The 56,636-nt window shown below is 70.2% G+C and carries 54 protein-coding genes (1 of these 54 cut by a window edge); 24 read left to right on the plus strand and 30 right to left on the minus strand.

Annotation, left to right across the window (positions count from 1 at the left end):
• Window positions 1-279 carry the 3' end of a GHMP family kinase ATP-binding protein gene (locus ACZ6ZN_RS19070; protein ID WP_469647656.1) on the plus strand. Its footprint begins 726 nt before the window's first position, so only the last 279 of its 1,005 coding nucleotides appear in the window; its start codon lies off the left edge, out of view; its stop codon occupies window positions 277-279.
• Window positions 237-1,277, plus strand: a complete 1,041-nt coding sequence (locus ACZ6ZN_RS19075) for a pyridoxal-phosphate dependent enzyme (RefSeq protein ID WP_469647658.1) — start codon at window positions 237-239, stop codon at window positions 1,275-1,277. The genes ACZ6ZN_RS19070 and ACZ6ZN_RS19075 overlap by 43 nt, the downstream gene beginning before the upstream one ends.
• A gap of 66 nt (window positions 1,278-1,343) precedes the next feature.
• Here ACZ6ZN_RS19075 and ACZ6ZN_RS19080 read toward each other — a convergent pair whose 3' ends face one another.
• The 6 genes from ACZ6ZN_RS19080 to ACZ6ZN_RS19105 form a co-directional block, all read right to left on the minus strand.
• Window positions 1,344-4,121, minus strand: coding sequence for a glycosyl hydrolase (locus ACZ6ZN_RS19080; RefSeq protein WP_469647660.1), 2,778 nt, complete (start codon window positions 4,119-4,121; stop codon window positions 1,344-1,346).
• 476 nt (window positions 4,122-4,597) lie between these two features.
• Window positions 4,598-5,461 (minus strand): hypothetical protein, encoded by an 864-nt coding sequence (locus ACZ6ZN_RS19085; RefSeq protein WP_469647663.1) that lies wholly within the window; start codon window positions 5,459-5,461, stop codon window positions 4,598-4,600.
• A gap of 29 nt (window positions 5,462-5,490) precedes the next feature.
• On the minus strand, window positions 5,491-5,856 hold the full coding sequence (locus ACZ6ZN_RS19090; RefSeq protein WP_398111596.1) for a peptidase inhibitor family I36 protein: 366 nt from the start codon (window positions 5,854-5,856) through the stop codon (window positions 5,491-5,493).
• A gap of 286 nt (window positions 5,857-6,142) precedes the next feature.
• Window positions 6,143-6,763 (minus strand): hypothetical protein, encoded by a 621-nt coding sequence (locus tag ACZ6ZN_RS19095; protein WP_469647666.1) that lies wholly within the window; start codon window positions 6,761-6,763, stop codon window positions 6,143-6,145.
• Between the two features lie 168 nt (window positions 6,764-6,931).
• On the minus strand, window positions 6,932-7,747 hold the full coding sequence (locus ACZ6ZN_RS19100) for an SAM-dependent methyltransferase (protein WP_469647668.1): 816 nt from the start codon (window positions 7,745-7,747) through the stop codon (window positions 6,932-6,934).
• Window positions 7,748-7,953: 206 nt separating this feature from the next.
• Complete coding sequence (locus ACZ6ZN_RS19105; RefSeq protein ID WP_469647669.1) at window positions 7,954-8,715, minus strand: hypothetical protein; 762 nt, start codon at window positions 8,713-8,715, stop codon at window positions 7,954-7,956.
• A 423-nt stretch (window positions 8,716-9,138) separates the two neighbouring features.
• Here ACZ6ZN_RS19105 and ACZ6ZN_RS19110 point away from each other — a divergent pair, with 423 nt between their 5' ends.
• Both ACZ6ZN_RS19110 and ACZ6ZN_RS19115 read left to right on the plus strand, forming a co-directional pair.
• Window positions 9,139-10,125, plus strand: coding sequence for a hypothetical protein (locus ACZ6ZN_RS19110; RefSeq protein WP_469647672.1), 987 nt, complete (start codon window positions 9,139-9,141; stop codon window positions 10,123-10,125).
• A 287-nt stretch (window positions 10,126-10,412) separates the two neighbouring features.
• The gene (locus ACZ6ZN_RS19115; RefSeq protein WP_469647674.1) at window positions 10,413-10,880 is read left to right on the plus strand and encodes a hypothetical protein; all 468 of its coding nucleotides are present in this window, start codon (window positions 10,413-10,415) and stop codon (window positions 10,878-10,880) included.
• A 65-nt stretch (window positions 10,881-10,945) separates the two neighbouring features.
• On the opposite strand, the gene ACZ6ZN_RS19120 is transcribed toward ACZ6ZN_RS19115, so the two are convergent.
• From ACZ6ZN_RS19120 to ACZ6ZN_RS19135, 4 genes are all read right to left on the minus strand, one after another.
• Entirely contained in the window at window positions 10,946-11,836 is an 891-nt protein-coding gene (locus tag ACZ6ZN_RS19120) for a C40 family peptidase (protein ID WP_469647677.1), read from the minus strand.
• A gap of 153 nt (window positions 11,837-11,989) precedes the next feature.
• Window positions 11,990-15,913: an nSTAND1 domain-containing NTPase gene (locus ACZ6ZN_RS19125; RefSeq protein ID WP_469647679.1), complete on the minus strand. Its 3,924-nt coding sequence runs from the start codon at window positions 15,911-15,913 to the stop codon at window positions 11,990-11,992.
• Window positions 15,914-16,117: 204 nt separating this feature from the next.
• Window positions 16,118-16,567, minus strand: a complete 450-nt coding sequence (locus tag ACZ6ZN_RS19130; RefSeq protein ID WP_398111589.1) for a peptidase inhibitor family I36 protein — start codon at window positions 16,565-16,567, stop codon at window positions 16,118-16,120.
• Window positions 16,568-16,693: 126 nt separating this feature from the next.
• A complete protein-coding gene (locus ACZ6ZN_RS19135; protein ID WP_469647682.1) occupies window positions 16,694-17,623 on the minus strand; it encodes a hypothetical protein in 930 nt (309 codons plus the stop codon).
• 265 nt (window positions 17,624-17,888) lie between these two features.
• Between ACZ6ZN_RS19135 and ACZ6ZN_RS19140 the strand changes: the two genes are divergently transcribed.
• Complete coding sequence (locus tag ACZ6ZN_RS19140; protein WP_469647684.1) at window positions 17,889-18,014, plus strand: hypothetical protein; 126 nt, start codon at window positions 17,889-17,891, stop codon at window positions 18,012-18,014.
• An 83-nt stretch (window positions 18,015-18,097) separates the two neighbouring features.
• Complete coding sequence (locus ACZ6ZN_RS19145) at window positions 18,098-18,622, plus strand: hypothetical protein (protein WP_451879964.1); 525 nt, start codon at window positions 18,098-18,100, stop codon at window positions 18,620-18,622.
• A gap of 98 nt (window positions 18,623-18,720) precedes the next feature.
• Here ACZ6ZN_RS19145 and ACZ6ZN_RS19150 read toward each other — a convergent pair whose 3' ends face one another.
• From ACZ6ZN_RS19150 to ACZ6ZN_RS19170, 5 genes are all read right to left on the minus strand, one after another.
• On the minus strand, window positions 18,721-19,377 hold the full coding sequence (locus ACZ6ZN_RS19150; RefSeq protein ID WP_451879963.1) for a fasciclin domain-containing protein: 657 nt from the start codon (window positions 19,375-19,377) through the stop codon (window positions 18,721-18,723).
• Window positions 19,378-19,448: 71 nt separating this feature from the next.
• The gene (locus ACZ6ZN_RS19155; RefSeq protein ID WP_469647686.1) at window positions 19,449-21,062 is read right to left on the minus strand and encodes a molybdopterin-dependent oxidoreductase; all 1,614 of its coding nucleotides are present in this window, start codon (window positions 21,060-21,062) and stop codon (window positions 19,449-19,451) included.
• Between the two features lie 120 nt (window positions 21,063-21,182).
• The gene (locus ACZ6ZN_RS19160; RefSeq protein ID WP_469647689.1) at window positions 21,183-21,452 is read right to left on the minus strand and encodes a chaplin; all 270 of its coding nucleotides are present in this window, start codon (window positions 21,450-21,452) and stop codon (window positions 21,183-21,185) included.
• Window positions 21,453-21,753: 301 nt separating this feature from the next.
• Window positions 21,754-22,500, minus strand: coding sequence for an anti-sigma factor (locus ACZ6ZN_RS19165; RefSeq protein WP_469647691.1), 747 nt, complete (start codon window positions 22,498-22,500; stop codon window positions 21,754-21,756).
• Window positions 22,497-23,081 carry a sigma-70 family RNA polymerase sigma factor gene (locus ACZ6ZN_RS19170; RefSeq protein ID WP_451878896.1) on the minus strand — a complete coding sequence of 195 codons (585 nt, stop codon included), beginning with the start codon at window positions 23,079-23,081 and terminating at the stop codon, window positions 22,497-22,499. Before ACZ6ZN_RS19170 ends, ACZ6ZN_RS19165 begins: the two co-directional genes overlap by 4 nt.
• Window positions 23,082-23,553: 472 nt before the next feature.
• Between ACZ6ZN_RS19170 and ACZ6ZN_RS19175 the strand changes: the two genes are divergently transcribed.
• The 6 genes from ACZ6ZN_RS19175 (at window position 23,554) to ACZ6ZN_RS19200 (ending at window position 29,820) form a co-directional block, all read left to right on the plus strand.
• The gene (locus ACZ6ZN_RS19175) at window positions 23,554-24,489 is read left to right on the plus strand and encodes an ABC transporter substrate-binding protein (RefSeq protein WP_469647692.1); all 936 of its coding nucleotides are present in this window, start codon (window positions 23,554-23,556) and stop codon (window positions 24,487-24,489) included.
• 1 nt (window position 24,490) lies between these two features.
• A complete protein-coding gene (locus ACZ6ZN_RS19180) occupies window positions 24,491-25,453 on the plus strand; it encodes an amino acid ABC transporter permease (protein WP_469647694.1) in 963 nt (320 codons plus the stop codon).
• Window positions 25,454-25,464: 11 nt separating this feature from the next.
• Window positions 25,465-26,217, plus strand: a complete 753-nt coding sequence (locus ACZ6ZN_RS19185; RefSeq protein WP_469648046.1) for an amino acid ABC transporter ATP-binding protein — start codon at window positions 25,465-25,467, stop codon at window positions 26,215-26,217.
• The gene (locus tag ACZ6ZN_RS19190) at window positions 26,214-27,422 is read left to right on the plus strand and encodes a M20 family metallopeptidase (RefSeq protein ID WP_469647699.1); all 1,209 of its coding nucleotides are present in this window, start codon (window positions 26,214-26,216) and stop codon (window positions 27,420-27,422) included. Before ACZ6ZN_RS19185 ends, ACZ6ZN_RS19190 begins: the two co-directional genes overlap by 4 nt.
• 196 nt (window positions 27,423-27,618) lie before the next feature.
• The gene (locus tag ACZ6ZN_RS19195; protein WP_469647701.1) at window positions 27,619-28,884 is read left to right on the plus strand and encodes a cyanophycinase; all 1,266 of its coding nucleotides are present in this window, start codon (window positions 27,619-27,621) and stop codon (window positions 28,882-28,884) included.
• A gap of 72 nt (window positions 28,885-28,956) precedes the next feature.
• Complete coding sequence (locus ACZ6ZN_RS19200; RefSeq protein ID WP_469647702.1) at window positions 28,957-29,820, plus strand: MurR/RpiR family transcriptional regulator; 864 nt, start codon at window positions 28,957-28,959, stop codon at window positions 29,818-29,820.
• Window positions 29,821-29,932: 112 nt separating this feature from the next.
• On the opposite strand, the gene ACZ6ZN_RS19205 is transcribed toward ACZ6ZN_RS19200, so the two are convergent.
• Entirely contained in the window at window positions 29,933-30,187 is a 255-nt protein-coding gene (locus tag ACZ6ZN_RS19205; RefSeq protein ID WP_469647704.1) for a hypothetical protein, read from the minus strand.
• A 132-nt stretch (window positions 30,188-30,319) separates the two neighbouring features.
• Between ACZ6ZN_RS19205 and ACZ6ZN_RS19210 the strand changes: the two genes are divergently transcribed.
• The 5 genes from ACZ6ZN_RS19210 to ACZ6ZN_RS19230 all read left to right on the plus strand — a co-directional run bounded on the left by ACZ6ZN_RS19210 (window position 30,320) and on the right by ACZ6ZN_RS19230 (window position 34,463).
• The gene (locus tag ACZ6ZN_RS19210; protein WP_469647706.1) at window positions 30,320-31,306 is read left to right on the plus strand and encodes a helix-turn-helix transcriptional regulator; all 987 of its coding nucleotides are present in this window, start codon (window positions 30,320-30,322) and stop codon (window positions 31,304-31,306) included.
• A 201-nt stretch (window positions 31,307-31,507) separates the two neighbouring features.
• Window positions 31,508-31,666, plus strand: a complete 159-nt coding sequence (locus ACZ6ZN_RS19215) for a hypothetical protein (RefSeq protein WP_469647707.1) — start codon at window positions 31,508-31,510, stop codon at window positions 31,664-31,666.
• Between the two features lie 227 nt (window positions 31,667-31,893).
• Entirely contained in the window at window positions 31,894-32,796 is a 903-nt protein-coding gene (locus ACZ6ZN_RS19220) for a DMT family transporter (protein ID WP_469648049.1), read from the plus strand.
• A gap of 48 nt (window positions 32,797-32,844) precedes the next feature.
• Window positions 32,845-34,026 (plus strand): M20/M25/M40 family metallo-hydrolase, encoded by a 1,182-nt coding sequence (locus ACZ6ZN_RS19225; RefSeq protein ID WP_469647709.1) that lies wholly within the window; start codon window positions 32,845-32,847, stop codon window positions 34,024-34,026.
• A 95-nt stretch (window positions 34,027-34,121) separates the two neighbouring features.
• Window positions 34,122-34,463, plus strand: a complete 342-nt coding sequence (locus ACZ6ZN_RS19230; protein ID WP_469647712.1) for a hypothetical protein — start codon at window positions 34,122-34,124, stop codon at window positions 34,461-34,463.
• Between the two features lie 289 nt (window positions 34,464-34,752).
• Here the strand turns inward: ACZ6ZN_RS19230 and ACZ6ZN_RS19235 are convergent, their stop codons facing one another.
• Window positions 34,753-35,163, minus strand: coding sequence for a RidA family protein (locus tag ACZ6ZN_RS19235; protein ID WP_469647715.1), 411 nt, complete (start codon window positions 35,161-35,163; stop codon window positions 34,753-34,755).
• A 79-nt stretch (window positions 35,164-35,242) separates the two neighbouring features.
• Between ACZ6ZN_RS19235 and ACZ6ZN_RS19240 the strand changes: the two genes are divergently transcribed.
• Window positions 35,243-35,614, plus strand: coding sequence for a winged helix-turn-helix transcriptional regulator (locus tag ACZ6ZN_RS19240; RefSeq protein WP_469647718.1), 372 nt, complete (start codon window positions 35,243-35,245; stop codon window positions 35,612-35,614).
• Window positions 35,615-35,750: 136 nt separating this feature from the next.
• Here ACZ6ZN_RS19240 and ACZ6ZN_RS19245 read toward each other — a convergent pair whose 3' ends face one another.
• Window positions 35,751-37,493 (minus strand): endo-1,4-beta-xylanase, encoded by a 1,743-nt coding sequence (locus ACZ6ZN_RS19245; RefSeq protein WP_469648052.1) that lies wholly within the window; start codon window positions 37,491-37,493, stop codon window positions 35,751-35,753.
• Window positions 37,494-37,694: 201 nt separating this feature from the next.
• Window positions 37,695-38,543: an SDR family oxidoreductase gene (locus ACZ6ZN_RS19250; protein ID WP_469647720.1), complete on the minus strand. Its 849-nt coding sequence runs from the start codon at window positions 38,541-38,543 to the stop codon at window positions 37,695-37,697.
• A 659-nt stretch (window positions 38,544-39,202) separates the two neighbouring features.
• Between ACZ6ZN_RS19250 and ACZ6ZN_RS19255 the strand changes: the two genes are divergently transcribed.
• Complete coding sequence (locus tag ACZ6ZN_RS19255; protein ID WP_451878877.1) at window positions 39,203-39,361, plus strand: hypothetical protein; 159 nt, start codon at window positions 39,203-39,205, stop codon at window positions 39,359-39,361.
• 249 nt (window positions 39,362-39,610) lie between these two features.
• Here ACZ6ZN_RS19255 and ACZ6ZN_RS19260 read toward each other — a convergent pair whose 3' ends face one another.
• The 6 genes from ACZ6ZN_RS19260 to ACZ6ZN_RS19285 form a co-directional block, all read right to left on the minus strand.
• Entirely contained in the window at window positions 39,611-40,438 is an 828-nt protein-coding gene (locus tag ACZ6ZN_RS19260; RefSeq protein ID WP_451878876.1) for a lasso peptide biosynthesis B2 protein, read from the minus strand.
• A 56-nt stretch (window positions 40,439-40,494) separates the two neighbouring features.
• Entirely contained in the window at window positions 40,495-42,408 is a 1,914-nt protein-coding gene (locus tag ACZ6ZN_RS19265; RefSeq protein ID WP_469647722.1) for an albusnodin/ikarugamycin family macrolactam cyclase, read from the minus strand.
• Between the two features lie 17 nt (window positions 42,409-42,425).
• Entirely contained in the window at window positions 42,426-42,653 is a 228-nt protein-coding gene (locus ACZ6ZN_RS19270; protein ID WP_469647724.1) for a lasso RiPP family leader peptide-containing protein, read from the minus strand.
• Between the two features lie 374 nt (window positions 42,654-43,027).
• The gene (locus ACZ6ZN_RS19275; RefSeq protein ID WP_451878873.1) at window positions 43,028-44,140 is read right to left on the minus strand and encodes an ROK family transcriptional regulator; all 1,113 of its coding nucleotides are present in this window, start codon (window positions 44,138-44,140) and stop codon (window positions 43,028-43,030) included.
• A gap of 339 nt (window positions 44,141-44,479) precedes the next feature.
• Window positions 44,480-45,031, minus strand: a complete 552-nt coding sequence (locus tag ACZ6ZN_RS19280; RefSeq protein WP_469647726.1) for a hypothetical protein — start codon at window positions 45,029-45,031, stop codon at window positions 44,480-44,482.
• A gap of 599 nt (window positions 45,032-45,630) precedes the next feature.
• Window positions 45,631-46,476, minus strand: a complete 846-nt coding sequence (locus tag ACZ6ZN_RS19285; protein WP_469647728.1) for an NAD(P)H-binding protein — start codon at window positions 46,474-46,476, stop codon at window positions 45,631-45,633.
• 112 nt (window positions 46,477-46,588) lie between these two features.
• Here ACZ6ZN_RS19285 and ACZ6ZN_RS19290 point away from each other — a divergent pair, with 112 nt between their 5' ends.
• Window positions 46,589-46,981, plus strand: a complete 393-nt coding sequence (locus ACZ6ZN_RS19290; RefSeq protein WP_398111567.1) for a winged helix-turn-helix transcriptional regulator — start codon at window positions 46,589-46,591, stop codon at window positions 46,979-46,981.
• Between the two features lie 81 nt (window positions 46,982-47,062).
• Here ACZ6ZN_RS19290 and ACZ6ZN_RS19295 read toward each other — a convergent pair whose 3' ends face one another.
• Together ACZ6ZN_RS19295 and ACZ6ZN_RS19300 are read right to left on the minus strand one after the other, a co-directional pair.
• Window positions 47,063-48,094 carry a GNAT family N-acetyltransferase gene (locus ACZ6ZN_RS19295; protein WP_469647731.1) on the minus strand — a complete coding sequence of 344 codons (1,032 nt, stop codon included), beginning with the start codon at window positions 48,092-48,094 and terminating at the stop codon, window positions 47,063-47,065.
• Window positions 48,095-48,197: 103 nt separating this feature from the next.
• Window positions 48,198-48,911 carry a nucleotidyltransferase domain-containing protein gene (locus ACZ6ZN_RS19300; RefSeq protein ID WP_469647734.1) on the minus strand — a complete coding sequence of 238 codons (714 nt, stop codon included), beginning with the start codon at window positions 48,909-48,911 and terminating at the stop codon, window positions 48,198-48,200.
• A 179-nt stretch (window positions 48,912-49,090) separates the two neighbouring features.
• On the opposite strand from ACZ6ZN_RS19300, the gene ACZ6ZN_RS19305 reads away from it, so the two are divergent.
• Window positions 49,091-49,801: a helix-turn-helix domain-containing protein gene (locus ACZ6ZN_RS19305; protein WP_469647736.1), complete on the plus strand. Its 711-nt coding sequence runs from the start codon at window positions 49,091-49,093 to the stop codon at window positions 49,799-49,801.
• On the opposite strand, the gene ACZ6ZN_RS19310 is transcribed toward ACZ6ZN_RS19305, so the two are convergent.
• Entirely contained in the window at window positions 49,783-50,358 is a 576-nt protein-coding gene (locus ACZ6ZN_RS19310) for a dihydrofolate reductase family protein (RefSeq protein WP_398111563.1), read from the minus strand. The two genes, ACZ6ZN_RS19305 and ACZ6ZN_RS19310, sit on opposite strands and share 19 nt — an antisense overlap.
• 304 nt (window positions 50,359-50,662) lie before the next feature.
• Here ACZ6ZN_RS19310 and ACZ6ZN_RS19315 point away from each other — a divergent pair, with 304 nt between their 5' ends.
• Entirely contained in the window at window positions 50,663-51,397 is a 735-nt protein-coding gene (locus ACZ6ZN_RS19315) for a D-Ala-D-Ala carboxypeptidase family metallohydrolase (protein ID WP_469647739.1), read from the plus strand.
• 134 nt (window positions 51,398-51,531) lie between these two features.
• Here ACZ6ZN_RS19315 and ACZ6ZN_RS19320 read toward each other — a convergent pair whose 3' ends face one another.
• Window positions 51,532-52,656 (minus strand): fatty acid desaturase family protein, encoded by a 1,125-nt coding sequence (locus ACZ6ZN_RS19320; protein ID WP_398111561.1) that lies wholly within the window; start codon window positions 52,654-52,656, stop codon window positions 51,532-51,534.
• A 7-nt stretch (window positions 52,657-52,663) separates the two neighbouring features.
• A complete protein-coding gene (locus ACZ6ZN_RS19325; RefSeq protein WP_469647742.1) occupies window positions 52,664-53,722 on the minus strand; it encodes a ferredoxin reductase in 1,059 nt (352 codons plus the stop codon).
• 86 nt (window positions 53,723-53,808) lie between these two features.
• Between ACZ6ZN_RS19325 and ACZ6ZN_RS19330 the strand changes: the two genes are divergently transcribed.
• Window positions 53,809-54,948, plus strand: a complete 1,140-nt coding sequence (locus ACZ6ZN_RS19330; protein WP_469647747.1) for a PucR family transcriptional regulator — start codon at window positions 53,809-53,811, stop codon at window positions 54,946-54,948.
• 325 nt (window positions 54,949-55,273) lie between these two features.
• A complete protein-coding gene (locus tag ACZ6ZN_RS19335) occupies window positions 55,274-56,341 on the plus strand; it encodes an RNA ligase (ATP) (protein WP_469647750.1) in 1,068 nt (355 codons plus the stop codon).
• Window positions 56,342-56,636: the final 295 nt, after the last annotated feature.

A 56,636-nucleotide genomic window follows, 5' to 3' on the forward strand; every position in this document is an offset into this window, starting at 1 on the left:
CTGCGCCAACGCGTCCTGCGCCACGACGAGTTCACCGCGCTCACCGGCATCGCCGACGCGACGGGCGCCGTCGGCGTGCAGATCGCCCACAGCGGCAACGTCGCCGGCCTCCTCTTCGACCCCCGCGCACCCGGCCTGCACCACGGTCTGCGCCGGTGCACCCGCGCCCTGGAACGCGAGGGCATCGCGCCGACCCGCACCTTCACCACCTTCACGTCCCCCAGTGAGGAGTCCCCGTGGACGAACACATCTCGGAAGCCATCGGACGCCCGGACCTGATACGCCTCGACGACGGCCTGCTCTGCCTCCGCTTCGAGACCATGAAGGTCGTCTCCGCCCTGGCCGCCGTACGCCACCTGCTCGACACCGGAGCCGTACGACGCGGCGACACCCTCGTCGACAGCTCCAGCGGCATCTACGCCTACGCGCTCGCCCTGGCCTGCCACCGCTACGGCATGCGCTGCCACATCGTCGGCTCCACCACCGTCGACCGGACCCTGCGCGCCCAACTCGACGTGCTCGGCGCCCACCTGGAGCAGATGCCGCCCAGCAGCAGCCTCAAGCTCGACCAGAACCGCCGTGTCGCCCGCGTACGCGAGATCCTGCGGCAGCACCCGGACTACCACTGGATGCGCCAGTACCACGACGACGTCCACTACCTCGGCTACGAAGCCGTCGCCGAGCAGATCCACGACCGGATCGGTGGCGACTCGCTCACCTTCGTCGGCGGGGTGGGCTCCGGCGCCTCCACCGGCGCCCTCACCCACTACTTGAGGAAACGCGCCGTCGACGTACGGCTCGTGGGCGTTCAACCCTTCGGGAGTGTCACCTTCGGCAGCGACCACGTCGCCGACCCGGAGATCATCATCGCCGGGATCGGCAGCTCCATCCCCTTCGGCAACGTCCGCCACGACCTCTACGACACCGTGCACTGGCTGTCCTTCGACGCCGCGCTCGCCGGCAACGTCGACCTGCTGCGCCGGCACGCCGTCTTCGCGGGTCTGTCCACCGGAGCCGCCTACCTGGCCGCGCGGTGGGAACGCCGCGAAGAGCCCGCCCGTACCGCCCTGTTCCTCGCCGCCGACACCGGCCACCGCTATGTGGACACCGTGTTCGCCCGGCACCGGGAGGCCGCCCGGATCGAGGACCTGGCACCCCGGACGGTGACCGGCACGGACGAACTGTCCCTCCCATGGTCCCGCATGCACTGGGCCGGCTCCCCGGCACCCGAGGCAGCGCTCTTCGCCCAGGCCGCCGCACCTGTGCCCGGCTCGTAGTCCACGGGCGGTGCGGCGGGGGGCGCCTGGGTGGCGTCGCCCGCCGCACGCTTCTCGTGCGTCTGATCAGCTGTAGGGGATCACCACCACGGACTTGTCCGTGCCGGTCTGGAGTTTCGCAGTGCCGTTGCCGATGGCGCTCCAGACTTCCAGGCGGACGGTTCCGCCCTTGAGGTTGCCGAGGGTGCCCGTGGAGGCCTTGAGGCCGCGCGTCTGGGCGTACTCCTCCCATCCGGCGACCGGGTCGGTGGCGAAGTAGTTGTACGTCTCGGTCCGGTCGAAGCTCCCGTCACCGGTGAAGTCGTAGCTGACGCGTGCCTGCTGGCCCAGGCCGACGGTGGTGCCGGCGTCCACCTGCAACCGGAACGTCGTCCCCGCGCCCGGAGTCAGCGTCCCGTTGACTCCGCGCACCTCGTAGACGAGAGGCTGGTACGGAGTGCCGTCGTGGTTGGCGCCGCCGCCGGAGACGATCGTGTCGCTGCCGGAGGTGCCACCGGTCGCCGTGGTGAGCACTCCACCGCTGCGCAGCTGGAAGGTGTTCCCCGTCGGCGGGTCGGGATCCGGGTCGGGGTCCGAGGAGCCCGACCCCGTGGCGCTCGCGGTGGAGCGAGCCGGGACGGAGAGGGTTTTCCCGTCCGAGAAGGTGACGGTCCGCGCCGACGCCCCGTGGTTGTGGGCGACGTAGGTACGGGTCGTCCCCTTGGAGAAGACCGCCGAGGTGGGCAGGTCGCCGGTCACCGTGGCGTCCGGCGCGCCGATGGCGTCGAGCGTGTTGATCCAGTGATAGGTGTGCGCCTTGGACTCACCCTGCTCCGGCGTGTAGCCGGCGTTTCCGGCGTCCCACTTCGACTTGGCCGAGGCGGGGTCGGCCAGGGACTGGAACTCCCAGAGGATGTCGCGCCACTCGACGGCGGGGCCGCCGTTCTCCCGTTCCATCTCGGCGATGTTGCGCCGGATCGCGGCCTTCTCACCGCCGAGGTGCAGTGAACCACCGGTGACGGGCAGGACGTTGATGCCGTGGATCTCCTCGGGGTTGGCGGTCCACCAGGTGGAGTAGGCCGCGCCGCTGCCCCAGACCATGCCGGCCGTGTCGTGGTTGAAGGAGGAGGGGAAGACCTGCTCGTCCGCGTCGAACCAGTACTGCGCGATCGCTTCCGACTCGGTGGTCAGCAGGTAGGTGCCCAGGTCGCGCAGCGAGGTGTCCCCGGTCGCGGATCCCCACAGGACGAGGGCCGCGCTGAGGTTGGTGGACTCGGAGGAGGACTCCTGGTTGTTGCCGGCGGCGAAGCCCTGGTGGCCGGAGGCCCAGCTGTGGCCGGCGTAGACGTCGAAACCGCGCAGGAAGGGGAAGGCGGTGTCGGTGCGGCCGGGGTTGGCGGCGTCGCGCACGAGGGTCTTGACCATGCCGCCCCACGCGGAGTCGGCGGCCCATCCCTGGTCGTACTGCGCGACGATCGCGGCCGCGTAGACGTAGTAGCTGTAGTGGAAGTGGTGGTCGTTGAGCTCGGTGTCGCTGCCGTACGAAGCCGGGTAGCCCGTGAGGGTCTTCCAGTCCTTGTCGTAGCTGAACTCGTTGGCGCCACCCGCTGTGAACCAGTCCTGGAGCTTGCCCTTGAGCAGCCCGAGCAGACGGTCGCGCGTGCCGGTCTCACCGATCTGCTCGGCCACCGGCACGAGTTGGGCGAGGCGGCCGAGCGCCTTGCCGGTCCAGTAGGTGTCGGTGGCTCCCGAGAAGGGGTCGGAGGCGTTCACGACCTCGTTCAGGTAGCCGCGCAGCCGGGCCGCGTCCACGCCACTGGACTTCGGCAGCCCGGGCAGTACCGCCGCCGCCTTCTGGCTCGTGGTGAAGGAGGCCGACTCGCGGACCTTCATGGTGCCGCGCGGGGAGACGTAGGTGTAGGAGGTCAGCGCGTCGGAGGTGTTGAGCCACTGGTGGCGGTAGAGCGCCTGCAGCGTGCCCCGCTCGGTCCCTTCCTTCGCCTCCGTGGTCAGCGTGTACGTGGCTCTGACCGTGCCGCCGGAATAGCTCCAGGCGACCTTGGAGTCGGTGACGAAGCTGAAGGCGTACTTCTTGAAGGTCGCCAGCGCACCGGTGGACGGCAGCACGGCGACGGAGAAGTAGTCCTTGGAGCCCAGGCCCGCGGAGACGGTGGACCCGGAGACGTTCCAGTCGCTGCCGGTCGGCGCGAAAAGGGCGTAGTGGTGTCCGGCGACGGTGATGCCGAGGACGTTGCCCTGGTCGCTGAAGACCGTGGGTGCGCCGGCGGTGGTGATCTGCGCGTTGCCACCCGTGCCCTTGGCGTAGACGAACGGGGAGCCGTGGCCGATGGTGGTGCGCAGGGTACGGGTGCCGTCGGACCACAGCGGAGTGACCGTCCAGTCGGACCAGTCGTCGGCCTTGGTGTCGGGCGAGTTGAGGCCGCTCAGGCCGATGGTGAGGTCCCGCTTGTGGGCGAACTCGTACTGACGGCCGTCACCGACGATCGAGGGGGAGGTCGGGTAACCGATGTCGAGCCCGCCGGCCGTGGCCTGGTAGGTGAGGGGATGACCGTACATGGGGGTCGACCACGGGTTGTCGCCGTAGCGCTGGAAGGCGAGGGAGGACCACCAGTCGTTGGTGGGCACGGCCCGGTTCCGCGCGGCGGCGGTCACCTTGGGCGTGACCGGCGTTCCTGTGTTGGTGGTGGGGCCCGACGTGCCGGACGGCCGGGTGTCGGAGTAGCTGCCCGAGCCCACGGGCACGGTGGCCGCGGCCGCCGGGGTGGCGGCCGGGCCGAGACCGAACGCGGCGAGGGCCGGGGCGAGCAGCAGGATCGCTGCGCGTCTGGAGTGTGGGGATGGCATGGGGCACCTCGAGTCTGCACCGGAGGGGAGTCTGAGAGCGCTCTCAGATGGCCGGAACGTAAATGCTGGGTAATAGAGGTGTCAATGGCCTGAACACAACCGGTAGTTGATGGCGCAAGACATCCGTTATGTCTTCGCAGGTTGACGCTGAGACTCGGTGAGTCGGACCCACGGCGCGGAGTGGACGGATGAACTCCGGGCCGCGGGCCGACAGCGCCACACGTCACGCCTCTCCGAACGGGGAGTTCCTCGTGCCACCGGCGAGGCAGGCTGCCGTCCGCGTCATGTCCGCATCGTCCGAGAGCGTGGGGCACACGGGGCGCAAGCGAGGTGGGCGTGCGTGTCCGCTACAGCGTCGCGGAGGGTGAAGCCTGCGAGACGATCGGTCTCTGTGACGGGCGTGCCGTCGTGCCCGGCACCGGCTTTACCCGGCCCGGTAACCGCCTTCCCGTATACAGTCCCCGGGCGTCGGCCACTCACTCGTCCGCGGTGCGCAGTGCCCGTTCCTTGGCCCGCCGGTAGTCGGCGACGGTCGAGCGGTCCTCCGCCGTGAGCAGCGTGCCCTCGACCCTTCGCTGGACGCCCGCAACGGTCTTCGCCAGTGCGGTCTCGGCCTGGCAGCGGGCGTCGGCCTTCGCGGCCGCCATCTCGTCGCGGCCGAGCGCTCGCAGCCGCTTCTCGTCCCGCGCGGCGGCGGGGAGACGGGAGTTGAGGGATGCGCGGGCGGCCTGGAGGTCCGTGGCGGGGTGCCCGGATTCCTTCATGCAGGCGGACCAGCGCCGGAGCGCCTCACGATAGGCCGGATCGTCCTCGACGGTGGCGAGCACCCGGTTCGCCAGCTTCATGGTGCGCGGCTCCAGCGTGTTCCACTTCGGCCCGTACACCTCCGCGTTCGCGCGGGCGACACAACCGTCCGCCGAGTACTGCACCGTGGTCCCGCCCGTGAGCCGGAGCGTCACCCGGTGCTCCGGGGTTCCGGTCAGGGCCTCCTGCCAGGACTTCGAGCGCGGCGTCTCGGCAGGTGGCGGAGTGGACCGCAGGTGAAGGTACTCGCCGACGATGCCGTAACCGTCCGCCGCGGCTCGCTGCGGGGTGAGCAGCCCGTAGGGGTTCGTCTCCGCGCCGCGCGCCGAGGAGTTCGCGGGCTGCGCCGTGTAGTCCTGGCCACGGGCCGCCATACAGGCGGTGACGGCACGCTCCGTGCGGTCGTGCAGGCGCACCGAGTCGGCGTGACTCACCGCCGTGGCTCCCGACAGCGGGCGGACATCGGGAGGTGCGGGCGCACGGCCGGGCTCCTCCGAGGAGGAGCAACCGGCCGCGGCCAGTGCGGTGATCAGCACCAGGTGAGCGAACCGCCCGCGGTGTCGGCTCAGCACCAGCGGTTGGAGGCGACGTTGTCCTTCCACGGGCTGTACAGAGGGGAGTACGTCCAGCCCCGCTGCGCCGTGGCGACCGAACCTGTGTAGTTCAGGCCCGAGTAGACGCGCACGTCGCAGTTGTTCCCGTTGTTGTACAGCGACTCCGCGTTGTTGAACTTGTTGTACTGCAACAGGTTGGTGTTGTTGCCGTAGACCGTTCCGGGGTCGCCCGCGCCGTCGGTGCCCAGATACGCGCACAGCGCACCGGACGGGCAGTCGGACCACGCCGCGTTGGCGGGGCCGGCGGTCATCAGCGCGGTGGCAGCCAGCGCCGCAGCACCTAATACGACACCGGCCTTGGAGACCATCCGTTTCATGTTCCGTCCTTCGATCGGTGCCCGCTCTGCTCAGCGGTCACGAGGGGAGAGATGGCGCCGAGACGGTCGTGACGTGTCGCGCGGCGGGATGTCGGTCGCGTTCCCCTGCGCGATGCGTCACCGACCGGGTGCGAGTCGTCCAGCGCACCGGGAGGACCGTCGGGCCAAGACTTTCAGCGGGCAGCGACCTTATGTACGGGGGAACCGGCCATAGTTGGACCGCAGTGACACCGCACGCGTGGCGATGCCGGGGGAGCAGGGGCGGTCGGTGCGGGTGTGGTGCCGGTCAGGAGGTCTCGACCGCCTTCGATCCCTCGGGGCAGCGCTGCCGGGCGGCCTGGCGACCGCTCGAGAGCTCCGCCGGTTCGGCGGAGCAGGGGAGGAAGCCGGTACCCGTCCCCTCCCAGGTCCGGACGTGGCCCCTCACCGGCGCGGCGGAGCCGCAGGCATAGGCGAAGTCGGCTTCGACGGCCTTGCGATAGCCCCACGAGTAGTACGCACCCTTGAGATCCCCGGTCGCCGCCTCGAAGACGTGTCCGAGACGCTCCTCGGGCACGTCGCGCTCGCTCGGGCCGGCGAGCGGCTCCTCCACCCGGAGGTGCTTGCCCAAGGCTGTGATCACGTCGGCGGCGCCGACCCCTCGCGGTGCTCCGTTCACCACGGGCCGCACGCGGGTCTCGCCGACCGGCTCGAGCCGGGCCGAGTAGGACGCTGTCCTCTTCTCCAACCGGATGGGGTCCGCGAGTTCGGTCAGCTCCTCCGAACGCCGCACATCCGACCAGGCGTACGTCCCGTCCGTGCACGGGCCGGCGCCCTCCTGCTCGCCGTCCGTACAGGCCGCCGGCCCCGCTGCGAGGACCACCGTGGCCAGAGCGGTTCCGCCGAGTCTCCGTACTGTGCCGCGCATGCGCCGGCTCCCGTCCCCCGTGTGCGGACGCCCGGCGTCCACACCATGATCACTGTAGGAGACATGGTCGGGCGCCGGGCGGAGAACAGCAAGGAGATCGAACGTCACCGGGGCTGGGAGCCGATGACGCCGGCGGCCTACAACGTCACGCCGCAGCAGGCCGGTTGGTCACGGCTTGCGGGCGAGGCCGCCGTGTTCGGCGATCACCTGCGGGGCTGGGTCCGTGGGGTCGGGCCGCCAGAGCGGGACGGACACGACGCCGGGTTCCAAGAGCTCCAAGCCGTCGAAGAACGAGGTGATCTCGTCGACGGTGCGCAGCGTGTACGGCACCGCGCCGCTCTTGTTGTACCCGTCCTGCGCCTGCTCGAAGACCGGGTCGATGCCTCGCGAACCATCGTTGATGGAGAGGTAGCTGCCGGACGGCAGTGCTCCCATCAGACGCGTGACGATCGAGCGCGCCTGGTCGTAGTCCTCGATGTGTCCCAGGATGTTGCTGAGGATCAAGGCCGTCGGCCGGCTGAAGTCCAGCGTGTCGGCTGCGGCCGCCAGGATGCGGTCCGGGTCCAGCACGTCCGAGTCGACGTAGGCGGTCGCCCCTTCCGGCGTGGAGTTGAGCAGAGCGCGGGCGTGCGCCAGCACCATCGGGTCGTTGTCGGCGTACACGATCCGCGACTCCGGGGCGATCCGCTGGGCGACCTCGTGGGTGTTGTCGGCGGTCGGAAGCCCTGTCCCGACGTCGAGGAACTGGCGAATCCCCGCCTCGGCGACCAGGTGCGTGATGTTGCGGCGCAGGAAGGCGCGACTGCTGCGGGCGATGGTCACGATGCCGGGGAACACGGCGGTGTAGGCGTCACCGGCCTGCTCGTCGACCGGGTAGTTGTCCTTCCCGCCCAGCCAGTAGTTCCAGATCCGGGCCGAATGCGGCACGGAGGTGTCGATGTTCTGATGCCCTGCCGGTCCGGAGGTGGTCGCGTGGTCGGTCATGTCTGCCGTCTGTCTTTCAGCCGAAGCGTTCGGTTCAGGTCACAACGTATGGCCTGACCCCCCTGCTCCGTAAGGCAGTTCACCTGTCCGGTGCATCCGAACAGCAGCTTGCGGCGTCGATCCCCCTTCACTGGGCCCCGCCGGCCGGTCGTCGAGTGCGCCGGAGCCGCGCAGTGCGTCTCCGGCGCAGTGAAGGGATGGTTGCTCTACGCGTGGTGCAGCTCCGCCGAGCGGCCGACACGCACACGGCCCTCCGGTGGACGCAGAGCACTGACCTCGGTCCAGTCCTTGGCGAAGCTTCCCGGGGGTATGACGGTCACGTCCGCGATGTTGTTGCCGTCGTCGATGGAGCAGACGACGCCGCGTCCTTGGGACTTGCCGTAGAAGAGGATGCGGTCACCACTCACGGCGGTGATCTGGGTCCAGTCGGTGGCGAAGCTTCCCGGGGGTATGACGGTGACGTCTGCGATGTTGTTGCCCTCGTCGATGGAGCAGACGACGCCGCGGCCTCCGGTAGCGCTGTAGAACAGGATGCGGTCGCCGCTCAGAGCGGCGATCTCCGTCCAGTCCTTGGCGAAGCTTCCTGGGGGTATGACGGTGACGTCTGTCAGGTTGTTGCCGTCGTCGATGGAGCAGACGACGCCGCGTCCCTGGGACTTGCCGTAGAAGAGGACGCGGTCGCCGCTCAGCGCGGTGACCTCTGTCCAGTCGGTGGCCAGACTGCCGTTGGGGATGACGGTGACGTCCGCGATGTTGTTGGCGTCGTCGACGGAGCAGACGACGCCGCCGCCCCTGGCTGCGCTGTAGAACAGGAGCCGATCGCCGCTCAGACCGGTGAAGGCGGTCCAGTCCTTGGCGAAGCTGCCCGCGGATATGACGGTGACATCCCTGAGATGGTTGGTGTCGTCGAGGGCGGCGACGACACCACGTCCCGTGGCCGCGCCGTAGAAGAGTATGAGATCTGACATTTTCAGCTCTCCCTTCACATTGTTTGCGTGGTGATTCCGCTCGGGTGTCGAATTTCCTCAAATCGTTGCCCGAGAATCCCGTCCAATTCCGTTCACGACATTACTCGCGCCCTGTCTGACCTGCATCTTGTGTGGGGGAGAGAGGATTTCGGCTCGTATTCGAATCAAATGTTGAGGGTGAAATGAATATCCTGGCAATTGAAATGTGCATCATTCGACGGTGTTCGTTCCGGTCGGCGCCCATCCGGCCACGGTGAATCCCGCGGGTTCTGCTCGCGTTATCCATTTGGACTTGCGATGACGCCCGTGCAGCGGAAAACTTGAAGGGTGAGAGCCCTGTTGAGGTGAACTCCGGGTCGCTCGGCGGAGGGCGGAACCATGACGGATTCCCCTGTGCGGATCATCCCTGACGAAGACGGAGACGTGGCGGGCAGGCGAAAGTCCTCCTGGCACCAGCGCGCCTCGGCGTATGTCGCCGAACTCCAGGGCGACCTGGGCACGATCGAGGCCCGCGGCGAGCTGTCGAGCGAACGGCAACGGCTCGTGAACAAGGCCAAGGTTCAGCTCGAGGCTGCTCGAGAGGCTCTCAACAGCAGGGACACACCTCTGTCCCTGCTGTCCGGCTCTGCCGTGGACCGCACGTGGGCGAACATCCACCGGGCCGAGGTCACCATCCTGAAGCTCGCCGGGGAGGCGGAACTGGCGTGGTGGGGCCGCGAGGTCCTCGCGCGGGCGCAGCAGCACCTCGGTGACGAGGACCCGTTGCGCAGCGAACTGGAGCTGCAGCTCCGTTCGAACGGGCGCGACGTGGACTCCCGGTTCAAAGACCTCGCGGTGCGGGCGCTGCGCGCGGCGAACGACGCCCAGGACCTGGAAAGGGCGAGGGCACGCAGCTTCCGCAACATCCTGCTGACCTCGGTCCTGCTCACCGGCCTCATCGCCGGGCTCCTCGTCTTCTGGGGATACGCCGAGCCGAGCGCGATAGCGCAGAACCTGTGCTTCCGGCCGAAAGTCAACTTGGTCTGCCCGATCGACGGGACGCCGGAGGGCGCCGACGTACTCATCGTGGAGTTCTTCGGGCTGTGTGGGGCGGCTCTGGCAGGCGCCGTGTCGCTGCGCCACATGCAGGGCACCGCGACACCGTACATGGTGCCCATCTGCCTCTTGCTGCTGCGGCTGCCGGTCGGCGCCCTGGCCGCGGTCTTCGGTCTGCTCGTGATCCAGGGCGGCTTCGTGCCGGGACTGACGGACCTGGACTCCGGTGCCCAGATCCTCGCCTGGGCCCTCATGTTCGGCATCGCCCAGGAAACCGTGACACGCCTCGTCGACCAGCAGAGCAAACGCGTTCTGGGCAACGTCAGGGGGCCGTCGAGGGGCCTGCGCGACGAGGACGAACCCGACGAGAGGTAGGCCCACCGCCGTCCTCTGCCGAGACGGTGTCCGTGCACGCCGGTTGGGCACATGCCCGCCCGTACGACCATGTCGCGAGCCCGTGCACACCCTGACACTTGTCAGTGTCGCGACGCGCCGTGCCCGCACTACGGTCCGAGGCGCTGACACGGGGAGCGCCGGGCCGCTGCGGCACCCGGGGGAGCAGAGGAGCCGGCGCTCCGGCGCGTGACAGCAGCAGCCGTGGTGGCGGCATCCGGCCGCCGGAACGGCTGCGTCAGTCGCGACTACCGAGGGATCACATGAGCGTGAGCAGAACCAAGACACGAGTTGTTGCGATGGTCGTGGCGATGATCGCCGCACTCCTCGTGCCCCTGGCGGCGTCGGCACCGGCGCAGGCAGCGCAGGACGGCACGGCCGGGACCACCGCATGGACACCGCAGATCTCCCCGCTGTTCTCCGGCGAGTGGGTGAGGCGGGACGTGCCGGCCGACAAGCGGAACTCGGAGCTGATCGCGTGCTCCCTGGCATCCGGGATCGCCTGCGTGGCCGTTGGCCAGGGTGACGGCAAGCTGAGCATCTTCCACCTGTTCAAGTGCGACACACGGTCGCTCTCGAACTTCGTCGACTCCCTCTTCGCCCGCAACAATCAGACCGGCGGAGCCCAGGTCCGCTTCTGGGGACCCACCTACTCGTACCACGCCCCGGCGGACGGCCAGATCTACAGCTTCCCGGACTACGCGACCTACGACTTCCACAGCCTCGACATCTGCTGAGGCGCGTGGACCCGGGCACCGCTTGATCGCGGTGCCCGGGTCCCCTGCACGGCGCTGCGGCCCCGTCACACCATCGGCACGGGCTTGTCCGTCCCGCAGTCCGAGACGCCGTCGAGCCACGCCGGCCCCTGGATGTAGATGTTGCTCACCCACGCCCGGTAGTCCGGCAGGTACGACCACGCGTCGTTGTCGTAGCCCTCGGCGCTGACCATCTCCGCATGGATCTGGCACTGCACCCGGATGGTGGTGGAGTACGGGAAGGCGTACACACGCGCCGCGCCGAGCGCGGGTTTGGCCTTGGTCCACACGTCGGTGCCCCAGGTCTGGTGGATGTGACCGGTGACCTGGCCGGTGTTGACGCGGACGGCTCCGAAGTAGCCGTTCATGCGGACGTCACTGACCATGAGCCGGGTGCCCGACTCCTTCGCCTCGACCATCTTGCCCGCGCCCAGGTAGATGGCGATGTGGTGCAGGTCGTCCGGCGTGCCCCAGGCGAGGAGGTCGCCGGGCAGGAGCGGAGCGAGGCCCTGTGCGGCCGTGAAGCGGGCCGCGGCCCGATGCGTGTAGTACTGCTGGCTGGCGATGCCGTCGAGGATGTCGGAGCCCGTCGCCTTGGCGTAGGCGTGCCGTACCAGGCCGGAGCAGTCGAAGCCGAGCCGCTCCGGGTCGTGCGCGCTGTCGGGGTCGGTGGGGTCGATCTGCCCGTAGGTGGCGCCCGGCCGGGGACCGTGGCCGCCGCCCCACGTGTACCAGGTGCCGGCCGCCACTTCGGCGCAGGCGGCGGCGATCGCCCGCTCCGCGGCGGCGGAGGCCCCGGGAGCGAGGGCGCCGCACTGCGCGGCGGCCGTCTGCGGCGTGGACTGCGGGCCGGGCGCGGCGGCGGCGGACACCGGTGCCCAGAACATCAGGGCCATCAAGGCGATCAGTGTGCGGATGAGACCGGTCCGGCGGACCATGCCAGGACCCCCGTTTCCTGTAGGCGGTGAAGAAGTGGTCGCACAGCAGCCTGCTCTCCGCGGCCCGTTGCCGTCGACGCCCCGCCCGTCGACTGTTGCCGGCAGGCAACGGGAAACACCTGGGAAACACTTCCCGATCAGGGACTCCGTCCCTCAGTCCCGGCCGTCGCAAGGGGTCTTGTCCGAGAGCGGGACCCCGGGCAGCAGGGGGGCGCGTTCGTCCGCGTCCAGGTCCGCGCGCAGCCGGCAGATCTCCGCCAGCCGGGACCGGGGGTCGAGGTCCCACAGCCGTACGGTGCCGTCGGTGCTGCTGCTGGCGACCGTGTGTCCGTGCGGAGCGAAGACCACGCTCCACACCGCGTTGGTGTGCCCGGTCAACGTCGCCCACGGACGCCTTCCGGCCACGTCCCACAGGCGCACCGTACGGTCGTTGCCGCTGCTGGCGAGCGTCCGGCCGTCCGGGGCGAAGGCGATGCCCCGGGTGGAGCCGATGTGCCCGGTCAGCACGGCCGGCGCACGGCGCCGTCCCACGTCCCACAGCCGGATGGTGCCGTCGTTGCCGCTGCTGGCCAGGGTCCGCCCGTCCGGCGCGAACGCGACGCCGCGGACCGCGCCGGTGTGGCCGCCCAGCGTGTCGAGGAGCCGTCGCGCGGACACGTCCCACAGGCGTACGTCCAGATCGTCGCCGGCACTCGCCAGGGTCCGGCCGTCGGGGCTGAAGGCGACACCGTTGACGTAGTCGCGGTGGCCGGTCAGCGTCGCCCGCGGCGTGCGCTCGTCCACACCCCATAGGCGCACCGTGCGATCGGCGCCCGCCGAGGCCAGAGTCCGGCCGTCGGGCGCGAAGGCGACGGAGAGCACCTGCCCCGAGTGGCCCCTCAGCGTCCTCAGCAGCGAGCGGCCGGCCACGTCCCACAGCCGGATCGTGCCGTCGGAACCCGCGGAGGCCAGGGTCCGCCCGTCGGGTGCGAAGGACACCGAGAAGACCGTCTCCGTGTGGCCCCGGAGCGTCCCCACCAGCCGCCGCCCGCGAACCTCCCACAGGCGCACGGTGTGGTCGGTGTCGGCCGTGGCCAGCAGGGACCCGTCCGGGCTGTACCGCGCCTGCCACACCTCCGTGAACGGACGCGCCGTCAGCACCGGGCCGCCCAGGTCCCACAGGACCACGGACCGGTCGAACCCGGCCGTGGCCAGCAGGGAGCCGTCCGAGGTCACGGCCACCCCCATGACGTAGTCGGTGTGGCCGGCCAGCACGGCGGTCTGCCGGCCGCTGCGCACGTCCCACAACCGGGTCGTGCCGTCACCGACCGCGCCGATGACCGTGGTGCCGTCGGGGGTGTACGTCACGGCGTTGATGTCGTCGCTGCTCCCCGGCAGCGTCGCGCTGAGCCGGCGGCCGCGGACGTCCCACAGCCGTACCGTCCGGTCGATGCCGCCGGAGGCCACCCTGCGGCCGTCCGGGGAGAACGCCACGCCCAGTACCTCGTCGGTGTGCCCTTTCAGCACGGTCGACTGCGTCGCCCGGTCCGTGTCCGTGTCCCACAGCCGCACCGTCCGGTCGCTGCCGGCGGAGACCAGGGCCCGGCCGTGCCGCGCGTACCCCAGCGCGTTGACCGAGCCCTCGTGTCCGGTCAGCGTCGCGGTGATCCGCGGCCTGCCCGCCGTGCCCCACACCTCGATCGCCCCGCGCGTGGTCGCGACGGCGAGCCTGGCTCCGCGGGGGTCGAAGGCCAGCGTCCGGGCGCCGCTGGTGCCTTCACCGAGCACGGCCGTCCGCCGGGCCCCGGCGACGTCCCACAGACTCACGGGACCGCGTGCCGACGTCGCCGCCAGGAGACGGCCGTCGGGGCTGAAGGCGATCGACCGGACGGGGCCGTGCACCGCGAACGTGGCGGTCGTCCGGCGGTCGTGCACCCGGCGCAGCGTCACCGTCCCGTCGGAACTGGCCGTCGCCAGGGTCCGGTTGCCCGGCGCGAAGGCCACCGCGTTGACCGCGCCCCGGTGGCCGCCCAGCCGGCCGGAGAAGGGCTGGGACTGCGTGCTCAGCAGCGCGCCGCGCGCCTCGGTGGTGGCGTGGGTCCGATAGGCCTCCCCGGCCAGCAGCATCGACGCCTCGGGCTGCCCTCCGGCGAGTGACGCGGACCGTACGGCGAGGGCCTGGGAGCGGGCGACGGCTTCCTGGTCCAGGGCGCTCTCGCGCTGCTGGTAGGCGAACGCCCCGGCGGTCAGGGCCAGGCCCAGCAGCACGGCGAGGGTGGCCAGCATCGACTGCCGCAGCCGGACCTGGCGTCTGCTCTGCCGCTCCAGCACCTGCTGCTCGGCCAGGCTCGCCCCGAGGAAGGACTCCTCGCCGGGACTGAGCCGGCTCCAGCCGTCGAGCTCCTCGGCCCAGGAACGCACGGTGTTCAGCCGGGTGCCGCGGTACAGGACGGACGGATCCCGGCCTTCGCGCTCCCATTCCGCGGCGGCGTGGGCCAGTTGCTGGTGGAGCAGCAGTCCGGCGCGGTCGGCGTGGATCCAGTCGCGCAGCCGCGGCCACGCGTGCAGGAGCGCCTCGTGGGTGATCTCGACGGTGTCGCTGTCCATCGTGATGAGCCGGGCCCGGACGAAGGCGTCGAGCGCGGCGGGAGCGCCGTCGGCGTCGGCGAGCTGCTCCATCAGCGCCGCCCGGCCCATCCGGCGGCGGGTCGCCCCCGCCCCGTCCGCGACGTACACCAGGCGGGACAGCACACGGCGGATCGTCTTCTGCTCGGCCGGATACAGCCGGGTGAACACGTTCTCGGCGGTGCGTGCGATCGCGCCCCGGATCCCGCCGGCCCGCTCGTACCCGGCGACGGTCAGTGCGGAGCCCTCACGCCGCTGCCAGGTGGCCAGCAGAGCGTGCGAGACGAGCGGGAGGGCCCCCGAGGGCGTCTCGTGCGCGCCGGGATGGCCCCCGGCGGGGTCGGGGGAGGAGCCGCCCGGTCCGTCGAGCAGCCCCGCGTCGCGCAGGAGCAGGGGGACCAGCCCCGGCTGGAGGGTCAGCCCGGCGAGCCGGGCCGGGCGCGTGATGGACTCGCGCAGCTCCGCCAGGGACATCGGGGGGAGCACGTACAACGCGTCGGTGAAGACCGCGGCCAGCTCGGGCAGTTCGAGACAGCTGCCCGTGAAGTCGGCCCGCATGCCGAGCACCACGACGGCGGAACCGTGCCCGCCTGCGTCCGGCCAGGACGCCGCCAGCGCGCGGAGCACCCGGACGAAGGACCGGCGCTCGTCCGCGTCCGTGCAGAGCGTGAAGAGTTCCTCGAACTGGTCGACGATCAGCACCGGCCGGCAGGGCGGCGGCCGGCGGCCCCCCGCAGGAGCCCCGGGCGGGGCCTCGGTCATCGCCCGTACGGCGTCCGGCACCGCGCCGGGGTGGCGGCGGGCTTCCTCCACGGTGACTCCGAGGTCCCCGCCCACCGCCTTCGCGGTGCGCTCCAGCAACTCCTCCAGCGGCCGCGACGTTGGCGTGAACGTCACCACCGGCCACCGGTCGGCACCGGGCATCGGGAAGGCGCCGCGCCGCAGGGCGGGCACCAGTCCGGCGTTGAGCAACGACGACTTGCCCGCACCCGAGGGCGCGACCAGCAACAGCGGGCCGTTGCCCACCCGTTCGAAGACCCGTTCCACCAGAGCGGCCGTCGCCCGTTCCCGGCCGAAGAACCACTCCGCGTCCTGCGGGGTGAACGCCGACAGTCCACGGTAGGGACACGGCTCGTCGGACCGCTGCTCGGCCATCGCGGCCTCGGGTGCGTCCTCGCCGCCGGAGGGCGGTCTCTCCTGGACGAGCCGGAGCAACTCCCCGTCCGCGCCGAGCACTTGGTCACAGAGTCGGGCGACATCGAGGGTCGCTCGCTTCGTTCCGGTCTCGATCTTGCTGAGGTAGCCCTTGCTGTAGTGCGTCTGCCGTGCCAGATCGGTCAGTGACAGGCCGCGCGCCTGGCGCAGTCGTCGCAGTTGCGCGGGGAAGGACTGCGTGGTCGGCGCGTTCCCGTCCCGCCCGTTCCGGTCGTCGGCGTCATGCCCGTGCTGCGGGTCTCCCACGGTGTCCCCCATGGCAGTGCGTCCGTGAGACGGCGGATGCCCAGGCTACTGCGGGGGCGCGCAGGGCAGCCGAGCCTTTCCCCCGGTGTGGCGAAAAGGCGAACGTCCGGAACCTGTGGGGCGGTTCCGGACATTCTGCGCGGCTTGCTGCGCCGAGTCGGGGCGGTGGGGCGGCCCGCAGGGAGCGCGGGCCGCCCGTTCGCCGTCGACGGCGGATCAGGTCAGGAAGGCCCCGCAGGCGCTCCTGGCCACCCAGCGGTGCGAGGTGATGTTGTCGTTCACGATGACGCCGTTGGTGAACCGGTTGTCGGTCAGGTTGTCGGCGTACAGCTCGCCCGGCGCCAGACACGCGTGGCCGCCACCGTAGTTGTCGTTCTCGTAGAAGGCGACGTGGTCCAGGCCGCCCGTGTAGCCGCGGTTCATGACGGAGGTCGCCTTGTCGTTGGAGCCGGGACCCCAGTTGCTGCTGTTGCCCGCCGTGCTGATCAACAGGGTGCCCCCGCAGTCCAGGTCCTGCCAGGCGTACATGTAGCCGTTGCGCGGTCCCCACTTGCTGTTGCAGCCGGGGCCGGGAACGGCGCTCTCCGCCGCCTGGGCGGTGGCGGGCACGGCCAGGCCCAGGGCGGCGAGCCCCAGGACCGCTGCGGTGACGCTGATCTTGCGCATGCTGTTTCCCTCGTTTCCTGTCACTGTCGGTGTGGTGCCGGTCGTGCGGAGGTGCGGGTGCGGTGTGCCGGGCCGTCGGCCCGGCGCGCCACACCGGTGAGCGGTGTCGGGCCCCGGAGCGCGTGGTCAGCGGCGCTCCGGAACGATCCGCACCGCCCGGTCGTAGGCCCGCTGACCGAGGTGCCGGTAGGTGTCGATCTCCTGGCCGTACCGGTCACGCAGGCGTTCCAGGTAGTACGTCTCGCGGGCTGAGGCCACGGCGCGCAGGGAGGTCTGCCGGGCGCAGACGGCGTCCGCGACGGCGACCCTCCGCTCCGCGGCGAACGCCTCATCGGAACGGGCCGGTTCCAGCCGGCCGGCGTTGCCGCGGACGGCGTCGCGAGCGGCCCGCGGATCCTCGTACGGCAGTCCCGCCCGCTGCATGCACCGCGACCACGCCCTGACCGTGGAGCTGAGCCGGCGGTCCCTCATGAGCCGGTTCCCGTAGAGGGCGTTGAGACCCGTGACGACCTTCCCGGCGCGGAACCAGGCGGCCGGGTCGCCGTAGAGCGTGCGCTCGGCCTCCGCCATGCAGCCGCCCAGACGCTTGCGGATCTTCCCGCCCCCGGGCAGGGCCACCGTGAGCACGCGGGCGTCCGCGCCGCCGTCCAGCGCCGCGTCGAAAGCCGCCCGCCGATCGGCCGGCAGACCCTGCCGGTAGGCGGCGACGGGATTACGTGCGTGGAGGGCCTGCCCCTTCGCCTCGATCCGGCCCCCGTACCCGTGGGTGCGGGCCCACGCCACGTCGTCCTGCACGAAGCGCACCGGCCGGCTCTCGTCGAGCGTCAGACCGCGGTCCTCCCAGAAGGTGAAGCCCCGGCGGTTCATGCACTGCTTGACCAGACGCTGCTGCGCATCGGCGACGCGCAGCTCCTGCTGCCAGGTCAGCGCCGCGGGCCGTGAACGCGGGCCCCCTGTACGGCCGTCGTCGCCGTCACCGCCGGTGCACCCGGTCGTGACGGTGACGGCCGCGGTGGCTGCCACAACCGCGCAGACCGACATCAGTGCCCGTCGCATGGACTCCGCCTCCCTTCACCGCGGCCGGCTGACGGATCCAGAGTCGCGCCGCCCCGGGCCGGGCGGCGACGGGTTTCCTGTTGCCCACCGGCCCGGTGACCGGGAAACCGGGGACGAGCAGGGGGGATGCGGGAGTGAAGGCAACCGGGGGGCGGCCGTCCGTGAAGGACACGGCACTGCATGTCGATCGCCCGAACGGGTACAGGGCCGCAGCGGTGTCCTCGACGAGGCGCCGACGGAGCAACTACGGGCAGGAGGGGGTTACATGCTTGATGGTCAGTTCCTGGCCAAGGGTGCCGGAGAGGGCACTCCGGCCTTCTGGCTCATCGCTGTCGCCTTGGTGGTCGTCGTCGGCGTGGCGTTCCTGGTGTCCAGAGCCCGCAACAAGTAGGAGAGGGCCTTGCCACGCCCGAAATGACGTCAGAGGGAAACGCGCACCGCATGGCGGACGGCACGAGTGGGCAGACGTGACCCATGTCCGGAACAAGCGGCTCCACCATGCCCGGCGTCGAGTTCTGCTCGTTGAAGGTGGACACGCCCCAGTTGATCGCGCCCGGGTCGGCTTACAAGGTGGTGCGGTTCCCGTTCGGGGCGGGCGAGTCCACGGACAGGTGGGAGATGCACCAGGCCGTGCAGCCCGACGGCTACGTGGTGTCGAACTGGGCGAGGGACGACCGCAGCGGGCTGATCTGGCCGTCCAAGGCCGGCCTCGGGCAGCTGTATGCGCTCCTCCAGTGGGAGGCGCGCAGCCGTAAGGGCGGCTACGAGGAGCTGCGTGACCAGTTCGTGCGGGACCCGCTCGGTCTGACGCCGCGTCCCGACGACACCACAGCGACCGAGCACCGCGTACCGAGTCCGGGCCGGCAGTTCTTCGCGAAGCACTGGGCCATCAACGTGGACCCTCGTACGCCGCTGGCACTGCGCGTCACGCACGATGACGCCAAGGCGAGGCTGCTCCTGCTCGCCGAGTTCAAGCTGGTGATCCACCACGCTGGTTGAGGGTGTCCCCTGCACCTCGGGGACCGGTCTCCGGGCGTGAGTGCCTGCCGGCCGGGCGCGCTCGCGCGAAGCCCGGCCGGCAGGTGGGGGAGGGGCGGTCAGCTCTGCGGCATCAGCACGGTGTCGATGATGTAGACGTTGGCGTTGGCGGTCTTCACGTTGCCGCAGACCACCTTGGCCGAGTCGTTGACCGTGTACGACTCGCCGGACCCGGACGTCGTCAGCTTGGACTTCGCCAGGGTGTCGAAGGAGCCGTTCTCCAGGTCCTTCGGGGCGAGCTTCTGGCCCACGACGTGATAGGTGAGGACCTTGGTCAGCTGCTCCTTGTCGTTGAGCACCTTGTCCAGGTCCGCCTTCGGGATCTTGGCGAAGGCGTCGTTGGTGGGTGCGAAGACGGTGATGTTCTCCGCGTTGTTGAGGGTGTCGACCAGGCCCGCCTTCTTCACCGCGGTGACCAGGGTGGACAGCGCCGGGTTGTTGGAAGCGGCCGTGGCCACGGGGTCCTTGGCCATGCCGTCGAAGGATCCGGCACCGTCCTTGGGCACGGAGGCGCAGGCGGGGCCGAAGGGCTCATCCGCGGCGGACGGGCTGGAGCCCGCCATGGCGTCGTCGGAGGCGGGAGCGGACGCCGATGCCTTGGTGTCGGAGTCGGCCTTCGACGAGCTGCCGCCGTCGTCGGAGCAGGCGCTCAGCGCGAGGGGGAGGACGGCCGCGGCTGCGACGGCGGTGGCGATGCGGCGGACACGGGTGTTCATGCGGTTCTCCTGATGATCGAGCGGCCGTCGGCCGCTGTCGGGTGTAGGGGAAAAGGGAATGGTTCGGGGGGTCACTCGACGGTCACCGCGACCGAGTGCCGGCCACTGGCACCGTCGGGAGCCGTGCGCGTGCGGTGCGCGGTCTGCACCTGACCGGTGCGGTCGGCGGCGCGGACGGTGAGGGTGTGCGTGCCCTTGGTCGCCTTCCAGGGGAAGGACCACTGGCGCCAGGTGTCCCGGGTGTCCTCGGCGGCCAGCGTGGCCTCCTGCCAGGGACCGTCGTCCACCCGGAGCTCGACCCGGTCGATGCCGCGGGACTGGGCCCAGGCGACCCCGGCCACCATCACGGTCCCGGTCTTCGGACGGGCGAACGGTTTCGGTGTGTCGATCCGCGACTGGGTCTTGACGGGTGCCTCGCGGGCCCAGTCGCGCCTGACCCAGTAGGCGTCGTAGGCGTCGAACGTGGTCAGTTCGATGTCCTCGATCCATTTGCAGGCCGACACGTATCCGTACAGACCCGGTACGAGCATGCGGACCGGGAAGCCGTGCTCGAAGGGCAGCGGGGCACCGTTCATGCCGAGGGCGAGCATCGCGTCGCGGCCGTCCATGACGTCCTCGACCGGGCTGCCGATGGTCATGCCGTCCACCGACCGGGCCACGAGCTGGTCGGCACGGCCCCCCTTCGACGGCGGCACGACACCGCACTCCGCCAGGAGGTCCGCCAGCCGGACGCCGATCCAGCGGGCGGTGCCCACGTACGGGCCGCCGACCTCGTTGGACACACAGGTGAGCGTGATGTGCCGTTCGATCAGCTCACGTGCGAGCAGATCGTCGAGGGAGAGGGTGAGCGGACGACGCACCCCGGTGCCGTGGATGCGCAACCGCCAGCTCCTGGCGTCGACCTTGGGCACGACCAGGGCGGTGTCCACCCGGTAGAAGTCCTCGGTCGGGGTCACGAACGGACTGACACCCGCCACCCGGACCCGGGCCCCCCGGGGTGTCGGGGGAGCGGGCGAGCCCGCGGCCGGGAGGACGAGGCTGTTCCGGGAGGCGACCGCGCCCCTGCCGGCGGAGTCGTTCAGGGACCGGCCCAGCACACCCGCTCCCGCCGAGGCGGCGGCAGCGACCGTGGCCGCGATGACGAAACCACGTCGGTCCCAGCCTTCCTCTCCGCTCGCGTCCGGGTGCCGGTCCGATCCGCCGGGGGAGCGGCCCGCGGTGCTGATCCGGCCCGTGAGGAGGTACAGGAGACCGGCCGCGACCACCGCCCCCACCAGGGAGGGAAGCGCGTCCACGACACCCTCGGAGTCCGGTCGCCCCAAGGCCGCCGCGGAGCCGACGGCACCGAAGACCAGCACTCCGGCCGCTCCCAGGCGCCGATGGCGCAGCCCGAGAACACCGAGAGCCAGGGCGAGGACCACCAGGACGGCCAGGATGCCGGCCTGGAGCACCAGTTTGTCGTCCGCACCGAACGTGCGGATCGCCCAGTCCTTCACCGCGGCCGGGGTGCGGTCGACGACCGCACCGCCGACCACCACGACCGGACCGGCTTGTGGCCGCACCCATGCCGCCACCAGTTCGGCCACGGTCAGTGCGGCGAATCCGGCCAGCAAGCCGCTCAGCGCACCGAGCACAAGGCGCAGTCGCTGCACGGGAGTTCGTGGCTTCTTCTCTTCTTCGCTCACGTGGGTAATCCGCTGCCGGACGGCGGCCGGATTGGCCCGGAAATCAAATCGATCGACTTTCTTCCCGGACCAATCCGCGGTGCTCGCGGCTACGGATGTTCCAGTCTTCCGGTCTTCCGGTCAGTCCCGACCCGTCCAGCCGTGGCCGCTGACATTGGCGCAGGTGTTGCCGAAGGCGGGGTTGAGCAGGCCGACGACATCGACCGTGTTGCCGCAGAGGTTCGCCGGAATGTGGACCGGCACCTGCACGACGTTCCCGGAGGCCACGCCGGGGGAGCCGGCGGCCACGCCCTGGGCGCCGCTGTCCGCGGAGGCGGCCCTGGCCGCACCCAGCGCCAACGCACCGGCAGCGGCGACGAGACCGGCGTTCCGGATCGCACGGATCTTCATGGTGGTTCTCCTTGTTTCGCGTTTCCGGGCGCAGCGCGATTCCGCCCGGGCGCCGCGCTCTGCGGCGGCCACGCGTAATTCGCTCGCCGGATAAGAGCGGATTGCCGTAGGCGGGCCGTCCACTCGAAGGGGGCAATGCGATTCGGTCACCCTGTCGAAAAGGGCGAGAGTGCGCGAAGAAAGCCCCGGTGGTCAGCAGACCTGCTGACCACCGGGGCCCGGCGAGCAACGGAACACGCAGCAGAACTGCGTTCAGCCACCCGCCTTCACATCGATCGGTCCGGATGTCCGGACGCGCCCGTCACGCCGGCAGGTCCACCACGGCCACCGGTGCCGAGGTGGGGCGAGGTGATCCTCCGGCGGGTTCGACCGTGATGCCCACGGCGGAGGCCGCATTGGCCGATCCGGACAGGGTCACGGCCTGACGAGTGCGGTCGCTGTCCATCAGCCCTGCCGGACGCATCGTGCCGCCCTGGTCGTACCAGAGCTGGTAGACCTTGCCGTCGGGCGGCGCCGCCATGTCGGCCGCCACCAGAACGGCCTTGTCGTGCGCGCGGGAGACGACCAGGGCTGCGCTCGCACTCCCCTGGAGCGGGACGCGACGCGACACCGCGTCGGCAGCCCCCAGCACGGCGGCCAGCTCGTCCGCCTGCCGCCGGGCCTCCTCGCCCTGCGCAACGGCGTCCTCCGCCCGGTCGTGCTCCCACACGGCCACTCCTCCCAGGGCGGCTGCCGCGGCCAGGCAGGCGGCGAGCACGAGCGGGGAAAGACGCCGGCGCAGCCGCGCGGCCGACGGCGTGCGCGGGACGTGCGGGGCCACCTGGCGCACCGTGGTCACACGTTGCTGAACCTGCCGCTTCATGGCGGGGTCGGGCGTGACGGCGACGGCAGCCGCCAGTTTCGCCGCGGTGGCCGTGAACTCGGTGATCTCGTCCGCGCAGGACGGGCACGCGTTCAAGTGCCGCTCGAACAGGGCGCGTTCGTCGTCGGACAGGGCGTGCAGGGCGTAGGCCCCGGTCAGGGTGTGCAGATCCGTGTCGGTCGTCATGCGCTCACTCCGAGGCAGTCGCGCAAGCGGATCAGTCCGTCACGCAGGCGGGTCTTGACCGTCCCCAGGGGCAGGGACAACTGGGCGGCCACCTCGCGGTAGGTCAGACCGCGGTAGTAGGCCAGGGTGACGGACTGACGCTGCAGCTCGGTGAGCGTGCGCAGGCACCGGCGGACCTGTTCGCGTTCCAGGCGGTTCTCGACCTGCTCGCTCACCTCGTCGTACTCCGGCAGCCGGTCCAGCAGCGCGGCCTTGTGGTCCCGGGCCGCGGCCGCCTCCACCGAGCGGACCCGGTCGATGGCACGCCGGTGGGCGAGGGTGAGGATCCAGTTCAGGGCCGTACCGCGGTCGGGCCGGTAGCGGGGCGCGGTGCGCCACACCTCCACCAGCACCTCCTGGGCGACCTCCTCGGACTGCGCCGCGTCACGCAGCACTGCTCGGGCCACGCCCAGTACGGAGGCCGCGACGGCGTCGTACAGCCGGCCGAAGGCATCGGTGTCCCCGCGTGCCACGGACTCCACCAGCGCTTCCAGGTCCGGCTGCTTCACCGGGCTCGGGCCGATAAATACGGGTTCCTTCACCGACATCCATCCCTGCGCCGGTCGCGACCGGCACCGTTGTCCGTTCCTGCCTGGGTGACGACACGAGTTCGGCGGTCGCCGGGGCGCCGGATGCAAGGTCCCCGGTCAGGTGCCCCGCCGGGTCCGCGCAAAGCCACCTGGCCGTGTCCACCACACAGGGAATCCGACTCCGCGAGGCCGGCGGATTGGTCCCGTCGGCGATGTGTCGTGCGACAGCGGCAGACACGTGGACGCTGCCGATACGAGTGATCGCTATCAGTGCCCTGATGTAACGCACGGTCGGTCTCGAGATGAGGGTGATATATCCCTTCAGTCATGTATTGAGCGCCAGTGAAGGGCATCTTGGCTGTCGAGTTCGCACGCAGCGTGCGATACATCTAGCCATCGATGTACTGGTTCTGTAACTTACAGCGGCATCGGCCGGCGAGAAGAAGGCGCCCGGTCCGCTTCCGCACCCGAAAGGCCCTGCCCCATGAACAGATTCCTGTCCGCCTCCGCGGCCGCCCTCCTCCTGGCGGCCTCCTCGCTCACGTTGACGGCCTGCGGGGACGAGGACACCGCGAACGCTGCGCCGGCCGGCAAGGTGACGGTGGCGGGCGTGACGGTGAAGAAGGACCCCGCCCTGCACGACGCCCTCCCGGACCGGATCAAGAAGTCCGGCACCGTCAAGGTGGCCACCGACGTCCCCTACGCGCCGTTCGTGATGTACGTGAAGGAAGGCAGCAGCCAGTTCACCGGTCTGGACTACGACCTCGGACAGGCCATCGGCGCCAAGCTCGGCGTCCGGTTCGCCTTCAGCGCGCAGAAGTTCGACGGCATCGTGCCTGCCATCCAGGCGGGCAAGTACGACGTCGCCATGTCCGCCATCACGGACAACAAGGAACGCCAGCAGGTCGTCGACTTCGTCGACTACTCGCAGTCCGGCTCCGGCATCCTCGTCGCGGACGGCAACCCCGGCAAGATCGCCACCCTGGACGACCTCTGCGGGAAGAAGGTCGCCGTCCAGGCGGCCACCAACCAGCTCGACCTGCTCAAGTCGCAACAGGGCAAGTGTGCCAAGGGGAAGATCGACATCAAGACCTTCCCCAAGGACTCCGACGCCCAACTCGCCCTGCGCTCCGGCCAGGTCGTCGCGCAGGTGCTGACCAAGCCCGCCGCGGGCTGGGTCGCCAAGACCGCCGACAAGGGAGCCGCCTTCGACCTCGTCGACGACCCTGCCGCCCCGGGCGGCTACAACGCCTCGCCCAACGGCATAGCCGTCAGCAAGAAGCTGCCCGCCCTGACCACCGCCGTGCAGAAGGCGCTCCAGCAGCTCATCGACGACGGCACCGCCGAGAAGATCTTCGACCAGTACGGCGTGGCCTCCATCGCGGTGAAGGAAGCCACCAGGAACGCGGCGGTCGACTGACATGACCGACGTGACCGCACCGCTCAAGACCACGCGATCCGGCCCGGCCCCCCAGGAACTCAAGGTCGTCCCCGTACGGCACTGGGGGCGCTGGATCGCCATCGTCGTGGCGCTGACCGCCCTCGCCGGCCTGGCCGGGTCGCTCGCCAAGAACGACAACCTGCACTGGGACGTCGTCGGGCACTACCTCTTCGCCGGGCTGATCTTCGACGGGCTCGCCACCACCCTGTGGCTGACCGCGGCGGCCATGGCGCTCGGCCTGACGCTGGGCACCCTGATCGCCGTCATGCGGCTGTCCACCAGCCCCGTGCTGCACGGCCTGGCCACCCTCTTCGTCTGGGTCTTCCGCGGTACCCCCCTGCTGGTGCAGATCATCTTCTGGGGCTACGCCGCGGCCCTCTACCAGTACGTCAAGATCGGCATCCCCTTCACCGACATCACCTTCTTCCAGGTGGAGACCAACTCCCTGCTCACCCCGCCGGTGGCGGCCCTGCTCGCGCTGGGGCTGAACGAGGCCGCGTACGCCTCCGAGATCGTGCGCGCCGGCATCCAGTCCGTCGACCGCGGCCAGACCGAGGCCGCCCACAGCCTCGGCATGGGCCCGGCACTGACCATGCGCCGGATCGTCCTTCCGCAGGCCATGCGGGTGATCATCCCGCCGATGGGCAACGAGACCATCAACATGCTCAAGATGACCGCTCTCGTGTCGGTCATCTCCGCCCACGACCTGATGTCGAACATCCAGGACGTCTACGCCCAGAACTATCAGGTCATCCCCATGCTCGTGGTGGCCAGCATCTGGTACCTCGCCCTGGTCACCTTCCTCGGCGTGCCCCAGGCCTGGCTGGAGCGGCGTTACGGCCGGGGCAGCTCCACACAGGGGCAGGCCTCGCCGCTGCGCCGGATGCTGGGCTTCGCGACCGGCAAATCCACCCTCCGCCCCGGCAGGAAGGGCGCCGCGTGATGAACGTGCCCATGGTGCGCGCCGAGGGCGTGCGCAAGCAATTCGGCAGGCTCGAGGTCCTCAAGGGCATCGACCTCACCGTCGAACAGGGTCAGGTGTGCTGTCTGCTCGGCCCCTCCGGGTCCGGCAAGTCCACCTTCCTGCGGTGTATCAACCACCTGGAGAAGGTCGACGGCGGGAAGCTGACGGTGGGTGGTGAACTGGTCGGTTACCGCCAGCACGGCGACACCCTGCACGAGCTGCGCGAGAGGGAAGTGGCCGAGCGCCGGCGGGACATCGGCATGGTCTTCCAGCGGTTCAACCTCTTCCCGCACATGACCGCCCTCGACAACGTCACGGAAGCCCCCGTACGGGTCCGCGGCGTCAGCAGGGGGCAGGCCCGGGAGGAGGCGCACGAACTCCTGCGGCGCGTCGGTCTGGCGGACCGGGCCGGGCACTTCCCCGCCCAGCTCTCCGGCGGCCAGCAGCAACGGGTCGCCATCGCCCGGGCGCTCGCGATGAAACCGAAGCTCATGCTGTTCGACGAGCCCACCTCGGCCCTCGATCCGGAACTCGTCGGGGACGTGCTCGACGTGATGCGCGACCTGGCGGCCGACGGGATGACGATGGTGGTGGTCACCCACGAGATCGGCTTCGCCCGCGAGGTCGGGGACACGGCCGTCTTCATGGACGAGGGCGTCGTGGTCGAGGCCGGCGATCCGCGCCGGGTCCTCACCGAACCGGAGCAGGAACGCACCCGCGCCTTCCTGTCCAAGGTCCTGTGAGCGCCCACGCGCGGCAGCGCACACGCGAACGGCACGTGCTCGCCCTCGCCGAGGACCGCCTCCAGGACTATCTGAGCGACCTGGCCGCACTCGTGGCGATCGACTCCGGTTCGCACGACGCCGACGGGGTGAACCGGGTGGCCGACCGGGTGCAGGGGCGGCTGAGGTCGCTCGGCTTCACCGTGCAGCGCACCCCACCCCCTCCGGGGCAGGGCACCCGCACCGGCGACGTACTGGTCGGACGCAAACGGGGGACCTGGTCCGCGCGCGACGGCGGACGACGTGTGCTCCTGGCCGGGCACATGGACACCGTCTTCGACGACGGCACCGCCGCCGCACGTCCCTTCACCCTGGCCGGCCGGCTGGCCCACGGCCCGGGGGTCAGCGACGACAAGGGCGGCCTCCTCGCCGGACTGACGGCACTGGAGATCCTGGCGGCGCAAGGAGTCACGGACTACGCCGAACTGGTCTTCCTCGCCACCCCGGACGAGGAGATCGGCGCCCCCTTCAGCCGCTCCGTCACCGAGGACGTCGCCCGCGGCGTGGACTGCGCGCTGGCCCTGGAGTGCGCCCGCGAGAACGGCGACCTGGTCGTGGCCCGCAAGGGCGTGGCCGACTACCTCGTCACGGTCACCGGCAAGGCGGCCCACGCGGGCATCGAGCCCGAACGGGGAGCCAACGCCGCACTGACGGCGGCGCGGCTCACCGTCGCCCTCCAGGCCATGAACCGGCCCGAGCGGGGCGTCACCGTCAACGTCGGCGTCATCCGCGCCGGCCGGCTCCCCAACATCGTCTGCGACGAGGCCGAGCTGCAGGTCGAGGTGCGCGCGGCCGGCACCCGCGACCTCGCGGCCGTACGGGCGGCCATGGCGGAGGCCGCCACCGACTGCCGCGTCCCCGGCACCGACGTCACGATCGAGCAGCGCGACCTGTGCCCGCCGATGGAGGACACCCCCGCCGTGCGGGCGCTGTACGCCGAGGCGGAGACCACGGCGCAGGCTCTGGGCATCACCCTCGGCGCGGCCGCCACCGGCGGCGTCGGTGACGCCAACCTGATCGCGGGCACGGGCACCCCCACGCTCGACGGCCTCGGACCCGTCGGCGGCGCCGACCACAGCCCCGGGGAATGGCTGGACACCACGACGGTCGCACCCCGCATCGCCCTGCTGGCCTCGCTCATCACGACCCTTGGCACCCGCCGCTGAACCCTGCGACGCACGACCCCACCCCGCACCGCCGGAACCTGCGACGCGCGATCCCCGGACCCGCCGAGCAGATTCCGCCCGGCACCACATCCTCAGCGCGACAACCCACTTTGGAGGCTTCGTGTCCAGACCCCTGCCCGCACGGCGTCGCACCCTCGGCGCCGCCGGCGTCGCATGCGTGGTACTCCTGACCGCCGTGCCCGCCACCGCTAGCACCGCCACCGCTACCACCGCCACGGCTGCGACCGCCGCCACCAGCGCCGCGCCCGGGCCCGTCGCGGCGCGGCCCGGCTCGCTCGTCCTGGTCGGCGGGGCACTGAGCGCGGACAACGACGAGGTGTACGGCGAGATCATCCGCCGCGCCGGCGGGGACCGGGCCCGCATCGGCGTCCTGACAGCCGCCTCCGTCCCGGCCGGCCAGGACCCGGACGCCGGCGACCCCGACCGGTGCAACAACTCGGCGTGCAACGGCGCGTACTACGCGGACCTGTTCAAGCGCCATGGCGCGGCGGACGCCGAGTGGATCCCGATCGACCTGGACCACCTCGCGAACGCCGACGACGACGAGGTCGTCGCACAGATCGAGTCCATGACGGGCTTCTTCCTCGGCGGCGGCGACCAGTACCGCTACGTCACCACCCTGCTGCACGGCGACGAGCACACCGACTCCCGCGCCCTGGCGGCCATCCGCCGCCGGCTCGCGCAGGGGGCCGTCGTCGCGGGCACCTCGGCCGGTGCGCAGATCGCCGCCGGGCGGGACATGGTCACCGGCGGCGAGTCCTACCAAGGGCTGCGCGACGGCAGTGCACCCGGCTACTTCAAGGACCCCACCCGCCTCGGCCACCTCCCCGAGGGCGGCTTCGGGTTCCTGCGCTCCGGCCTGATCGACACCCACACCGGCGCGTACGGTCGCGAGGGCCGGATCCTGCGCCTGGCCGCCGACACCGGCCACGACCGCGTCTACGCCCTGGAGGAGAACACCGCCCTGATCGTGGACCGCCCGGGCACCACCAGGGAGACCATGACGGTCGCCGGGACGCAGGGCCTCGCCGTCTTCGACCTGCGCGCGGCCAGAGCCAGGACGTCCGCGGACGGCTGGACCCTCACCGGGGCCCGCTACAGCTACCTGACCGACGGCGACCACTACGACGCCGCCCTCTGGCACGCCGAGCCCGGCCCCGCCAAGCACCGGTACACACCGACCGGTGCCGGTCCCGTCCCGCTCAACGGCGACGTCTTCCATTCCGTGGACAACCCCGACGGGGTCCCGTACTCCTTCCGCTCCACGGCCCGGGCACTCGCCGGCACCCGCGCCCGGGACACCGTCACGGCGACTACCTTTGAGAAGGACCCGCAGTTCGCAGCCGTCCTCACCAAAGGGCCGTCCTTCACGGCCTGGAGCACGGACCGCTCGACGCCGCGGACCCTGCTGAACCTGTCGGTCTCCGTCCGGCCGCAGTGAGCACCACCGCGGCCGGTGTGCCGGACGCCCACCCGGCACACCGGCCGCTCCACCCGAGGAAGGAAGACACCCGTGACCCACGGCACGCTCGCCGACGAGATCCGCCTGAACCTGGGTGAACTCAGCCCCGCCGAACGCAAGGTGGCCCGGGTCATCCTCGCGGGCTACCCCACGGTCGGGTTCGAGACCGTCGCGAGCATCGCCGAGCGGGCCGGCGTCAGCGGACCGACCGTCCTGCGCTTCGCCGGCCGGCTGGGCTTCGGCGGCTTCCCCGAGTTCCAGGCCGCCCTGCGCTCCGAGGTGCAGGAGCGCGAGGCGTCCCCGCTGTCCCTGTACGAGGCCGCGGGCGCGCCCCCGGGCGACTCCGCCGAGGGCACGCTGCTCGCCCGCAGCGGGTCCACGTTCAGCACCTCCGTCGCCCAGACCCTGGCCGAACTGCCGACGCACGACCTGGAGACCACCGTCGCCCTGCTCTGCGACCCCAAGCGGCGGATCCTGCTCTGCGGCGGCCGGTTCACCCACCTGCTGGCCCAGTACCTGGCGCTGCACCTGATGCAGATGCGCGACGCGGTGCAGATCCTTCCGGACCGGGACGTGGAACGCACAGCGGTCCTGTCCGGCCTGAACCGGCGGGACGTCCTGGTGGTCTTCGACTACCGCCGCTACGAGCCGGACAACCTCACCCTCGCCCAGCTCACCGGCGAACGCGGGGGCAAGGTGGTCGTGTTCACCGACACCTTCCTCTCGCCGGTCAGCGCCCACGCCGACGTGGTGCTGCCCAGCCGCGTCGCCTCCACCTCGCCCTACGACAGCCTGGTACCGACGCTCGCCGTCATCGAGACGGTCGTGGCCCACGTCATCGCGGCCCTGGGACCCACCGCCCGCGACCACTTGGAGCAGACCGAGGCAACCGCCCGGCGGGTCGGCCTGGTCTGACCCTCACACCGACAGGCCCTCGCCGCCCGGCGCGCACCGCCGGCGGGGCGGACGTCCGCCCGGGACAGGTCGCCGGCATGGCGCCGGCGGATCCGGGAGTCCCCGGGACCTCTCAGACGGCGCGCCATCCGCGCAGGGCCGGTGCCTGGGCGATCGCCCGGTCCGTCAACTGCCTGGCCGCCGCGACGGCCGACCGGTCGTCCCCGGCGCGAAGGAAGTACGTGATCACCGCTCGTCCCCTGCCCGCGGTGACACGGATGTGCTCGACGCCGTCCGCCGGGCGGGCCTGCGCCCACAGGATGTCGACCAGCCCCGGTGGAGGCACGGCACCGTACTCGTGGGCCAGGGTCACGACGGGAATACGCATGAGAGCCAGCCTGTCCCCGCCCCGGGCCCCAGGACAGTCGCCGGGCTTGGCAGGATCCGGCTGGGCACGAACATGCCTGCCGTGAAAGAATCCCGCACGGGCGCGCAGTAACCAGTAACGGGGGATGTTTCCGTGCTGTCCACACTCGGTGTCGACACCACGTCCGAGGCCGTCTACCGCGCGATGCTCGACCGGCCGGGCTGGGGAGTTCCCGAGATGAGCGTCCATCTCGGCCTGCCCGAGGCGGAGATCCACGCGGGCCTGGACCGGCTGGGTGAACTAAGGCTCCTGCGGCCGACGTTCTCCGACTCGTCGATCCTGCGGCCCGTCAGCCTCGACGTCGGTGTCCAGATCCTCCTGGCCCGCCGTGAGGAGGAAGTGCGCCGCGCGCAGGAGGAGTTCGCGGCGGGCCGGGCGGCGGCGCTGGAAATCCTGGAGACACAGGCACGCGTACCCAGCGGCGGATACGGCTACGAGGAGCTGCCCTCGATCGAGCGGATCCAGGACCGCCTGGAGCGTCTCACCCACTCCTGCACCGAGCGGCTGCTGTCCTTCCACCCCGGCGGGGCCCAGCCGGTCGCCCAGCTGGAGGCCTCCAAGCCGCTGGACGCCGCCCTCCTCGGACGGGGGGTGGAGATGCGGACCCTCTACCAGGACTCCGTGCGCAACGACCAGGACACGCTGCGGTACGCGCAGTGGCTGACCGACTCCGGCGGTCAGGTGCGTACCACGGCGGCCCTGCCGATCCGCATGGTGCTGTTCGATCGCACCGCGGCGCTGCTGCCCGTCGACCCGGACAACACCGCCGCCGGAGCCGTCCAGGTCTCCGGTCCGTGCGTCATCACCGCCCTGACCGCCCTGCACGAAGCGGTGTGGGAGCAGGCGGCTCCGTTCGGCACCGCGGCCGACCGGGACCGCGACGGGGAGGTACTGACCGGACAGGAGCGGCACATGCTCAAGCTGCTCGCCCGGGGGATGACCGACGAGGCCGCGGCCAAGCAACTGGGCATCGGGGTGCGCACCGCGCGGCGGATGATGTCGTCGCTGATGCAGCGGCTGGGGGCGCGCTCGCGGTTCGAGGCCGGGGTGCTCGCCGAGCGGCACGGCTGGCTGCCCTGACCGGGGGCGCGGAGCCCCAGTGGGCTGCCCGCGCCGAGCAGGCATGAGCCTGCCGGGACGGTTGCTGCCTGCCTGTCCCACTTCCCGGCGGGTCGCCTTCCGGGCACCGTGGAAATCACCGGACAGCGCGGAGCTCACCGCCGCGGCCCGGCCCACCACGTGACCGTCCCGAGACCGTCCCGACCGTGCAGGAGTATGCCCGTGTTCCGCCGATTCGCCCTACTGTTCGCCGCTTCGACCTCCGTCCTCGCCACCGCGTTTCTGGGTGCGGGAGGCGGCCAGCCGGTGGGCACCGGCGACACGGTCGCCGGCATCGCCCGGCCCCTGGCCTCGCCCACGGACAGTGCCGGGTGGAGCTGACCACCGGCCGTCCCGCGCATCGACATCCCACCCACTCGTCCATTCCGCCTGATGTCCCAAGGAGCACCGACCCGGTGACCACCACCGAAGGCACGCCGATCACCACGGCAGACAAGCCGAAGACCACCGAAGGCAAGCTGAAGCCCCCCGAAGGCACGCCGAAGACCACCGAAGGCACGCCGACAACCACCACCAAGGAGGCACGTACCGCCCCTACCACCTCCGAACTGCCGGTGAGTCCCGCCAAGCGGGCCGCCGTATGGCTGGGTCCTCTCCTTGCCGGGGCCGCGACGCTCATCTGGTCCGGGAACTTCGTCATCGCCCGCGCCCTGTCCGACGACATCGCCCCCGTGCAGACCGCTTTCTGGCGCTGGACCATCGCCCTTCTGGCGCTGGCGCCGTTCGCCGCCAAGGGCCTGTGGGAGCACCGCGCGGCCATCCGCAAGCACACCCGGTACATCGCGCTGGTGGGCCTGTTGGGCATGACGCTGTTCAACACGCTCATCTACATCGCCGGGCGCACCACGTCGGCTACCAATCTGGCCCTGATCGCCGCCGCCTCCCCGGTGCTCATCGCCGTGTTCGCCGCGCTCGGTGGAGAGCGTCTCTCCCCGGTCCGCGCCGCAGGGATGCTGCTCGCCCTGGCGGGTGTGGTGGCACTGGTGGCGAAAGGCAGCCTCGCCGTGCTGTTCGACATGGACTTCGCGGTGGGCGACCTCTGGATGATCGCCGCCATGGGCACCTTCGCCGGGTACTCCGCGCTGCTCAAGCGCAAGCCGAAGGACATCCCCTCGGTGGTGTTCCTGGCTGCAACCGTGCTGTTCGGCCTGGTCATGCTGGTCCCGGCGCAGGCCGTCTCCCTCTACGTGGAAGGCGGCTTCACTCCCACCGGCGGCAACCTCGCCGCCCTCGTCTACATCGGCGTCGCGTCGTCGGCACTCGCCTTCTTCGTCTGGAACAAGGCGGTAGAGATGATCGGCGCACCTCGCGCAGGCGTCGTCTACTACCTGCAGCCCGTCTGCGTCGCGGCCCTCGCTCATTTCGCCATCGGCGAGGCCTCGACCCTGGCCCAGTTCGCCTGCATGGGTCTGATCATCGCCGGGGTCGCCCTGTCGTCCTCACGCCGCTGACCCACCGCCCACCGACACCCGCACACGGCTTCACCCAGGGGGAACCGCATGTCCGTCATACCGGAGATCAACGCCGAACGCCTGCTCAAGGACCTCAGACACCTCGCCCAGATCGGCGCCGGAGCCGACGGCGCCGTCCACCGCATCGCTGGGAACGACGCCGACATGGCCGCCCGCGACTGGATCGACAAGACCATGCGCGTGGCAGGCCTGCACTCGTCCTACGACGCCACCGGCAACGTGTTCGCCCGCCGCTCGGCGACCACCGGACCGTGGCTGCTCATTGGCTCGCACTCCGACACCGTCCCCGCCGCCGGGCACCTCGACGGTGCATACGGCGTGATCGCGGCCATGGAGGTCCTGCGCACGCTCCATGAGGCCGACCATCCCATGGCGGACCACGTCGAGTCCGTGGCGTGGTTCGACGAGGAGGGAGTGAGGGAGGGCAGCCAGGGCGGGCTCACCGGCTCCACCGCACTCACCCGTGACCCGCACGCCGAAGACCTGTTCGGGTACATCGAGCTGCACGTCGAGCAGGGTCCCCGCATGGAACGGGCCGGCCTCGACCTCGCGCCGGTGACCGGCATCGTCGGTGTGCGGCGCTACAGCGTCACCGCCTGTGGGCAGGCCAATCACGCCGGGACCACGCCGTTCGAGATGCGGCAGGACGCCGGCCGCGTGGCGTCCCGCGTCGCGGCCGAGTTGAGGAGCATCTGCCAGGAGGCCGACCCGGCTTCCGTCGGCAACGCCGGCGTCATCGCCTTCGACCCGGCCGCCGCCAACGTGGTCCCGGGGGCAGCCCGGGTGGAACTCGAGGTCCGGGCAGGCAGGGAGGAGGAACTGGACGCGATCGAGCGGGCCCTGACCGACTTCCTGGTCCTGGTGGCCGCTGAGGAGGAGTGCACCGCACAGATCGAGTGCACCAGCGCCAAGCCCGCGGCGGTCTTCGATCAGCGTGTCGTCGGCGTGGTGGAGGAGGTGTGCCGCCGGCACACCGCCAGGTGCGCACCGCTGTTGTCGTACGCGGGACACGACGCCTCGGTGATCTCGACACGGATGCCGACCGCGATGCTGTTCGTGCCCTCCACCGGCGGCTTCTCACACTCGAACCGGGAACACACCGCCGATGAACACCTGGTGCTGGGCACCCGGGCCCTCCTCGACGCGGTGGTCCACACGGGCGAACTGCTGCTGCCGCAGCTGTTGTCGCAGGAGCTGATCGCGGCTTGACGTAGTGAGAGCGGCCCGCGGATGCGGGCCCCTCTCACGGCCGACTAGCGCCACGCACTTGTGGAACGATGTAGGAGAAGGGGCTGGGAAGGGCCGTGGAGAAACAGACACTAGCGGAGCTGGCACTCAGTGGTTCGTACGTCACCGCTGATGGGTTGCGCTTCGACGTTGTCCGCCTGGAGGTCGAGCACCACGCCAACCGGAGTGCCACGCTGATCTTCCAGCTGACTGTTTCACGCCAGGGCTGCCCCGCGGAGCATTGGGCGGTCACCCTCCCTTGGGCCGACAGCTCCTGGACCGACGTGCTCACCTCGCCCACCCCTTGCCATGACCGCTTGCAGCAATTGGTGCACTTGGTTCGCGCCCATCTGGAGGAGTGGTGGGACACGAAGGGCCACAACCGTCAGTCGGCGAGGATGGGTCGGCGTTTGACCTGACCCGTCCGTAGGTCGCTTGGGACGCGCACGCTGTGACGGGCCTCCGGTGCCGGACACCGGCCGTGTCCGGCACCGGAGTTTCCCGTGGTGCTCCCCGCAGCCCATGGTGCATCTCAGGCGCCCACCCTCGCATTGCCGCTTCCCGGCAATGTTGTCCAGGATCCGAGTGCCGGTCAGCGGCCAGGAAGCAGGGAGGGGCGCGTCAGGGCACTGTGGTGCCTCCCCGACGTTCGAGACGCCGAAGGACCGGGGCCCACACCTACGAATCGCATGGGCGCCAGGGGCCGACTCAATCGAGGATCGCCGTCGCCTCCACCTCGACCAGGACGTCGGGCTCGAAGAGGTAATCGACCCCGATCAGCGAGGAGGGCGGAAGCGGCACCGTCAATCCGATCTCTTCCGCCACCTGCTCCACCCCTTCCATGAACGCGCCGATCTTCTCGGGCGCCCAGTCCGTGACGTAGAACGTGAGCCTCAGGACGTCATCGAATGACGCACCCGCCCCCGCGAGTCCCTTCCCGGCGTTCCGCAGCGCGTGGGCGACCTGTCCGGCGAGGTCTCCCGGGGCGAGGGGCATCCCGTCTGCCGACCGGGCAACCTGGCCACTGACATGCACGTGACGCGTTCCCGTGCCCACGGCCACATGCTCGTACGGGGTGGGCTGCATCATGCCTGCGGGTGTGAAACGACGCACGGACATGGAGGTCTCCTCACTTCGACAAACTAGGTATACCTTTGCTACCTGGTAGACGAAGGACACTTCAAGGAGACCAGGTATCGTGCCGGCTACTGCGCACAGCGACGACGGCGAGCTCAGGATCGAGCACCCCCATCGGGAGTTCCTCGACCAAGTGCTGGACAAGTGGTCGCTGAGCGTCCTCAACGAACTCTGCGAACGCCCCTGCCGGTTCAACGACTTGCGCCGTGCGATCCCTGCGGTGACCCAGAAGTCGCTCACCGCAACGCTGCGCCGACTCGAGCGCAACGGCATCGTGGAGCGCGTGCTCCTCAGTTCCCGCCCCGTCGCCGTCGAGTACCGGATCACCCCCCTGGGCAAGACGATGCGGCAGCCGATCGAGGTGCTCCTGGACTGGGTTGCGGCACACATGCCCGAGGTGGAACGCGCCCGTCGCGCCTTCGACCTCGCATGAACCGGTCTGTGCGATCGAAGCAGCACCCCCTTGAGGGGAAACCGGTCGACGCAGCGACGCCGCTGTCGCCGAAGACGGCCTGCCGCACGGCATCCTCATCACCATCGACATCAGACCGAGATCGCACCCTGCTTTCTCACTTCTCGTCAAAGGTCTCGAGCAAGCGCTCGTACGCCGGCTTCGGCCGCAAAGCCGCGTCCCACGGCAGGGAATCGGCCGGGCGCGGAGGATAGATCTCGGTGTCGGCGGTGGAACCGTACCGGTCGGTGAAACCCCAGGTGGAGAACGATGTGCAGTTCGGCTCCTCCAGGCAGACCCGGAGCTTGCCCGCCATCTCATCAGCCTGGATCTGCCGCCCGTCCTCCTCGTCCTCAGCTACGGGGACGTCCATCTCCGACACCCGCGCCTGGACCCCGAGTTCTGCCAGATCCCGCACATGGCTGCGGAAGGTCTCCGGGTCGGTGCGGTCGCCGGGTGCGTACTCATGGTTCTGGAAACCCACGCCGTCGATCGGCACGCCGCGTTCCTTGAGTCGCTTGACCAGAGCGTAAAGGGCGTCCCACCGCTCGCCTTCCTCCTCGACCCCGTACTCGTTGAGGAAGAGCCGTGCCTTCGGATCGGCCCGGTGGGCGGCCCTGAACGCCTCGTCGATGTACTCCTCGCCCATGGCCTCGAACCACGGGCTCTGCTCGGAGCGCAGACCGAGATCCCCGTTGGTGTAGCTACTGTCGTCGTCGGACATGGGCTCGTTGACCACATCCCACTCCGCGACCTTCCCCTCGAAGTGCCCGGCGACCGTGGCGATGTGCCGGAGCATGGTCCGGCGCACCTCCTCGGGGTCGTCGTTCTCCCGCATCCAGGTGGGCAGGGCCTCGTGCCAGACGAGGGTGTGCGCGTGCACCTTCATGTCGTTGGCGCGGGCGAAACGTACGAGCAGGTCCGCGTCGCGGAAGTCGTAGACGCCCCTGCGTGGATGGAGGAACTGCGGCTTGAACGCGTTCTCCGGTGTGAGCATGGAGAACTGGCTTCCCGCGAGCGCCCGGTAGCCCGAGTCGGTGAGCAGCGGGTTCTCGGCCAGGGCGGTGCCGACGTCGAACGATCGCCCCACGTCTGCAGCCCGCGCACGCAGCGAGTCGTCGGACTGCTCCTGGCGTAGCTGCGGCGCCTTGATCACGCGGAGCGAGTCACCGCTCTCCGCCCGCGCGGTCAGCTGTGTCAGACGCCATCCCTCGCGACGGTCGTCTTCGCCTGCGTCCGCCTCCAGACCGAACCAGACAGTGCCCTCGGCGAACACCCCCGGGTCGTGCACGGTACCCAGCCGCCGCCCGTCGGCTTCCACGCGGAAGGTGTCACCGATGCTCGACACAGCGAGCGTCACTGCCCCGGAGCAGCCGCAGCCGAATTCCTTGGAGGTGGCAGGCTCATCGCCCTCGCCGTCCCATATCTGTACCTTCACCTCTCCGTCAGCGGTCACGCCGACGCGCAGTGAGGGCCGCTCCTGCCGCCACTCGTCGTAGATGACCGGTACACGTCCGTACAGCCGCAGCCATGAGTCGCCGCCGTCGTCACCCACACCGGACATGCGCGCGGTGACGGTGAAGTCGCCTTCGGACCTGAGATGCGGGCCGGCCAGGTTCAGCGGGGGGTTGGGCTGGCCGCCGGAGGAGTCCTGCTCAACGATGTGCCGATCCAGTGTGCTGACCCGCAGCGTGTCGTTCCGCGCGGTGGTGCCCGGCATCTGCGTCCAGTCGTGGTTCCGCAGCAGGTCCTCGTCGCTTCCGCCGCCTGCGCCTTCACCCTGCCCCGTACACCCGGCCGCCACCGCCATGACGAGCACCACGGCGGTCAGTCGCGGCCACGTCCCCCTACCAAGGCCCACGGCCCCTCCCACTCCCTTGTTCGAGACGAGATCAACGTCCCGAAACCCGGCCACAGTTCATCACACGTGAGGTACGGCGGCCTTGTGCGGCCGCAAGTACGCTCACTGTTCGCTGACCGGCGGATGGTGGGACTTGCGGACGAGCCGCGGTCAGGCCGCGGTCGGGCCGCCACACGTGGTCGGCGGTGCCTGGCGCGGCTGCTACGGCGTGGCGGACGGCAGCGGTGACAGCCCCCCGACCAGGGCGCGGGCGGTGGCGAGTTCCTCGCGGGCGGCCTGCTCGGCCATCTCCAGGTAGGTGTAGGCGTCATCGCCCACCGGAACGCGCAACGGGGTGGGCCCGTCGGCGGCGACGATGGCGAGGATCCGGGCGGCGAAGTCCTGGGGCCGTCCGGTGGCGGGGTCGCCCGCCATACCGCGCACCGCGTTCAGGGTTTCGGCGGTGACCGCGGCATACTCGGGCAGCCGGCGGTCCGACTCCGCGAGCGACGTCCCGTAGCGGGTCGCGAAGCCGCCGGGCTCCACCACGGTGACGCGCACGCCCTGGCCGCCCACCTCCGCGGCAAGCGCCTGGCTCATCCCCTCCAGGGCGTACTTCCCGGCGACGTACGCGCCCAGTCCGGGAAACGCCATCCGGCCCGCCAGGGACGAGACGTTGACGATGTGCCCGTGTCCCTGGGCGCGCATGAGCGGCAGGACCAGGCGGACGAGCCGCCAGGGGCCCACGACCAGCGTCTCCAGCTGGTCGCGCAACTCGGCGTCGGTTACTTCCTCGACCGCGCCGAACAGGCCGGCACCCGCGTTGTTCACGAGGACGTCGACCCCGCCCAGACGGTCGGTGGCGGTGCGGACGGCCTCCTCGCACTGGGCGGCGTCGCGCAGTTCCAGTGGGAGGGGGACGATCCGCCCGGGCCAGGCGGCGGCCAGGTCGTCCAGGGCGGCGGTGTCGCGCGCGGTGACCGCCACGTCGTGCCCTTCCCGCGCCGCCGCCTCGGCCAGAGCCCGGCCCAGTCCCGAGGAACACCCCGTCACCAGCCAACGTCGCCCCATCGCTGCCTCCTGCACGCTCTCGACGGCTGCCGCCTCCGTGGCGCCGGTCCCGGCCCGGCCCCCTTCATGGTTGGCGCAGGAGCGCCGACGGTCATCCCCTAAGCGGGGGCGCTCCGGTGCACGCCGGGGGCGTTCGACGGCGGTCAGGAGGCCTGCGCCCGACAGCCATGCTGTTGTCTGTGACTTGCATCACATTCGGATGAGTTCGAGGTGCAGTCTCATACGCAAAGGAGGCGTCGATTTGAGGCCTGCACCGCATTATTCGATGAGCGCCGGGGCGTTCACTCTCCGTTCGGCTTCGAATCGGGTGCTGGGCGTGCGCTGGCGGGCGTCAAGCCGACGGAAATCTCGCTGACGATATGGCGGTGCCAGACGGTTTGCATTCCATGGTGTCCGCTGAGGTGGAGCCATGGGCAGAGAGCGGTCTCAATTTTCGGTTCTCGTTCCCATGGTATGTCTCACTCGCTTGCCACAGGCGAATCGAAGTGCGACGCAGACTGGACTCCCCAGGGCTGGGGCTCACGCGGCGCGTGGGGACGCGGCAAAGGCCATTGTTCTGCAGCAGGTTGACGGGAACACTTGTCTTCGACGCGGAGTCGACGCCGCACCCGCATTGCCGGGCGCCGTTGTCGACGCGCGGGAAGGTGAGGTGAAGTCACATGGGTATGAAGATGACGATGACCACCCGCTGTTCGATCTCTGTGCGTTGGCGGCACGTGCGAGTGGTCATCATCGTCATGGTCCTCGTGTTCCTGATCGTGATGTCTCGAGGAAACGGTGACATGACGCTGGTTGACGCGCTGTTGCCGCGCGTCTGAGGGGCGAGCAGACCCCACCAACGGGGGCGGTTGCCGGGAGACCGGTGACCGCCCCTTCACTTTGTCAGGCTAGCGTACAAAGTCTGGCCGATGAAGAGGATTACGCACGAGTTTTCGACGACGTTCTTGGAACTATTCGGTAGGGAGCCCGACAGGCGTCAGGCGTGTGCGAATTGAAGCGTGGTAGTGGGGGGGCGTGGAGTGGGTCGCTCGCAGCGCCCCGTTCCGACGGTCGGCTTGCCCGACTGATCAGCTCACAACCAGAACACGGCGGAAATCAGAGTTGCCGTACTCGTCAGGTGAGGCGATGGCTACTCCCTGCGTTTCAACCCACGCGTGGAAACGGTACGGGTCGTCCGCCGTGCCGATGCACCACACCACCCGTCGGCCGGTCGTGGCCAGGACCCCGAGCGTGGCCAGGGACAACTCAAGGCAGGCGGCGCGTCCCGGGTACCACCGGGCTGCCCGCCGCACCGCCGCCAGGGCGGCTACGGCTTGCTCCGACGTGGCCTCCCGCCGGCACCAGATGCGTGCCGTCCAGCGCACGGTGAAGGAGACGGTTCTCAACGGCAACCGGATCAACAGCAGTGCGCCGAAGAGCGCGCAGAGGCCGATTACCACGTTGACGGCGCCGCGAAATGAGCGGTCGCCTTCGGCCCGCACCGGGTCGGCGGTCATTGTCATCTGGCTTGCGAAACGGGGCACTTCCACGCCATGCAGGTCCTCGCCCTGCGATGGGGCTTGCCAGGCGGATGCGCGATCACCCGGACTTCGGCTCGCAGTGACCAGTGCATGGTCCACCGTAGGAGGCGGAGCGTCGCCCGTCGGGTTTGTGTGTTGCTCCACTGCGGAGGGCGGCCGGCTCGGGGCGTACGCGGTGAGGAGGCCGAGGCTGATCAGGTCGGCGGCAAGGCGGCGGGCGTCCTCGCGGAGCCGGTCGTGCTGCAGGTCGGGGTAACGGCCGGCCAATACCGACACCGCGGCGTCGAAGTTCCCGCTACGGCGCCATTCCTGCCAGAGGGCGTGAGCGATGGCGTTCATCGCGAAGCAGTGGCCCGATTTCAGGTCCAGCAGCACGCTGCCACCGTGCGGTGAGGTACTTTCGCGCACGTGCTCGGACACGCTCAACCGCGTCATGGACGCTCCTGTCTGCTGTCGCCGGCCGTCAGCCATAGGTCCGCGCCGAGCAGGCGGTTCAGCGCTGGGAAGGGTGCGGGCAAACCCGCGGCTGCTCGTTCGACCGAGGCGATCACCCGCGAGGGTTCGATGATTCCGAGGTCGGCCAGCGGGGAGCGGAGAAGCCGTTCTCTGATGTGTGTCATGGAGCGGCGGGCGCCGCGGTAGTTCTCGGCCGCGTAGTCGCCTTTGGTCCTGCGCCGCATTACCGGGCCGGGGACCAGATCGGTCAGAGCGGCCGCCAACAGCGGCTTGGCGGTGAACGGGTCGATCCGGTGCGGCAACGGGAGCCGGGTGCAGGCCCGTACGACCTCATTGTCCAGGAAGGGGGCGTGCGGCCAGATGCCGAACGGGCGTGCCATAGCCACGAGTTGAGCCTGTGTGGCGGCGGAGGTACGTAGCTCGCACAGGACTGCCCGGGTGCCCGGCGTCGCCGGCGCCGAAGGAGATGCGGGGCCGGTCGATCGGGCACGCTCCTCGGCCAGTTCGACCAAGTGGCGGCGTGCTCTGGTGGCCAGCCAGGTCGTCTCCGGTCCCGGAGCCGGCCACCAGGCAACCGCGTCCGCCCACTGAGGCGGATGGTCCAGGGGTTCGTCGAGACGGCGGGCGAGTTCCCTCATCGCCCGGTGCAGAGGGGTGCGGGCAAGGCGTCTTGCTCGCAGGATGACATCTGCTGGGGAGAGTTGGCGCATGCGAGCCAGCGCGCGCCCGTCGGCAAGGAGCCGGCGCAGTCCGGCTGTGGCCGCGATGTCACCGAGATAGGCGGGGGGCGCGGCCAAGAGAGCGTCGCCGCCCTCGCCGGTCAGATGGATACCGGGGCCGCCGCGCGCGATGTGGTCCATGCGCAAGCGGGTTCGGGCGCCGATGACTGCCGCCGGGTCGGGCTGGTCCGCAGAGCCGTGCTCGGACAGGCCGCTGTAGGGCAGGGACTCCTCGTTGCCGCACGTCACGGAGAGCCGGATGGACCGGGCATGTTCGGCGTGGACCAGGGCGTGGGTGAGATCGCCGGTGGGTGCGTCGGGGTGGTGGTAGACGAAGGCGTCCAGCGGCGCCCAGCGGGTCGTGCGGGCGGCGAGGAAGGCCAGGGAGGTGGAGTCCAGGCCACCGCTGAAGTCCGAGGTGATCCGCGGGGCGCTGTCGGTGCGCAGGGCGACGGCGCGCGTGAGGGCTGACCGCAATTGGGCTGCGCTGTCCTCGAACCGTGCGTCGGGGTCGGGGGCGAGGTCCTCGTACGTCCAGTGGGTGCAGCCGCCGGAGGGAGTGATTTCCAGGGCTTGGCCGCCACCGAGTCGGCGGATGCCGTCGTGAGCTGTGCGCCCCTCCGTGAGTTCTGGAACGGCGGGGCAGACGATGTGCGCGGCGAGCGCGGCCGTGTCGGGTCGGCCGGCTGCCCCGGACAGGGCCGCCGCCGTCCTCGCCCGGGTGGACAGGACCGTGCTGTGGCCGCGGCGCCCGTAATAGAGCGGGAACTGCCCCGCCGAGTCTGCATACGCGATGAGGCGACCATCGTCGTGGAGCGTGATCAGCAGGTAGGCGCCAGGCCATCGAGTCAGGCGCTCCCAGCGGCCGTCCTGCACGGCCCGCTGTAGGTCGTCACGCATCGTCACTTCGTCCGCGAGGCACTGACCGACGACGGCCAGCCGGACGTGTGCGCACTGCTCGGTGCGGACCTCACCGGTGTGCCAGTCTCCCCAGGACCAGAGCCGAGGTTCCCCGGGCCACAGCTGGGTGGCTCCACGCGGCGCCGGGGCAGGTGCCGGCGACAGCAGTCCCGCGACGGTGGGCCCGTCAGGAGGGGGGAGAGCAGGAGACGAGCAGTGCAGATCCGTGGCTGTGGCTGTGGCTGTGGCTGCGGCAGCGGGTTGGGGCACGACTGCTGTCCCGAATGTCAGTAGTAATACTGGGCGTTGGCATCGGCACTACCACTGGGGGAACTGCCCAGCGTCACCTTACGGACGTGACCCAGGTCGACCAGCATCGGCGGTTCGTAGGCGGCCGGTTCCTCGGGAGACGGTGCAACCTCGGCCTTCACCGCTTGTCGCGGATATCCCGAGTCCTCGTACGGGGATACGGCATTGGGCTCGCAGGTCATGAGGCCGCCTCGGGTCAGGGGCATCGGCTGCCCCGGAAAAGGATCGTAACGGGGAAAGGCGCGGCGCCGGCCATACCGGCGGCCGCGGGGCCTCAAAGTGTAGCGATTCTCCGGCTGTTCCTGGTGGCGAATCGGCCCCCGGTAGGGGGTGCTTCGGCTTGGCAGCGCCCGCCTTCGTCGCCGGGCGGCAGTGGGGTAATCCGGTTCCGTCAATGGGCCTGCTGACGGAAGGTGGAACTATTCGGTCGACGACGGTCACTCATTCGAACGAGTGCGACGGTGGTAGCGGGGCCCGCGGCGTCGTATTCGAAGAAGAGAGGGGTCTGCACGGCGCGTTGGCCATCAAGCACATCCCTGAACGCACCCGAGGGTTGGTCCCGAGGTCCACCATCGCGTGTCTAGGTGTTGTTGGCCCCGTGCTCCATGCCGCGAAGCCCCAGAATCAAAGCGCCCTGAGCTTCAGCCCGGGTGCTCAGTTCGCTGAGGTCGAGGACGAACTCGGAGTCCTCGGCGACCGCGCCCGGCAGTGCGAAGCGACGCAAGGACTCTTTGCAGCCCTCCAGCAGCAGCGGACACTCGGCGAGCTGACCGCCGATGACAACGAGGTCGGGGTTGAGCAGATTGCACAGCTGGGCCAGGGACTGCCCCAGGCGCCGGCCGGCGTCGTGGATCACCCGCATGCAGACGGCGTCCTGTGCCTGGGCGGCTGCGATGACCTGTTCCAGAGTCTCCGGTGCGGGCACGCTGTTGCGTGCCGCCCGCGCGGCACGGACCTGCGCGATCAGCGCGTCGGCGCCGATCACCGTCTCGAGGCAGCCGCGTCCACCGCATTGGCAGACCGCGCCGTGCGGGTCCACGGTCAGGTGGCCCAGTTCTCCTGCCATGCCGCCGTGGCCCCGCAGCACGCTGTTGTGCACGATGATGCCGGCGCCGACACCCGTCGAGGCCTTTACGTAGACCACCGTCTCGGCATGTTCCCGTGTGCCGTAGGTCTGTTCGGCCAAGGCGCCGAGGTTGGCGTCGTTGTCGATGAAAGCGCGCACGCCGAGCCACGTCCCCAGGTCCTTCACCGGGTCGTCGCCCGCCCGCCAGGGCGGCAGGATCGGCGGGGTGAAGCCGCCGGTGCGCGGGTTGATCATCCGGGGTACGGCGATGCCGAGGGAGAACACGTCCGAGCGGCGCCGCCCCGTTCCTTCGATCGCCTCATCGATCATCTGCTTCACCTCAGGCAGAGCCCGAGACCAGCCCCTGCTGACGCCCTCCGAGCTGACCCGTGACGTCACCTGGTCGAATTCCTTGTCGAGTCTGCGGGCGACCACGGTCATGTGGTTGAAGCCGAGGTGCACGCCCACGCCGACATCGTTCACGGCCGACAGGCAGACCTTGCCGCGTTCCTTGGAGGTGGGCACGAGGTTCGCCTCCGCGAGTTCGCGGACCGCGGCCGACACGGTGGCCTGCGAAAGGAGCGTGCGGTGCGCGATGTCGGCCTGGGTGCCGGACTTGATCGCCACGGCGAGGAGGACCTTCCTGCGGTTGGCTGCCCGGGTGGGACCCGCCGCAGGCAGCCGGCCTAAAAGATCGTCCGCACTCGCCATTGATCCCCCAGACCCGGTGTCCACATCTCGATTTTTTGGTTCGAAGAGGGAATATTAGCAGCGGACCCTTCAATTCGAACCGGATTCGACTTCGATTGGTCGAGCGACAGTCGGGGTCCGGTGAGGCTTCCGACCCCACCGATGTGTGCTTGGTGATCTCTCCGGTAGTCCACCAATTGGCTGAAACTGTCCAAGGACTGTCCCGCAGAGATCTCGGATTCGCGTGCGGAGCCGCCTGCCGAGATGGCGAGGCGCTCAGCTGGTGGTTCGTGAGGCGTCCAGGCACTGGGCGAAGTCGGCGAGCATCTCAAAGTCGTTTTCGCGCAGGCCGATCCGCGGGTTGACGTGGTGGAGTAGCCCGGGTCCTTGGTGGTGGGCGGTCACGTAGGTCTGATCCAACTCGCTCTGCTCGTCGTCCACCCAGGCGAAGGGACGGCCGCCTGCGTAGCTCACCAGCGGTCCGGTCTTCCAGTGGACTCCGTCAGGGCGCTCTTGGAGCAGGGCGTCGCCGAAGTCCACGAAGGGAAGTTCCGGAAGGCCCAGGACCGGTGCGATCCACCGGTTGGCGTCGTCCATCCATGTGGTGGCCAAGCACAACTCGAAGCCGAGCTGGAGCAGGATTCGTCCGTGCTCCGGGTTGAGCCGGACCCGCAGGGGGCGCCGCCGGAACGCAAGGCCTCCGTCGTCCTCCTGGGCATCGCTCCGGGGAACTCGGAGTGTGGTGTAACCGTCGGGACGCCTCTCCGGCTTGGCTGCATAGGGGTTGAGCGGCCCGTCCACGTCGAGGAACAGCAGAGGTCGGTTCACGATTCCCCCCGGGTCTTGCTCATTGTGGACTGCCCCGGGCAGCGTAGCGGCCTGGAAGAAGGCCGCTCTATGCGAACAGGCATGACCCCGCCGGGACAACGGGTCAAGTGGTCAGGCTGCGGCGGACGAGCACGTCGAGTGGCGGGTGTCCGCCCAACCGGCCGAGCCCCCTGGTTGTCCTTGTACGGTTCGGTGGCGGCTCGTCGAGGTACCGGTTCCGGCGGCCGATGCGAGAACTCAGGGTCGGCAAGGCTGCTGAAACTCTGGCAAAGGCGCAACGTCCCGAAGGGCTTGGCCCTTCGGGACGTTGTTCATGCTCGGCTGTGTGCGGTGTGTCAGCGGGCCGCGCAATCGAAGCGCGAGCCGGTGGCGGGCAGTCCGCTCCGGCCGGATGCGTGGGTTCTGGTCGAGACCTAGCAAAGGCGTGGGCTGCTTCTCGGTGTTGAGCTCGTAGGAGAAGGCTGCCTCGGTGCCGGTGGTGGTGGTGGCGGCGGCGGCGGTGGCGTTGGCATCGGTACCGATGCCGCAACCACCCTCACCACGCCATGAGAGGCCCTCGCGATGCCAGACTGCTCCTCACTCGGAGACAAGATCCTTCCTTAACGGAAGGCGGCGATGTGACGGTGAGCCCAGTCGGCGAAGGTGCGGGGTGTGCGGCCGAGGACCTGCTCGACGTCGGGGCTGATGCGCTGTTCGGCAAGGGTGGGCTCGCCGATGATGGTCAGCGTGGTCTCGACCACGGGCTCCGGCATGAACTGCAGCATCTGCGCACGGGCGTCGCCGCGGGTCTGCTCGATGAACCGGACGGGTTCGCCCAGTGCGGCGGCAATCGCCTCGGCCCGCTGACGGGGCGTGTTGAGCGCCGGCCCGGTCAGCTCGTAGATCCGTCCGGCGTGGCCGTCCTCGCGCAGGGCTGCGGCCGCGACTTCGGCGATGTCGTCCGGGTCGATGGTCGGCAGGCCGATGTCGGCGAACGGCGCGGCGACGGTCCTTCGGGTGCGGACCGACTCGGCCCAGGCGTATGCGTTCGAGTGGAAGCCGCCGGGTCGCAGGATCGTCCAGGACATGCCTGATCGCTGCACGGCATCCTCGATGGCGCGTGCCATGCCCCCGTGGGAGGCCGACTGGGGTCGGGTCGCAACGCCCTGCGAGGACAGGAGGACGACGTGGCCGATGCCGCCGTCCTTGGCGACATCGAGGATGTCCTGTGGGTTCAACAGGTGCGCGCTCGGGCCGCCGTTCTGGAGGAACAGCGCGTCGGCTCCTGCGAATACGGGCCTGAGACTCTCAGGATCGATCAGGTCCGCCTGCCGGTACTCGACCTTCTCCGGCACATCCGCGTCCGAGATCCCCCGGGAAGTCGCGGTCACCTGAGCACCGGTTGCCGCGAGGGTCTGCACGAGCGATCGGCCGACGTTGCCGGTTGCCCCCGTCACTACGATCATGAACAACTCCCCTATCCAATCAGCATGTTGCCGCCATCCGAGCGACACGGGGACGCTAACACCGCCGATATAGTAGGTACCTAGAGGAAAGTGACTATCTCAAGGGGTGTGCATGGCCGGCACAGCTGAGTGGGCGGCAGCCGCGGAGATCGACCCGGAGCTGGCTTGTCCGACCAGTGCGGTCGTGGACATCGTGTTCAGCCGGTGGACGACGCCGATCCTCTGGACTCTCCACAGGCATGGCCGGCAACGGTTCGTCGAGCTGGAACGACGGATCGGCACGATCACACCGAAGGTACTGACCCAGCGGTTGCGGCAGCTGGAACGCGACGGCATGGTCGTGCGTACGTATCACCCGGAGGTTCCCCCTCGGGTCGAGTACGAGATCAGCGAGCTGGGTCGCAGTCTGGCTCCCCTCTTCGCTCACCTCGCCGAATGGGCTGCCGACAACCTGGACAAGGTTGAGCAGGCCAGGCACGACTATGACACCGATCCATCGAAGTAGCGCGGCGTCAGCGAGACCGCCGGAACTTGCGGACTGGCTGGAGGACCAACTGTCGGCCCGTGCTGGACGCAACAGGGCCGGTCAGACCCCGGCGACGTGCTCGGGGCCCATGAGCCGTGGGTCCAGCATCCGGTGCAGCCGGTAGGCGACGGGCCGGAATCCCCGGCGCGGCCAGAAGACGGACGAGAAGGGATTGGCGGCCCGCCAGTCGGTCACGCAGAGCGTGTGGCCCCGCTGTGCCGCGTCTGCCAGCGCCCACTCGGTCAGCCGGCGGCCGACGCCGGTACCGCGGGCGTGCGGAGCCGTCGCGGCCAGGAGAAGCTCGACCGAGCCCTCGGGCTTGAGGATCGAGGCCTCCTCGCGGGGAACTGGGCGCATGACGACGAAACCGTCGATGCCGTCCTGCCCTTCGCACACCCAGTACGCTACGGCCGGATCGTTCATCAGCTCCAGGTGGCCGGACCGCAGGACGTCCCACATCGGCTGGTCCGTGAACGCGAACACCGGCGGTGCCGCGTGTGCCTCGTTGATGAGCCCGAGGAGCGGCTCCAGCGCGTCCATGTCGGTGGGGACGGCCTTGCGGACACCGTCCGGTGCCGCTGCCGCTGCCGCTGCCGCTGCCGGCGCCGTCGCGGGAACGTCGGCGATGGCGTGGACCTGCTCGTGGGGGAACCCCAGCGTCAGCCACAGCGGCAGGTCTGCACTGGGAGCCACCACATAGTGGTGCAGGCGTCCGTCGGCCAGCCAGTCGGCGGACAAAGCGGCGTACAGCCGGTGCAGGACCGCCGGACCGGCAGCCGGCGAGTAGGCGACGTCGTGGGACTGCGTCCAGCAGTGACGACCACGCTGTCCCTCGCCGCTCCGGGCCAGCAGGTATCCGGCAACTGCGCCGTCCCGGACGGCGACCGCACCACGGGCGCCGTCCTCCCACGCCTGTTCCAGCAAGGCCCGGCACTCCTCCGGGACGGCGAAGCGCCCGCCCAGCGCCGGCTCGAGCCCGGCGTCACGCTGATGGCGGGCAGCGAGCAACTCGGCTGCGGGACCCAGATGATCGGCGGGCCGGAAGGGTTCGATCGTCAGAGCAGCGATCGGCCTGACGGAAGAACTGGGCAAGGTGGGCAAGGTGGGCAACGCGGCTCATCTCGTCGGGAGGGGCAGGCCGTTGCGCGCGCCGGTGTCTGCGCACGTGTGAGCGAGGCTCCGGGCGCGCTGAGATTCACCGGTGTGCCGCGGCGGCGGCTGTCGGCTCCGCGTAGAAGTGCGCGCGGACGCGGTGCAGCCAGGCCTCGACCGGAGCCTCGTCGGGCTCGTCCGGGAGCACCGACGGGCCTGCCTCGAAGGCGTCCTCGTACTGCCGGAGCAGGGGCCGCGCGGCCGAGGAGTCTGTGGCGACGCGCTCACCGAAGGCGTGGTACTCCTCCGGATCCTCGACACGGATGGTCAGTTGCCCGGTGGTGTACAGCGTCAGGCCCTGGGTGCACAGCCGCTTCAGGTGCCGGGCGTGCTTTGCCGTGCGCTTGCGGGTGTCCGCGGAGAACGAGCCGTCGCCGCGGGCCTCCAGCCGCCGGAACTGCTGCGTGGCGTAGCCCAGATAGGCGTCCCGGACTCGCCGGGCGGACAGGAACGCCGTCCGTATGCCGATGAGTTCGTCGCCGAGCGCGGTCCGCACCTCGTACAGGTCGTCCGGGAGCCATACCAGCTCCATGGCCGTCGGATTGCCGCCCAGCGCCAGCCGGCACCACTTGGCCGCCTCGTGCAGGGTGTGGTCCGGCGCCTTGCTGACGTGCGACTCCTTGGGCCGGTGCAGTCCATGCAGCTGAGCGGTGGGTGCGGCGAACAGGCCGAGGCGGTCGACGTCGGAGCCTTCGTGGGCGAGGCCGTACGCGGTCGATCCGACGATGCCGGAGAGCAGGACGTTGGGGACGGTCACGGTCGGCCGCCTTTCGCTTCTGGGGACCCGGCCATTGTCCTGACGTGCGACGACGGGGTCACCCGGTTTTCCGCGGTGATCGCCGTGGCCCGGACGGCGGCGCGGACCCGCATGAACGAGCCCTGGGGGAGTGCTCGCTCGCCCGGCACTCGCCGCATGGTCCGTCGTATCCTGCCGGTGTGGAGCTGCGCTTCGATATACGCCGGTCGGACTCACCGTGGGTCGACAGCGTGTGGACCTGCACCAGTGAGCAGGTCACGACGATGACGGCGGTCGCAGGTGTGCGCTGGGGCCTGGTGTTCTGGGAGCAGGACGGCCGGTCGTGGGCGGCCGTGACCGGCCCGGAGACCCGGACGAGCACGGCACCCGTCCCCGTCGGCGCTGTCTTCACCGGCATCGACTTCGCCCTGGGCACCTCGCTGCGCGTCCTGTCCACTCCGGAGCTGGTCGACGGCGGTGTGGAGCTCCCCGACACCACACGGCGGACGTTCCGACTGGACGGCGCACGCTGGCCGACCCCGGGTGCCGATGACGCCGAGGCCCTGGTGGAGCGGCTGGTCGAGGCCGGGACGGTGGGGCGTGACCCGCTCGTCACCGAGGTTCTGCGAGGCCACGAACCGGTGGTGTCGGGACGGACCGTGGAGCGCCGTTTCCGGGCCGCCACGGGGCTGACGCGGGGTGCCGTACGGCAGATCGAGCGGGCCCGTACGGCGGCGGAACTGCTGGCGGCCGGTGACACGGCCGCCGACGTCGTCGTCAAGCTCGACTACTTCGATGAGCCGCACCTCGCCCGGGCGCTGCGCACCTATGTGGGCCGCACCGCCGGCCAACTGCGCGACGGCGCGGGCGGCGCCATCGCGCTCGACCTCGGTCAGCGCCTGACGTCGTAGACGAGCTTCAGGATTCCGTTGGAATAGCTCTGCGACTCCCGCAGCGACAGCATCTGCTTGTCGGCGTCGGCCCGGTGGAACAGGCTCTTGCCGGCGCCGAGCAGGACGGGGAAAACGAGCAGGTTGTACTGGTCGATCAGACCGGCCTCCGACAGCCGTCGCGCCAGTTCGGCGCTCCCGTGGATGTAGATGGAGCCGCCCTCGCTCTCCTTGAGCGCGGCGACGTCCTGCGTCGTACGCAGGATGGTCGATGGCCCCCACCCGTCGACCAGGGCGTCGTCCGGCAGGGTGCTCGACACCACGTACTTGGGCAGCTCCTGGTAGGAGGCGTGGTCCTCGGAGCCGGGCCAGACCGATGCGAAGGCCTCGTAGCTGCGACGGCCGAACATCAGCGCCGTGGTGTCGGCGAGCTCCTCGCCCTTCAGCGACCACGCCTCGGGGACGAACTCCAGGTCCTTCACCACCCAGCCACCGCTGCGGTGCCCCTCCTCGGGCCCACCGGGCGAGTCCAGAACGCCGTCGAGCGACATGAATCCGGTGTAGACCAACTTGCGCATCTGCATCTCCTGATCAGGGGCCGATCTCCTGGGATCAGGCTATGTCGCCGCCGGGGCCGGCGTCTTGGACGGAAACGACACCGGGCGGTGTCGGGCGCGGCTCCGTGCGTCGGGTGACATGTGCACTGGACCCATTCAACGGTGCCTTTCGATGGTTCGGCGAGGTCTCGCTCGCGTGACGAGTGCCGCCACCGTTCACCCTGCCCGTCACGACCGCACTGTTGACGCGCGTAGCACTTGCGCTCAGTCTGAGTTCGACGGCCGCCACGGGAGTGGTGGCCGCACCGACGACCAGGGGGTCTGGATGCTCGGACGGATCGCACGTCTCGTCACTGTGATTGTCATGCTCGCGGCAGGTGCGATGGTCGGTGTGGGCGCCACCGCGGGCACCGCACACGCCGACGAGTGCTACACCTGGAGTCGAACCCTGTCCCAGGGCGCCTCCGGCAGCGACGTCACCCAGTTGCAGATCCGGGTGGCGGGCTGGGTAACCTCCGGTGAACGTCTCTCCTACGACGGCCAGTACGGCGCCCGCACGACCGCCGCCGTGCGGGCGTTCCAGTCTGCTTACGGCCTCGCCGCCGACGGGGTCGCGGGTCCCGCGACCTTCAGCAAGCTCTACGCGCTGCAGGACGCGGACTGCACGCCGATCCACTTCTCCTACGCCGAGCTCAACCGCTGCAACTCCGACTGGTCGGGCGGCGCTGTCCCGGCGGCCACCGCCAAGGCCAACGCGCTGAAGACCATGTGGAAACTCGAGGCGATGCGACACGCGCTCGGCGACGTCTCGCTCACCGTCTCCAGCGGCTTCCGTTCCTACGCCTGCAACAACGCCGTCGGAGGTTCGTCCACCAGCCGCCACCTGTACGGCGACGCCGCCGATCTGACCGGCTCCCCGTCCCTCTGCCGCCTCGCCCAACGGGCCCGCACGCACGGCTTCTCGGAGATCCTCGGCCCGGGCTACCCCGACCACGACGACCACACCCACGTGGCACTCGACCCGTCCCCATACTGGTCCGCCCCGACCTGCGGCATCTGAACCGCGCGGTCGCCGCCGGCGGACGCGGTGCGCGTACGACGAGACACCTCAGGTCAACCGCGCGCACGCCGCCGGCCCACCGACCGCCGGCGGCGCCCTGCTCCACCGGCGCTCACGGGTGCGCCGCCCACCGATCAGGCTGCGACAAGCTCCTTCTCGCGGTCCGGCGTGTGCGTGCTGACCTCCACCTTCCTGTTCGGCAGCGAGAGCCGGAAGACCTTGCGCCACGCGGAGAACACCTGCTTGGGCAGGGGCCCGGTGACGTACTCCAGCTCGTACTTCTCGAACAGCGCACGCACCTTCACGGCCACCTCGGCGTACCGGTTGCTCGGCAGGTCCGGGAACAGGTGGTGCTCGATCTGGTGGGACAGGTTGCCGGTCATGAAGTGCATGGCCTTGCTGCCGCTGATGTTCGCCGAGCCCATCATCTGGCGCAGGTACCACTGGCCGCGCGTCTCGCCCTTGATCGACCGGCGCTCGAAGACCTGCACACCCTCGGGGAAGTGCCCACACATGATCACCGAGTGGGACCAGAGGTTGCGGACCAGGTTCGCGGTGAAGGTGGCGGCGAGCGTGGGGAGGAACGAGGGGCCCGACAGCAGCGGGTGGATCACGTAGTCCTTGAGCACCTGCTTGCGGATCTTGCGCCCCACGGCCCTGGCCCGCGCGCGGAACTCCGGGTTCTTGCGGCGGCGCTTGCTGAGGTTCTTGCCGAGCTCCAGGTCGTACGCCGCGATGCCGTACTCGAAGAAGCAGGCGTTGATGAAGTTCCACAGCGGCTGGCCGAGGTGGACCGGGTGCCACGCCTGGTCCTCGTCGACGCGCATGATGCCGTAACCGAGGTCGTTGTCCTTGCCGATCACGTTGGTGTACTTGTGATGCAGCTCGTTGTGCGAGTGCTTCCACTGGTCGGCCGGCGAGACGTGGTCCCACTCCCAGGTGGTGGAGTGGATCTTCGGGTCCCGCATCCAGTCCCACTGGCCGTGCAGGATGTTGTGGCCGATCTCCATGTTGTCCATGATCTTCGCCACGGACAGACCGGCGGTGCCGAGCAGCCATGCCGGCGGGAAGAACGAGAACAGCAGCACGCCCCTGCTGGCCAGCTCGAGCTTGCGCTGCGCCGAGATGACCTTGCGGATGTAGGCGGCGTCCTTCTCGCCTCGATCGGCGATCACCTCGTCGCGGATCGCGTCCAGCTCGCGGCCGAGCTCCTCGATCTGCTCCGCGGTGAGGTGGGCGGTGGGGTCGATTGCGGTCAAGGTGTTCCTACCGTTCGATGTCGCAGGGGCCCGCCGCGGCGGACACACAGGTCTGGATGAGGACGCCCGGTTCCGCCTCGGTGATCTCACCGGTGCGCAGGTCGCGGACGGCGCCCGCCTTGAGCGGCGTGGTGCAGCCGAAGCAGATGCCCATGCGGCACCCGGACGGCATGAGCACGCCGGCCTCCTCGCCGATGTCCAGCAGCGGCGTGGCGCCGTCCGCGTCGACGGTCTTGCCGGTGGCGCTGAACGTGACCTCGCCGCCGCCGTCGCCGGTGACGACGATGCCGGGGCGGAAGCGTTCGGTGTGCAGACGCTCCGGGACGCCGTGATCGGCCCAGTGCTTCTCGGCGGCGTCGAGCAGACCCGCGGGCCCGCACGCCCAGGTCTCGCGCTCGGCCCAGTCGGGCACGAGTGCGTCGAGACGGGCGATGTCCAGCATGCCGTCCGTGTCGGTGTGCACCTCGGTGAGACGCAGCTTCCCGGCCGTGACCAGGTCGTGCAGTTCTTTGCGGAAGATCACGTCCTGCGGCCGTGGCGCGCAGTGGACCATGACGACGTCGGCGAGCTCGGTGTCGCGCAGCATGCCCATCACGGGCGTGATGCCGCTGCCGGCCGTCAGGTAGAGCACCTTGGCGGGCCTGACCCGGGGCAGCACGAAGTCTCCGGTCGGCTGGTCGAGCTGGATCAGCGTGCCCGGCTCCGCCCTGCGGACCAGGTGGTTGCTGACCTTGCCGTCCGGGATCGCCTTCACCGTGATCGTGAAGCGGCCGTCCTGACGGTGGGCAGGCGAGGTGACGGAGTAGGCACGCCACAGGCGCACCCCGTCCACGTCGACCCCGATCCGCACGTACTGGCCGGCGGTATGGCCACGCCAGCTCCGTCCCGGCCTGATCACGATGGTCGCCGCGTCACCCGTTTCCGGGTGCACGGACTCGATGCGCCCGCGCAGGTCGGCCCCGGCACGCAGCGGGCTGACCAGGTCGAGGTAGTCCGACGGCAGCAGCGGTGTCGTGACCATCTCCAGTAGTTTCCACGCCCTGCCGCGCAGGGCTGCACTCCTCATGACTTCAGCTTGCTGCGCCTCAGTGCGTAAAGTCCTGACCGTAGGATGTGAATCTGGTCGCCAGAATTGTTCGCAGGAAACAAAAAGTGAGCCATGCAATCCAGAGGGCCAGCGAACTGGCCCTGGACGAGAAGACGGTCACCGTACTTCGGGCCGCGCTGAAGACCACCGCCGACGAGATCGTCCAGGCGATCATCGACGAGGTGCCTCCCTATGCCAACGCCCTTTCGGGCCACATGGGCGCCACGATCCGCCGGGCCGTCCGCACCGCTCTGGGGCACTACCTGGACCTCGCGAGCGGGAAGGCCACAGGGGGTGACGCCGGTGACGCGGCCTACGAGCTGGGCCGCGGGGAGGTGCGCGACGGCCGTTCGATGGACGCCCTGCTCAGTGCCTACCGTGTCGGCGCACGTGTGGCCTGGCGGTGCCTGGCGGAGGGTGCCGTACCGGCAGGTCTGCCTGCCGCCGAGGTGGCCAAGTTCGCCGAGCTGACCTTCGCCTACATCGACGAGCTCTCCGCCGCGAGCGCCGCGGGCCACGCCGACGAACTTGCCGCCCAGGGCAGGGCCCACGAGCGCCAGCTGGAACACCTGGCCCGCGACCTCCTCGCCGGCGCGAGCCCGGAGGTGCTGCTGGCCTCCGCCCAACGGGCCGGGTGGCAGCCTCCGGTTTCGCTCACCGCGGTCCTGCTGCCCGCCGCCCAGGCCCGGCCGGCCTACCGCAGGCTCGACCCGAACACCCTCGTCCTCGACGATCTGCCGGACGCCACCGGTGTGCTGCTCGTCCCCGACGCCGACCGGTCACTCCTGCTGCGGAGACTGACCGACCGCACGGCCGTGGCCGGCCCGGCCCGGCCATGGACTCTGGCGTCCGCCTCGTACGCACGAGCCCTGCGCGCGCGCTCCCTCTCCTCCGACATCCGCGACACCGAGGAACACCTGCCCGAGCTGGTGCTGAGCGCCGACGTGGACGCGTTCGCAGACCTGCGTGCCCGAGCGCTCGCACCGTTGCGGACCCTGCCTGCCGCCAGGGCACGGCGGATGGAGGAGACGCTGCGGGCGTGGCTGCTGCACCAGGGCAGACGGGACGAGGTGGCGGCGGCGCTGTTCGTCCACCCCCAGACAGTGCGGTACCGGATGTCGCAGCTGCGGGAGCTGTTCCCGGATCTCACCTCGCCGCACCGGGTCCTCGAACTGACGCTGGCGGTCGGCCTCGGGATCAGCTGAGGCGTACTTCGACCGTCCACGACCGGGTCTGACGCGGATCGGCAATCCTCCGACGGACGATGCGGAACGCGGACGATGCGGAACGACCCGCTCGTCGGCATCGGATCCCTGCGAGTCGGCGGCATCGAGGGCGGCGGCGATGTCGGCGAGGGCCGCACGGAGCCGGGCGAAGGCCGGGAGGGCGATCCCCGCAGGGCTCCGTGCGCGGCCGCCTCGCGGACCGAAGGGCGAGACGCTACCAGGCGCCAATCCGTTGGACCCGCCCTTTTCCCGTGCGGAGACTGAGCGGCGATGCAACCCACGTAGGTACCTGGAGGAGACCCCCATGTCGACGCTGCGCGTCACAGCCGAAGTGTTGACCGTGCATGAACACCCGAACGCCGATGCGCTCGAGCTGGCCCAGGTGGGTCTGTACCGGGCCGTCGTCGCCAAGGGCGCGTATCGCACGGGTGAGGCTGCGGTGTACATCCCCGAGCAGTCGGTGCTGCCGTCCGAGCTGATCGAGGAGTTGGGGCTGACCGGGCGGCTCGCAGGCGGCAACGCCGACCGGGTCAAGGCGGTGCGGCTGCGGGGGGAGCTGTCGCAGGGCATCGTGTGCCGGCCCAAGGCGCTCGTGGGGTACGACCTGGCCCGGGCAGCGCTGGAGGGGACCGATTTCGCCGCGCTGCTCGGCATCACCAAGTGGGTGCCGCCGGTGCCGCCCATGATGAACGGCGACGTGGAGGCCGCGTCGGAGCTGCTGCCGTGGGTCGACATAGAGAACATCCAGCGGTTCCCCGACATCTTCACGCCCGGCGAGGACGTGGTCCTGACGGAGAAGCTGCACGGTTCGGCGTGCCTGCTGACGTATGTCGCGGGCGAGGGTCGGGTGCACGTCTCGTCCAAAGGCTTCGGCGCGAAGGCGCTGGCACTGAAGGAGGATCCGCGCAATCTGTACTGGCGTGCGGTGCGCGGGCACGGTGTCGCCGAGGCCGCGGCGCGGCTCGCCGGGCGCTTGGGGGCACGGCGGGTGGGGATCTTCGGCGAGGTGTACGGAGCGGGCGTACAGGACCTGACGTACGGTGCGGACGGACGCCGCGACACGCTCGGGTACGCCGTCTTCGACGTCTCCGCGGAGATCGATGGGCAGGTGCGGTGGCTGGACGCGGCCGAACTGCTTCAGGGGGAGCTGCCGTTGGTCCCGCGACTGTTCCAGGGGCCGTACGACATCGAGCACGTGCTGGAGGTCGCCGTCGGCCAGGAGACGGTGTCGGGGCGGGGGTTGCACCTGCGGGAGGGCGTGGTGATACGGCCGTCCAGTGAGCGGTACAGCCCGGTGACCGGGGGGCGGGCGATCGCGAAGGCGGTGAGTCCGGCGTATCTCACGCGAAAGGGCGGCACGGAGTACGAGTGAGAACGGGGTAGCGGGTCGGGGGCGGGTCGCGCGGGCCCGCCCTGGCTCGACAACGCCCGTCTGCACCAGCACACCCGTACCGCGGCCGAGCGCCTTCAGCGCTCCCTGCTGCCCCGCCTCCCGCACATTGCGTCCATGGAGATCACCGCCCGCTACGCCCCCTCCAGCACTGCCGCACAGATCGGCGGCGACTGGTTCGACGAGTTGTTCCTGCACATGACGATGCAGCCCTCGACCCGGAAGCCCGGGAGTGGTGGGACGCGCAGGACCTGCCGGAGCCGTTCGTCCCCTGCAC

This window comes from Streptomyces sp. NPDC053665 (assembly GCF_055585285.1).

Excerpts from the sequence above, each read along its gene's own strand:
- ACZ6ZN_RS19290 (WP_398111567.1), top strand. The coding sequence starts at position 46,589 with ATGGCCGGCACAGCTGAGTGGGCGGCAGCCGCGGAGATCGACCCGGAG.
- ACZ6ZN_RS19180 (WP_469647694.1), top strand. The coding sequence starts at position 24,491 with ATGACCGACGTGACCGCACCGCTCAAGACCACGCGATCCGGCCCGGCC.
- ACZ6ZN_RS19150 (WP_451879963.1), bottom strand. The coding sequence starts at position 19,377 with ATGAACACCCGTGTCCGCCGCATCGCCACCGCCGTCGCAGCCGCGGCC.
- ACZ6ZN_RS19185 (WP_469648046.1), top strand. The coding sequence starts at position 25,465 with ATGGTGCGCGCCGAGGGCGTGCGCAAGCAATTCGGCAGGCTCGAGGTC.
- ACZ6ZN_RS19315 (WP_469647739.1), top strand. The coding sequence starts at position 50,663 with ATGCTCGGACGGATCGCACGTCTCGTCACTGTGATTGTCATGCTCGCG.
- ACZ6ZN_RS19145 (WP_451879964.1), top strand. The coding sequence starts at position 18,098 with ATGTCCGGAACAAGCGGCTCCACCATGCCCGGCGTCGAGTTCTGCTCG.
- ACZ6ZN_RS19325 (WP_469647742.1), bottom strand. The coding sequence starts at position 53,722 with ATGAGGAGTGCAGCCCTGCGCGGCAGGGCGTGGAAACTACTGGAGATG.
- ACZ6ZN_RS19310 (WP_398111563.1), bottom strand. The coding sequence starts at position 50,358 with ATGCGCAAGTTGGTCTACACCGGATTCATGTCGCTCGACGGCGTTCTG.
- ACZ6ZN_RS19090 (WP_398111596.1), bottom strand. The coding sequence starts at position 5,856 with ATGAAACGGATGGTCTCCAAGGCCGGTGTCGTATTAGGTGCTGCGGCG.
- ACZ6ZN_RS19125 (WP_469647679.1), bottom strand. The coding sequence starts at position 15,913 with ATGGGGGACACCGTGGGAGACCCGCAGCACGGGCATGACGCCGACGAC.
- ACZ6ZN_RS19105 (WP_469647669.1), bottom strand. The coding sequence starts at position 8,715 with ATGTCAGATCTCATACTCTTCTACGGCGCGGCCACGGGACGTGGTGTC.
- ACZ6ZN_RS19135 (WP_469647682.1), bottom strand. The coding sequence starts at position 17,623 with ATGCGACGGGCACTGATGTCGGTCTGCGCGGTTGTGGCAGCCACCGCG.
- ACZ6ZN_RS19140 (WP_469647684.1), top strand. The coding sequence starts at position 17,889 with ATGCTTGATGGTCAGTTCCTGGCCAAGGGTGCCGGAGAGGGCACTCCG.
- ACZ6ZN_RS19080 (WP_469647660.1), bottom strand. The coding sequence starts at position 4,121 with ATGCCATCCCCACACTCCAGACGCGCAGCGATCCTGCTGCTCGCCCCG.
- ACZ6ZN_RS19270 (WP_469647724.1), bottom strand. The coding sequence starts at position 42,653 with ATGCCCCTGACCCGAGGCGGCCTCATGACCTGCGAGCCCAATGCCGTA.
- ACZ6ZN_RS19250 (WP_469647720.1), bottom strand. The coding sequence starts at position 38,543 with ATGGGGCGACGTTGGCTGGTGACGGGGTGTTCCTCGGGACTGGGCCGG.
- ACZ6ZN_RS19130 (WP_398111589.1), bottom strand. The coding sequence starts at position 16,567 with ATGCGCAAGATCAGCGTCACCGCAGCGGTCCTGGGGCTCGCCGCCCTG.
- ACZ6ZN_RS19255 (WP_451878877.1), top strand. The coding sequence starts at position 39,203 with ATGGGTATGAAGATGACGATGACCACCCGCTGTTCGATCTCTGTGCGT.
- ACZ6ZN_RS19095 (WP_469647666.1), bottom strand. The coding sequence starts at position 6,763 with ATGCGCGGCACAGTACGGAGACTCGGCGGAACCGCTCTGGCCACGGTG.
- ACZ6ZN_RS19335 (WP_469647750.1), top strand. The coding sequence starts at position 55,274 with ATGTCGACGCTGCGCGTCACAGCCGAAGTGTTGACCGTGCATGAACAC.
- ACZ6ZN_RS19175 (WP_469647692.1), top strand. The coding sequence starts at position 23,554 with ATGAACAGATTCCTGTCCGCCTCCGCGGCCGCCCTCCTCCTGGCGGCC.
- ACZ6ZN_RS19120 (WP_469647677.1), bottom strand. The coding sequence starts at position 11,836 with ATGGTCCGCCGGACCGGTCTCATCCGCACACTGATCGCCTTGATGGCC.
- ACZ6ZN_RS19160 (WP_469647689.1), bottom strand. The coding sequence starts at position 21,452 with ATGAAGATCCGTGCGATCCGGAACGCCGGTCTCGTCGCCGCTGCCGGT.
- ACZ6ZN_RS19165 (WP_469647691.1), bottom strand. The coding sequence starts at position 22,500 with ATGACGACCGACACGGATCTGCACACCCTGACCGGGGCCTACGCCCTG.
- ACZ6ZN_RS19205 (WP_469647704.1), bottom strand. The coding sequence starts at position 30,187 with ATGCGTATTCCCGTCGTGACCCTGGCCCACGAGTACGGTGCCGTGCCT.
- ACZ6ZN_RS19235 (WP_469647715.1), bottom strand. The coding sequence starts at position 35,163 with ATGTCCGTGCGTCGTTTCACACCCGCAGGCATGATGCAGCCCACCCCG.
- ACZ6ZN_RS19285 (WP_469647728.1), bottom strand. The coding sequence starts at position 46,476 with ATGATCGTAGTGACGGGGGCAACCGGCAACGTCGGCCGATCGCTCGTG.
- ACZ6ZN_RS19100 (WP_469647668.1), bottom strand. The coding sequence starts at position 7,747 with ATGACCGACCACGCGACCACCTCCGGACCGGCAGGGCATCAGAACATC.
- ACZ6ZN_RS19225 (WP_469647709.1), top strand. The coding sequence starts at position 32,845 with ATGTCCGTCATACCGGAGATCAACGCCGAACGCCTGCTCAAGGACCTC.